This window comes from Rhodoblastus acidophilus (assembly GCF_900187365.1).
In the GTDB taxonomy this organism is placed as follows: Bacteria; Pseudomonadota; Alphaproteobacteria; order Rhizobiales; family Beijerinckiaceae; genus Rhodoblastus; species Rhodoblastus acidophilus.
In genome coordinates this window covers 1-53,704 of record NZ_FYDG01000015.1, presented here as the reverse complement: position 1 = coordinate 53,704, position 53,704 = coordinate 1, and the positions used below count along the sequence as shown (strand labels likewise).

The following is a 53,704-nucleotide window of genomic DNA, read 5'->3' as shown; positions in this document are numbered from 1 at the left end:
GCGCCCCGCCGGGCGCTGTCGCGACTCCGGCGGGCTTTTTGCCGATCTTCACCGTCTCGACCACGCGTCCCCGCGCGAGATCGACGATGGACAGCGCGTCCGCCCCCTGCGCCGTGACATAATAGGCCAAGGATTCGGCGCGGGGCGCCGATGGGGCGAGCGGCTCGGCGCGCGCCGCCGTTGCGAGCAGCGTCAGCGCGGCGATCCACGCCGCTGCTTGCGCGCGAAACGTCAATTCGTCGTCTCGACCAGCTTTTTCAGGTTGTCGAGACCGGCGCGATACACCCCGCGCACGGCTTTGGCGGACGCCTCGTCGTTGAGTTCGGGCGGGGGATCGTTCAGCATATAGCCGCGATAAAACGCCCCCTTCCATTCCACGGTGGAGCCGCCCTTGCCATTGTCCAGTACGGAAATGGTCGAGGTGTAATTGTTCACCGGCAGGATCTTGGGATCGACCTTGGGGATTTCATATTTGTAGCTGTGGGCGCTCGCGTCATATTTGTCGAGCACTTCATCAAAGCTTGGATCGCCCGGCGCCTTCAGCACGAGATGCCGCACCGAACCTTCGGAATTGCCCTTGTCGGCGACGCTGGAGGCGATCGCCGGATGCCATTTGGCCAGCGCGTCGAAATCGCCGATCACCGCCCAGATCTTGTCGACGGGCTTGTCGATCTCCACGGTCTCGACGATCTTCTGCCGCGTCGGTCCATGGGCCGTCGCCGCGCCCGTCGCAATCGCCAGAACGGCCGCGGCCAGAGCCAGAGCTTTCATGCAGTCCTCCCTTGTCGTTATGGCAGGGATCATGGCAGAGCCCAGGCGGGGCGGAAAGCCGGCTATGAAATTTCTAAGACCGCGCCAAATGCCGGCGCGGTCAATGGGCTGGCGCGGGCGCCGCGACAGGCGGGGACGATGGCGACGCCCGCTCCACCCGCTTGCGTTGTTCCTCGTCCTGCCGTTGCCGCTCGATCTCCGCCTTGCGCTGCTTGTCGGCCTCGCGCTGGCGGGCGATCTTGGCCTGTTCGCGCTCCAGCGCCCTGGTCGCGGCGATATTGACGAAGGGCGTGGCGTCGAGCTTGCGCGCCGGCGCCGGCCACGGGCCGGACCAGCTGAGTTCGCCGCGCCGACCGGGCAGGGCGGTGGTGAGCGCGAAATTCAGGGTTTTCAGGTCGAAGCTGAAGGCGACCGGTTCGCGCGCCGCATTCAGCTCGCCTTTGGCGAGGCGCAGCGGGGTTTCGCCATCGGCGACACGCAGATCGCCTTTCGCCAGCGCCTGATCGAGATCGCGCAGCGTGTCCTTGCTGCTGAACATGGCTTCGCTGGCGGTCTGAGCGGCGAGCACCTGATCCGGGGCCTCCAGCGCGGCGCCGGCGACGGTCAGGCCGGCGATTTTCGCCGACCCCGTCCCCGACAACGCGCCGACGAGTCCGGCCATGCTGGCGCCGGAGCCGGCGAATTTCAGCCGGCCGCCGAGCGTCGCGGACAGCGCGGGGTTTTTCACCGCCAAATTCTCGCTGGACAACTCGCCCGACAGCGTCGCCTGTCCGCCCTGCCGTCGCAGATCGAAGCCGCCGCGCAAAACGCCGCCGGCGACGGGCGCCTCAATTTTCGCCACGCTCAGCGCGTTGGGGCCGAGCGACAGTTCGAATTTGGCGGGCCCCCCCCAGGGCGCCAGCTCGGTGGCGCGGATCGCCAGTTTGACGCGCGGCGGGTCGATCAGCACCGGCGCGAACGACAGGCTCGGCCAGACGTCGCCCTTTTTGGCGGGCGCCGGGGCGCCGAGCGTCAGGGCGAGCACGTCCGGCGCGGAAAATTTGTCCACCTCCAGATCGCCGCTCACCCCGTCGCTCGCCAAGGTCAGGGCGCCGGTGAAATGGGCGTCGCCGCGCTCGCCGACGATGCGACGCAGGAAAATCTGGCCGTCATGGGCGGCGACCTGGCCTTCGATCTTGCCGAATCCGGCGGGGCCGCCGATCAGCCCCGACGGGTCGCCCGAAAGCGCAAACACGCCTTCGCCGGCCCCCAGCGAGCCCTCGACGGTTCCGTTGATCTTGCCCAGCGCCGCCCTGCCGCTGACGTCGCGGCGCGCATTGCCTTGCATTTTCAGAGAAATCTGGCCGGGGCCGAGCTTTTGCGGCGCCAGCAGCGCCGGCGCGCCCAGTTGCGCCAGCAGGTCGAAGGCTTCGGGCGCGGCGACGTCGAGCGCGATCCCGCCCTTGTCGTCGAGCGCGACATTGAACTTGGTGGCGCCGGCCTGTCCCTCGAAGGCGTAGCCGCCGTCGGCGCGCGCGACGACAGCGGCCGGCGACAGCAGGCGGGCGCGCGAGGCCAGCAGACGGGTCGCGTCGCCGGGCGCCAGCCGCGCCAGCAGCGTGGCGAAGTCGCCGAGATCGCCGGCCTTGATTCGCGCCTCGCCCCTTGGGGCCGTGAACGCGCCCTTCCATTCGCCGGAGGCGGAGACATCGGCGCCGGCGAGATTTTTGGCCTCAAGCCGCTCCAGCCGCGACACGTCCTTGTCGCGCAGCAGGCGCAGGCTCAACCGTCCCTCAGCCTTGCCGACGGTCTGGGCGTCGAGCGTGAGGTCGAGATCGGACCCCGCGCCGAGCGCGGCGGCGAAATCCGGCGCCAGGGCGGGATCGAGCGCCGTCGCCGCCAGTTTAGCGGAAATTTTCGCGCGCGCGTCCTTGGTCGGCGCCGTCCAGGACAGATCGCCGGCGAATTTGGCGCGGTCGAGCGCGAGATGGCCGTTGGCGAGCGCGACCGCCCCCAGCGACAGGGTGAAGCCTCCCCCCGCCGCCACTTGTCGGAATGGCAGGGCCGGCGCGCCGGAGGCGGCGGCGAATGTGGCGTAATCGCTGGCGGAGAATTCGCCGGCGCCGCGCCAGCCATTCTTGCCGTCCGGGGTCGCCGAGAGGTCGAGACGGGCGCCGCCGCTTCCTTCCGCGACGATTTTCAGCGGGCCGCCAGCGTCGCGGCTGAGCTTGACCCCGGTCCAGGCGCCGCGCCAGGCGAGGCCGTCGATGTTGAGGCGCAGCGTCGTGGGCGCCGGCCGCTCCAGCGCCCGCGTCACGGCGTAGGCGACGAGGTCGGCCCAGGGGCTGGCGAGCGTCGACGTGGACAAGGCGACGGAAACCGCGCCGGAGGCGACGGCATAGTCGGCGGCGCCGGCGAATTTCGCGCCCAGCGCGCCTTCGCCCAGATGCAGCAGGGCCTTGTCGAGCTTGACGCCGTCGGCTTGCGCCTTGACCTCGCCCTCCATCCGCCAGGATTGGGTCTTGGCCAGCGGGCCGTCGCCGATCGCCTTGCCGGCATAGGTCGGCTCGCCCGAGAGATCGAGCGCGCCGTCGAGCGCCAGCCGCCCACGCTCGTCGTTCAGCCGGAGTTTTAGCGGCAGGCGATCGCCGGCGAAGGAATCGCTGCTCAGCGTATAATTGATGGTGTGGTCGTTGAGGCGGAAGCCGCCGCGCCCGTCATACGGCCCTTCGAGATTGGCGATGCGGCCGGTGAAATCGAGGCGCTCCAGCGCGAACAGCGTCTTCTGCCGATGCAGCACGCGCAGCCGGCCGTCGTGAAGCGTCAGGTTTTCGAAATGGGCCGACGCTCCCGGCCGGCGCAGCGCGTCGGCGTCCACGTCCAGCGCGAAACCGGTCAGTTCGGCGCTGGTAAACGTGAGCGCGCCCTGCATCAAGGCGGTCAGCGACAGTTCGAACGCGGCCTTTTCGGCCTTGAGCGTCCCCAGCGCGCCCTTGAGCTTGATGTTTTGCGCCGAAAAATAGGGCGTGGGCAGAATGCGCAGGTCGATCCGGCCGTCGAGCCGGGCCTCCATCCCGGTGGCGCGGGAGATTTCCTCGGCGAATCGCGCGCGATGGGCGTCGAAGTCCACCACATAGGGCGCGCCGAGCAGCGCCGCCAGCGCGAGGATTAGGCCGATGCCGAGATAGGTAAGGACGTCGCGCATGAATTCATGAACTCTTTTTCTCCACGAAGGAGTCGAGCACCAGCTTGCGTCCAGCCTTATCAAAATCAATCGTCAATTTCGAGCCGTCTACTGCCGCAACGGCGCCTGGGCCGAATTTAAGATGGAACACCCGGTCGCCCGGCGAGAACGCGCTGCCCGGCGAGGATTTGCCGAGCACTTCGCCCTCGATGGTGCGCGGGGCGCGGCCGCCGGGGCCGTTTTGCTGGGCGCGCTTCCAGCCCGGCGTGTCATAGCGCGAGCCGAACGCATCCATATTGGCGAAACGCGATTGCGCATAGGCGCCGTAACCCGAGCCGCTGGCGCGGTTTTCCGTCACCTGCACATGGGCGGCGGGCAGGTCGTCGAGGAATCGCGAGGGCGTGGTGGTCTGCCACAGGCCATGGATGCGGCGATTGGTCGCAAAATAGATTTTGGCGCGGCGGCGCGCCCGGGTGACGCCGACATAGGCGAGGCGGCGCTCCTCCTCCAGCCCGGCGCGGCCGTTCTCGTCGAGGCTGCGCTGGTGCGGGAACAGGCCTTCCTCCCAGCCGGGCAGGAACACCGTCTCGAACTCCAGCCCCTTGGCGCCGTGCAGCGTCATGATCGAGACGCGCTCGCCGCCATCGGCGGCGTCGGCGTCCATCACCAGCGAGACATGCTCCAGGAAGGCGCCGAGGTCGGGGAACTCCTCCATCGAGCGCACCAGCTCCTTGAGGTTTTCCAGCCGTCCCTCGGCTTCCGCGCTCTTGTCCTGCTTCCAGAAATCGGTGTAGCCGGATTCCTCCAGGATCTGCTCGGCCAGCTCGTGATGCGGCTTCTGGCCGATCTGACTGGCCCAACGGTCAAAATCGCTCAACAGCGCGCGAAACGTGGAGCGTTGCTTGGGCTTCAGCTCCTCGGTCTCGATCAGGATGCGCGCGGCCTGCATCAGCGGGATGCGCTGGCGGCGGGCGTGGTCGTGGACGATTTGCAGGCTGGCCTCGCCCAGGCCGCGCTTGGGCGTGTTGACGATCCGCTCGAACGCCAGATCGTCGGCGGGCTGCGCCGTACAGCGCAGATAGGCGAGGGCGTCGCGGATTTCGAGGCGCTCGTAGAAGCGCGGGCCGCCGATCACCTTGTACGGCAGGCCCAGCGTGATGAACCGCTCCTCGAACTCGCGCATCTGGAACGAGGCGCGCACCAGAATGGCCACTTGGTCGAGCGAATGGCCCTTGCGTTGCAATTGCTCGATTTCCTCGCCGATGACGCGGGCTTCCTCCTCGGAATCCCACACGCCGGAAACTTCGGGCTTCTCGCCGTCCTCGCCGTCGGTGAACAGGGTTTTGCCGAGCCGGTCGCGGTTGTGGGCGATCAGATGGGCGGCGGCGGCGAGAATATGGCCGGTCGAACGGTAGTTGCGCTCCAGCCGGATCACCTTGGCGCCGGGAAAATCCTTCTCGAACCGCAGGATGTTGTCGACATCGGCGCCGCGCCAGCCATAGATCGACTGGTCGTCGTCGCCGACGCAGCACAGGTTGGGTTTTTGCGCGGGAGTTATTTCATTGGCTGCGCCGGCTTGGCGTTGCGCCAGCAGGCGCAGCCAGAGATATTGGACCGCGTTGGTGTCCTGATATTCATCGACCAGCAGATATTTGAAACGGCCCTGGTATTCGCGCAGCACATCGGGGTTTTCGCGGAAAACCCTTAGCGTTTCCAGCAGCAGATCGCCGAAGTCGGCGGCGTTGAGGATTTTCAGCCGCTCTTGGTAGAGCGCATAGAGCGCGCCGCCCTTGCCGTTGGCGAAGGCCCCGGCCTCGCCCGCCGGAACAGTTTTCGGCGACAGGCCCCGGTTCTTCCAATTGTCGATCAAAAACGCCAGCGTGCGCGCCGTCCAGCGCTTTTCGTCAATATTTTCCGCGCGCAACACCTGCTTGAGCAGGCGAATCTGGTCGTCGGTGTCGAGGATGGTGAAATTGCTTTTCAGGCCGGCGAGTTCGGCGTGGCGGCGCAGGATCTTGGTGGAAATGGCGTGAAACGTGCCGAGCCAGGCCATGCCCTCGGCCTCGCCGCCGATCAGGGCGCCGATGCGCTCCCGCATTTCGCGGGCGGCCTTGTTGGTGAAGGTCACCGCCAGGATTTGATGCGGGCGGGCGAGGCCTTGGGCGAGAATATGGGCGATGCGCGCGGTCAGCACGCGGGTCTTGCCAGTGCCGGCGCCGGCCAGCACCAGCACCGGGCCTTCGGTGGTCTCCACGGCGGCGCGCTGTTCGGGATTGAGCGCGGACAGGAAATCCGGCGCGCCGCCGTGCATGGCGGCGAGCGCACACGCGGCAATGCCACCGCCGGCGCGGGGCGCGGCGGGCTCGAAACCGGGAAAATCGTCGAAAGGATCGGACAAGGCGGCCTGGAAGCTTAACGAATCGTTGGGGCCAATGTGGGGGCTTGCGGCCCGCTTGTCGAATCCGGTTCGCGCGGCGGGTTGTGGCGCGCCGGGCGCTCGCGCCGCCGAGGGGGCGAGGAGATCACGCCTTCTTCAGAAAACACGTCTTCAGCACGAGGCCCTTCACCTTGTCGGTGCGGCCTTCGATTTCCTCGGGGTCGTCGGTGAGATGGATGCCGCGCACCACCGTCCCGCGCTTGAGAACGGTGGAGGAGCCCTTCACCTTCAGATCCTTGATGAGGGTGACATTGTCGCCTTCGTTCAGGATCGCGCCGTTGCAATCGCGGGTTTCGGACATTCGCAGCCTCCGTTGAGCGTCAGCCTTTACGGCGGCGTCGCGGGAAAAGCCAGCCTCGATCCTCAACGCGCCGGGGTGAAATTCCGCAGCACGTCGGTGCGGTTCACCGGAGCTTCCACCTGCCAACGGGCGGCGAGACGGCCGGTGTTGGGGTCGCGGCTCCAGCGGCAGGCCAGGGTGAGCGTGGGGGCGGCTTTCCGTTCCATGGCGAGTTCCTCCAGTCTTCACAACCATGGCGTGAAATACTTGACTGTTGGTTGAGGGGCGCGTTCAAGTTTGTGTTGAGCCTTGGCCGCAAGCGGTTAAACAAGGTCATGCTCTACGATTGGTTGATCGCGCCTTTCGCCGATTACGAATTCATGCGCCGCGCGCTGGTCGGTTCCTGCGCGCTGGCCTGCGCCGGCGCCCCGCTTGGCGTGTTCCTGCTGCTGCGGCGCATGGCGCTGTCCGGCGACGCGCTGGCCCACGCCATCCTGCCCGGCGCGGCGCTCGGCTATCTCGTCGCGGGCCTGTCGCTGCCGGCCATGACGCTGGGCGGCGTGCTGGCGGGCTTCGCCGTGGCGCTCGGCTCGGGCGCCGTCGCCCGCGCCACGGCGTTGCGGGAGGAGGCCTCGCTCGCCGCGTTTTACCTGGTTTCGCTGGCTTTGGGCGTCACGCTGGTGTCGGTGCGCGGCTCCAATGTCGATTTGCTGCATGTGCTGTTCGGCAGCGTGCTGGCGCTCGACGATTCCACCCTGATCCTGCTGGCGAGCATCGCCAGCGTCACCCTGGTCGGTCTGGCGGCGATCTATCGCCCGCTGGTGCTGGAGACGCTCGATCCCGGCTTTCTGAATTCGGTCAGCCGGGTCGGGGCGGCGATTCAGAGCGCCTTCCTGATGCTGGTCGCGCTCAATCTGGTCGCCGGTTTTCACGCCTTGGGCACGCTGCTGTCGGTGGGCATGATGATGCTGCCGGCGATTTCGGCGCGGCTGTGGACGCATAACATGAGCGGCATGATCGCGCTGGCCGGGCTGTTCGGGCTGATCGGCGCCTATGCCGGCCTGCTCGCGTCCTATTTCCTCGGCCTGCCGTCCGGGCCGCTGATCATCCTGGCTTGCGGCGCGCTTTATGTGCTGTCGCTGGTCGTCGGGCCGGCGGGCGGGGTGATGCGCAAGTTCACCCCGCGCGCGCATCTGGAGGGGTGAGTCGATCACGAAAATGTGTCGGCCGCGCCTGCGCCGTTTCTGAGAATCCTGTGATAATTTGCCTGAACTGGACCGTTCAGGCTGACCGCCACGGGTCGGATTTCCCGGAGTCGCGCCTCAGCCTCATGCGTTTCACGAGGAGGGGGCCATGGCGATTTCCTATTATCCGCCCTTGATTTCCGTTGCAGTGATTTTGGCCGGCGCCGCCGCCTATTCTGGCGAACCGCCCAGGGCGTCCGCCGATGGGGGCCTCCGTGCTGGCGTGGATCGCGCGTCGCCCGGAGTGGCGCGGCTCATTTTCGCGGCGTCCTTGCCGTCCGACATCGCGTCCGTCGATCGCACGGCGGCGCTGGCCGATTCGAGGCTGACGGCGGCTGCGCCGGAACGGGTCGCGCAAGGCGACCGTTTGCCCAGCGGCCTTACGGTTCGGCTGGCCTCGGACGGTTTCGCGGCGCCGGTCCGCGTCTCGCACCCCAAGGCGTTGCGAACCGCCGAGCGTTAGGGCGTCGGGACGCTGGCGGGGTCGGGCGTGCGGCACGCTGCGCACAGGCCGCGGATTTCGATTGAGACCGCTTCGGGGGCGAAGAAATTCTTGCGCGCGGTCTGGCCCAAAAAACTCTCCAGCGCCGCCGCGGAAAATTCGCGCGTGGCGCCGCAGGACCGGCAGATCATGAAGGCGGCGCTATGGGCCGGGCCGTGATGCCGGCAGGCGACAAACGCGTTCTGCGATTCCACCCGATGCGCCAGACCTTCGTCCATCAGCTTTTGCAGCGCGCGATAGACGGTGGGCGGCGCCATGCGCTTCTCGCCGCTCAAGGCTTCGATCACGTCATAGGCCGACAGCGGTCGTTGCGCCGCGTTGAGCAGGTCGAGAATGCGCGTCTGCACGGGGTTGAGGCGCAAAGCGGCGGACATTGGGCTGGACATGGAACCCATTTGTTATGTTATAACATAGCCAGGTGGTCGTCGCCCCGGTCGGTCGCACATGGCCTGGCTGACCAAGGCCCCGCACATTCGCAGAAATAGGACGTCCTCATGCGTATGAAAACCCTGCTCGCTGTGATGTTGCTGCTGTCGCCCGCGCTGTCGCCGGCCCGGGCGGCGGCGCCGGAAAAGCTGTCGGTGATCGCCAGTTTCTCGATTCTCGGCGATTTCGTCCGCGAAATCGGCGGCGAAAAGGTGAGCGTTGGGCTGCTGGTCGGTCCCAATGGCGACGCCCATGTGTTTCAGCCGACCCCGGCCGACGCGCAGGCGCTGAAAAAGGCCAAGCTCATTGTCATCAACGGCCTGGGGCTGGAAGGCTGGATGACCCGCCTGATCGCCTCGTCGGGCGCCAAGGCGCCGGTGGTGGTGGCGACCAAGGGCGTGACGCCGCGCGAGGGCGAGGAAGACGGCCACAAGGGCGTCGATCCCCACGCCTGGCAAAGCATCGCCAACGCCCGGATCTATGTCGCCAACATTCGCGAGGGCCTGACGGCGGTCGACCCGGCCGACGCCGATTATTTCAAGACGCGGGCGGGCAAGTTTCTGGCGCGGCTTGATGAGACCGAGCGGGCGGTGCGCGCCGGCATCGCCGAGATTCCCGAGGCCAACCGCCGCATCGTCACCACGCATGACGCGTTTGGCTATTTCGGCGCGGCCTATGGGTTCGAGTTCATCGCGCCGGTCGGCCTATCGTCCGACGCCGAGCCGTCGGCGCGCGATATCGCCAAATTGATCGGACAGATCAAGGCCGAGCATGTTCCCGCCGTGTTTCTGGAAAATATTTCCGATCCGCGCCTGATGCAGCGCATCTCGCAGGAGAGCGGCGCCAGGATCGGCGGTTCGCTGTTTTCGGATGCGCTGTCCACGGGCGAAGGTCCAGCCCCCACTTACATCGACATGATGACTCACAATATAGATGAGCTGAAGAAGGCGCTTATTCCCCACAGCTGAACCGGAGTTGAAATGTCCGAGGAAAAAATTCCCGTCACCGTCCTGACCGGCTATCTCGGCGCGGGCAAGACCACGTTGCTGAACCGAATTCTCACCGAGGACCACGGCAAGAAATTCGCCGTCATCGTCAATGAATTCGGCGAGATCGGCATCGACAACGAACTCGTGGTGGACGCCGACGAGGAAGTGTTCGAGATGAACAACGGCTGCATCTGCTGCACCGTGCGCGGCGATCTCATCCGCATCATCGAGGGGCTGATGCGGCGCAAGGGCAAGTTCGACGCTATTCTGGTGGAAACCACCGGGCTGGCCGATCCCGCGCCGGTGGCGCAGACGTTTTTCGTCGACGCCGACGTGCAGAAGGAGACGCGGCTCGACGCCATTGTCACCGTCGCCGACGCCAAATTCCTGTCGGACCGGCTCAAGGACGCGCCCGAAGCCAAGAACCAGATCGTGTTCGCCGACGTGATCCTGCTCAACAAGACCGATCTCGTCAGCCGCGCCGAGCTGGAGGAAGTGGAGGCGCGTATTCGCGGCCTGAACCCCTACGCCAAGCTTTATCGCACCAACCGCTGCGATATCGCGCTGGAGCATGTGCTGGACCGCAAGGCGTTCGAACTCGACCGCATTCTCGATCTCGACCCGGATTTTCTGACGGTCGAGGCGCATGACCACGATCATCACGATCACGATCACGATCATGGCCATCACCATCATCATGACCACGACCACGACGATCATCATCACGACCACGATTGCGGGCCGGATTGCGACCACGAGGACCACGCCCACGCGCCAAAAGTGCTGCATGACGACGAGGTGAAGTCGGTGGCCATCGCCTTGGACGGGCCGGTGGACCCCGACCTGTTCCTGCCCTGGATCAACGAGGTGGTGCAGCGCGACGGGCCGGACATCCTGCGCTCCAAGGGCATTCTCGCCTTCCCGAACGAGCCGCGCCGCTATGTGTTCCAGGGCGTGCATATGATCTTGGACGGAGACCTGCAGCGCGAATGGAAGCCGGACGAAAAGCCCAACAGCCGCATTGTCTTCATCGGCCGCAAGCTGAAGGAGGAGGCCTTGCGCGAGGGTTTTAAGGCCTGCGCGGCGTTCCAGCCGGCTTGAGCGATTCCGTCTCTCCCTGGGAACGCGGGGAGAGATTTTCGCTGCTTTATTAGGCAGTCTTTGCTGCGGGCTAGAAAATGAGCAAAAAAATCAAGCCCGTAGCGGCCGGACTCGGCCTTGGCGCCTGACATAGGTCAAGGACGGGTCTCCTGCCTTGCTCTTGACTGCGCGCCGAGAAAAAACAGAGGGGCCACCATGTCCGCGCAAGTCAAGTTCACGCTCGACGAAACCCAGATACCGAAATACTGGTACAATATCGCCGCGGATCTGCCGACGCCGCCCGCCGTGCTGCACCCCGCCACCCAGCAGCCGGTCGGCCCGTCGGATCTCGAACCCCTGTTCCCGATGGAGTTGATCCTTCAGGAGGTTTCCACCGAGCGCGAGATCGAGATCCCCGAGCCGGTCCGCGACATTTTCCGGCTGTGGCGGCCCTCGCCGCTGATCCGCGCCCGCCGGCTTGAACAGGCGCTCGACACGCCCGCCAAGATCTATTTCAAATATGAGGGCGTCTCGCCCGCCGGCTCGCACAAGCCCAATTCCGCCATTCCGCAGGCCTGGTTCAACAAGCAGGCCGGCATCAAGAAGCTCACCACCGAAACCGGCGCGGGGCAATGGGGCTCGTCGCTGGCTTTCGCCGGCTCGCTGTTCGGCATCGACGTCACCGTCTATCAGGTGCGCTGCTCCTACGACCAGAAGCCGTATCGCCGCGCGCTGATGGAAACCTATGGCGCGAAATGTATTTCGTCGCCCTCGACCCAGACCGAATCGGGCCGGGCGGCGCTCGCGGCCAATCCCGACAGCCCGGGCTCGCTGGGCATCGCCATTTCCGAGGCGGTCGAGATCGCGGTGAAGAATCCCGACGTCAAATATGCTTTGGGCTCGGTGCTGAACCATGTGCTGCTGCACCAGACCATCATCGGCCAGGAGGCGATCAAGCAGTTCGAGCTGACCGGCGACGATCCCGACGTGATCATCGCCTGCGCCGGCGGCGGCTCCAATTTCGCTGGCCTCGCCTTCCCATTCCTCGGCCTGACCCTGCGCGGCGGGCGCCGGCGCCGGGTGATCGCTGTCGAGCCGGCCGCCTGCCCGACTCTTACGCGCGGAAAGTACGCTTACGACTACGGCGACACCGCGCATCTGACCCCGCTGGTCAAGATGCATACGCTCGGCTCGACCTTCGTTCCGCCGGGCTTCCACGCCGGCGGCCTGCGCTATCACGGCATGTCCGGCCAGGTGTCGCAGGCTTACGAACTCGGCCTGATCGAAGCGCGCGCCTACCAGCAGCTCGCCTGTTTCGAGGCGGGCGTGCAGTTCGCCCGCGCCGAGGGCATTGTTCCCGCGCCGGAATCGACCCATGCGGTGCGTTGCGCCATCGACGAGGCGCTGCGCTGCAAGGCCGAGGGCAAGGCCGAAACCATCTGCTTCAACCTGTCGGGCCACGGCCATTTCGACATGGGCGCCTATATCAATTATTTCAGCGGCAAGCTGGTGGATCAGGATTACGACGCAGCCGAACTGGCGTCGTCGCTGGCCGAACTGCCGCAGGTGGCGGCGGAATAAACCTCCGTCACTTGTCAGGCGCGCCGGGCGGGACCATCATCCCGCCCGTTTCCTGTTGGGGGAGGGGCGCATGAAACACATCCTTGTCGCGGTCGCGGCGGTTCTGTTCGCCATGGGCGGCGCGCTGGCGCAGGAGAGCTGCGAAACCAAGGCGGTGGGGAGCAACGGCAAGCCGCTGGCCGGCGCCGCCAAAACCAGTTTCATGAAAAAATGCGTGGCCGACGATTGTCAGGCCAAGGCGGTGAGCAAGGATGGCAAACCGCTCGCCGGCGCCGCCAAGGCCAGTTTCCTGAAGAAGTGTCAAGCGAGCTGAAATAGCCGGCTGACGCGGCTCAGGGCCGGATGTCGAACCGCGCCGAGAAAGTCTGCGCGGGCGGCTGGCCTTTTTCCCAGCTTCGCATGTAGACCAAGCTGACGGCGGTCGGCCCGACGCGCGCCGTGCGGAAGCGAAAAATCGCCGCGCCGGGCGCGCCGGGCATGGCCGCGCCGCGCACGGCGCTATGGCCCAACAATTTCAGACCCGGCGCTTGGCCCTGTTGCGTCCAGGAATAGCCGGTGGAGGGGTTTTCGCGCAGCCGCGCCTCGATCGCGTCGCCCCGGCGCACAACGAAGCTTTGGCCCGAATCGGCTTCGGTCAGATGCAAGGTCGTCGCGCGCGCTGGCGCGCCGAGCAGAAACGGCGCGGCCAGCGCCGCAGCCGCGAACGGCGTGAAATTGACGATCGTCATCACAAGTCCCTGGCGAAAGACGCCAGCAAGCCATGACCTCCCGCAAGAGTCCATAAGCTTTGCGGCGCGAACCTTTGCCAGCGCGCCCGTCGCATGCTATGGGGCCGCTGACTTCCCGGCATTATCGCGCTTCGCGCCCGAAAGGAGCCTCCATGAGCCATTCCAACAGCTTTTTTAGCGCCTCTCTGGCCGAATCCGATCCCGAAATCTTCAGCGCCGTCGAGCTCGAACTCGGCCGCCAGCGCAAGGAAATCGAGCTGATCGCCTCGGAAAACATTGTTTCGCGCGCGGTTTTGGAAGCCCAGGGCACCGTGCTGACCAACAAATACGCCGAGGGCTATCCGGGCAAGCGCTATTACGGCGGCTGCCAGTTCGTCGATATCGCCGAAAACCTCGCCATCGAGCGCGCGAAAAAACTGTTCGGCTGCGGCTTCGCCAATGTGCAGCCCAATTCCGGCTCGCAGGCCAACCAGTCGGTGTTTTTGGCGCTGCTGCAGCCCGGCGACACGTTCATGGGCCTCGATCTCGCGGCGGGCGGCCATCTCACCCATGGCGCGCCGGTCAACATGTCCGGCAAATGGTTCAAGCCGGTGTCCTATGGCGTGAACCCGGAAACCGGCCGCATCGACATGGCCGAGGTCGAGAAGCTCGCCAAGGCGCACAAGCCGAAGCTGATCATCGCCGGCGGTTCGGCCTATGCCCGTTTCTGGGATTTCGCCAAGTTCCGCGAGATCGCCGATTCCATCGGCGCGTATCTGTTTGTGGATATGGCGCATTTCGCCGGTCTGGTGGCGGGCGGCGCGCATCCCTCGCCGTTCCCGCACGCCCATGTCGTGACCTCCACCACCCACAAGACGCTGCGCGGCCCGCGCGGCGGCCTCGTTCTCACCAATGACGAGGAGATCGCCAAGAAAATCAATTCGGCGATCTTCCCGGGATTGCAGGGCGGCCCGCTGATGCATGTCATCGCCGGCAAGGCTGTCGCTTTTGGCGAAGCGTTGCGGCCGGAATTCAAGGCTTACGCCAAACAGGTGGTCGACAATGCCGCCGCGCTGGCCGAGACGCTGCTCAAGGGCGGCCTCGACCTCGTCACCGGCGGCACCGACAACCATCTGATGCTGGTGGATCTGCGGCCGAAGAAGCTGACCGGCAAGGCGGCGGAAATCGCGCTGGGCCGCGCGGAAATCACGTGTAACAAGAACGGCGTGCCGTTCGACCCGGAAAAGCCCTGGGTCACCTCCGGCATTCGTCTGGGCGCCCCCGCCGCGACCTCGCGCGGTTTCGGCGTCGAGGAGTTCCACCAGGTCGGCGCCTTCATCATTGAAGTGCTCGACGGTCTGGCCAGGAACGGCGCGGACGGCAATGCGGCGGTCGAGGCCGGCGTCAAGGCCAAGGTCGAGGCGCTGACCAACCGTTTCCCGATCTATTGAGGATCAGCGACCGGCGGGCGCCGCCCGCCGGTCGGCACTATGTTTCGCAGTTCCCATTTGGTTTGAACCTTGCGTGATATCAGGGCGGTGAATTGAACGGCCGCCCTGTCGCGTCGGCCGGGGAGGCCGCCGCACATGAACAGGTTCACCGCCGTCGCCGCCGTCGGGCTCGCCGTCGCGATCGCGGCCTTGCTGGGCTGGCGGATGGTGAATCCACCCTCCTACATCAGCGTCTCCAGCTGGTTCGCGCAGCCGGTGGCGACGTTGGGCGCCGCCGCGCCGGGTTTTGACATTTCCGCCGAAAGCTGCGGCTTCTGTCATGCCGAGGCGCATGGCGAATGGTCCTCCACCATCCATGCGGGCGCCTGGCGCGACGATTTTTTCCAAATTGACTGGCGGCGCGGCGGCGCCAATCCGATCTGTCGCAATTGTCACACGCCGCTCGACCGCCAGCAGGAGCGGACCGCCGACCCCGCGCGTTTCGGCGACGGCTGGAACGCGGCGGCGATCCCGAATCCAGCGTTCGAGCCGGCGTTGCGGCAGGAGGGCGTCACCTGCGCCGCCTGCCATCTGCGCGACGGCGTCGTCTATGGGCCGCTGGCGGGGCTGGCGGCGCCTCACCCTACCGCCGCCTGGAGCAATCCCAATGTCGCCTGCGTGCGCTGTCACGCGCCGCGCAATAATGATTGGGACGCCGTGCTGCGCACGCCGCCCTGCGGCACCGCGTCCGAGGTTTTGCGCGCCTCGGGCGCCGATCCCGCCGCCGGGGCGGTTGAGGACCGCTTTCTCAAAGACAATCCGGTCGCCAATCTCGCGGCCTTGCGTTGCGTGGAATGTCACATGCCCGCCGTCACGCGCCCCCTTGTCGCGGGCGGGCCGGAGCGGCCGGGCCGCCGCCATCTCTGGCGCGGCGGCCACGATCTGGCGACTTTTCGCGCGGGAGTGCAGGTTCATTTCGCCAAAACGTCGGAAAGCGCGGGCGAGACGCGCTTCACCCTGACGCTGGTCAACGCCGGCGCCGGCCATGACATTCCGACCGGCGTGCCCAACCGCCGCCTGACCGTCACGCTGCAAACGCTCGACGCGGCGGGACAGGCGCTGGAGACGCGGGAGCACGTGCTGGAGCGCAGGACGCTGGGACGGCCGTTCGTGATCGATCTCTGGGACACCCGGCTGCGCCCGAATGCGCCGCGCGTCTTCACGCTGACCGCGCCCGTCGGCAAGGCGGCGGCGGTCGAGGCCGTCGTCCGCTATTGGCTGATGCGCCCGATTGATCGCGACCGTTTCGACTATCGCCAGGAGATCTCGCAGGAGATTTTTCGCGCGCGCATTCCGCTGCCGCCTGCGGCCCATACCAACTGACGCCTTGCGCGCGCGCCGGCCAGGCGCGACCATGAGTCACACCTCACTGAGTCGCGCCATGTCCCTCGCCAGCCCGAGCGAAAAATTCGCCGATCTGTTCACGCCCAAGCTCGTCACGGTCTGGCGCGAGGGCTATACGCGCGCGCAATTCGGCGCCGATGTGGTCGCCGGCCTCACCGTCGCCATTGTCGCGCTGCCGCTGTCCACCGCCATCGCCATCGCCTCCGGCGCGTCGCCGCAAGCCGGCCTGTTCGCCTCGGCCATCGGCGGGTTTTTCGTGTCGGCGCTGGGCGGCAGCCGGTTCCAGATCGGCGGGCCAGCCGGCGCCTTCATCGTGCTGGTCGCCACAACCATCGAGAAATTCGGCTATTCCGGCTTTGTTGCGGCCACGCTGATGGCCGGCGCGTTCCTGCTCGCCATCGGCTATCTGCGGCTCGGGACCTATATCAAATACATTCCACATTCGGTCGCGGTGGGGTTCACCGCCGCCATCGGGCTGATCATTTTCACCAGCCAGCTGCACGAACTGTTCGGTTTGCGGCTCGACCACGAGCCGGCGGCCTTCCTGCCAAAAGTCGAGGCTTTGTGGGCGGCGCGCGGCACGCTCAACCCCCAGGCGTTTTTTCTCGCCGTCGCCTGCCTCGGCCTCATCGTCGGCCTGCGGGCGTTCGCCCCGCGCTTTCCCGGCCTGCTGGCGGCGGTGGCGTTCGCCTTGTTCGCGACCTGGGGGCTGGACCTGCAAATCGAAACCATCGGCTCGCGTTTCGGGGCGCTGCCGCAGAGCTTGCCGGCGCCGTCGCTTCCCACGCTGGCGCTGGCGGACTGGTGGCGGCTGGTTCCGGCGGCGCTGGCGATCGCCGTGCTCGGCGGCATCGAATCGCTGCTGTCGGCGGTGGTCGCCGACGGCATGACCGGGCGGCGCCACCGCTCCAATTGCGAGCTGGCGGCGCAGGGCTGGGCCAATATCGCCTCGGCCCTGTTTGGCGGCCTGTGCGTGACCGGCGCCATCGCCCGCACCGCCACCAACATTCGCGCCGGCGCTCATGGCCCGGTCGCCGGCATGTTGCACGCCGTGATGCTGCTGGCGTTTTTGATGGTGGCGGCGCCGCTGGCCAGCCATATTCCGCTGGCGGCGCTGGCGGCGATCCTGACCCTCGTGTCCTGGAACATGATCGAGCGCGACCAGATCGCCGCCATCCTGAAATCCGACCGCGGCGAGGCCGTGATCCTGCTGGTGACGGCGGGCCTGACCGTGTTCGAGGACATTATCGTCGGCATCGCCGCCGGCGTGACGCTGGGCGCGCTGATCTTCATGCACAAGATGGCGCAGGTGGTGGCGGTGGAGACCGGCGAGGCGCTGTTTGAGGAGGATCGCGCCGACGCGACCGAGGAGGGCGGCGGCGCCGATCCCGATTTCCTGGTCTATCGCATCGCCGGTCCGTTCTTCTTCGGCGCGGTCAATTCGGTGGCGGCGACGCTGGACCAGATCGGCCGCCGGCCGAAAATTTTCGTGCTCGATCTGTCACGCGTGCCGCTGGCGGATGGCGCGGCGGCGCACGCCCTGCACAATTTCATCAGCCGCGAGCGCAAGCACGGGGTCAAGGTGATCCTCGCCGGCGCCTCGCGCGGCGTGCATCGCACGCTGGCGGCGCATGGCGTCAACAGCCGCCTCGTGCATTTCAGCCCGGATGTCGCGGATGCGCGGGCGTATGGCGACAATCACAAGATTGACAAGGCTATAGCAGAAACCTGAGCGCCTCGGCGCAATCCGCCTCCACCTTGAGCGACAACAAATCGTCCGCCCGCGTGCGGCCGAGATTGATGGCGGCGCAGGGTTTTCCCAGTCGCGCGGCCTCCTCGACGAAGCGGAGCCCCGACCGCACCATCAGCGACGATCCGACCACCAGCACGGCGTCGGCGGCGCGCACGGCGGCGTAGGCCGCCTCGACCCGCTCGCCGGGCGCGCACTCGCCGAAAAACACCACATCCGGCTTTTGCACGCCGCCGCAGGCGGGGCAGGGCGGAACGGCGAAGCTGGAAAAATCGGCCTCCAGATCGGCGTCGCCGTCCGGCGCGCGATCCGCCGTCCGCGCGGCGAAGTCCGGGTTGAGCCGCGCCAGTTCGGTCTGGAATTTTTCTCGCGCGCTTTTCGCGCCGCAATCCATGCAGCGCAGGGCGTCGATCCGCCCGTGCAGGTCCACCACATTCCCGCTGCCGGCCGCCTGGTGCAGCCCGTCGACATTCTGGGTCACAAGCAGCGAAATCCGTCCCTGCGCCTCCAACGCCGCCAGCGCCCGGTGCGCGTCATTGGGGCGCGCGGCGGCGAGTTTTGGCCAGCCGATCATGCTGCGCGCCCAATAGCGTTGGCGCGCCGCTTCCGACCCCATGAAGGTCGCCAGATTCATCGGTTGCGGGCGCTTCCACGCCCCGTCGCCGTCGCGGTAGTCGGGAATGCCCGACCCCGTGCTGCAGCCGGCGCCGGTCAGCACGAACAGGTTTCGACTTGCGATAAAGGCGCGCAGCTTGGGATCGCTCATTCGCGCACTCTACATCTTGTGGTCGTTCTTGTCCTGTACCCTCAAAAACGGCACAATGGCGCCGTTCGGGAAACGCGTAAGCGATTCGCGGCATTGGCTTTCTGGAGGCGATATGCGCTGTCCCTATTGCGGCAGTCTCGATACGCAAGTGAAGGATTCGCGCCCCACCGATGATTCCAGCGCCATCCGCCGCCGCCGCGTCTGCCCGGATTGCGCCGGCCGCTTCACCACTTTCGAGCGGGTGCAGCTGCGTGAACTGACCGTGGTGAAGAAATCCGGCCGCCGCGCTCCGTTCGACCGGGAGAAACTGGCGCGCTCGATCCAGATCGCCCTGCGCAAGCGTCCGGTCGAGGCCGAGCGGATCGACCGCATGATCAACGGCCTGGTGCGGCAGCTCGAAAGCTCCGGCGAGTCGGAGGTGCCGTCCGACATGATCGGGGAATTGGTGATGCAGGGCCTGAAAAATCTCGACGAAGTCGCCTATGTGCGTTTCGCCTCGGTCTATCGCAATTTCCGCGAAGCCCGCGATTTCGCGCCGCTGCTCAGCGAAATCGCCGACGAGTCGAAAAAGACGGAGCCGTCATGACCGTCTCGCCCGACGATCTGCGCTATCTGCGGGCCGCCCTCGCCGTGGGCGCGCGCGAACTGGGCGCGACCGCCCCCAATCCCGCCGTCGGCGCGCTGGTGGTGAAGGATGGCGTCGTTCTCGGCCGCGGCTGGACGCAGGCGGGCGGGCGGCCGCACGCCGAGCCGATGGCGCTGGCCCAGGCCGGCGCGGCGGCGCGCGGGGCCACGCTCTATGTCACGCTCGAACCCTGCGCCCATCACGGCAAGACCCCGCCCTGCGCCGAAGCGGTGATCGCCGCCGGCGTGACGCGCGTGGTCGGCGGCCTGACCGATCCCGACCCCCGCACCGCCGGCCAGGGCTACGCGCGGCTGCGCGCCGCCGGCGTCGAGGTCGAGACCGACGCGCTTCCCGAGGATTGCCGCCGCGCCCATCGCGGCCATATTCTGCGGGTGACCGAAAACCGCCCGATGGTGACGCTGAAGATCGCCCATACGCCCGACGGTTTCGCCGCCGGCGCCGAACATGACCGCCGCCTCGCCATCACCGGCCTCGCCGCCAATCTGCGCACCCATGTGCTGCGCGCCCAGCATGACGCCATCATGGTCGGCGTCGGCACCGTGCTCGGCGACGACCCGCTGCTGACCGTGCGCTTGCCCGGCGTGACGCGGCATCCGCTGCGCGTCGTGCTCGACGCCCGTTGCGACCTGCCGCCGCGCTCGCGCCTCGCCGCCGGCGCCGGCGAGGTCAAGACGCTGGTGCTGTGCGGGCCGGCGGCGGACCCGTCCCGCCGCGAGGCGCTGGAGGCTCTGGGTCTCGAAACCGCCGCCTGCGCGTTGAGCGAGGGCCGCGTCGATCTGCGCGCCGCGCTGGAATTGCTGGCCAAGCGCGGGCTGACCCGGGTGTTTTCCGAGGGCGGGCCGCAGGTCGGCGCCAATCTGATCGCGCGCGGGCTCGCCGACGACGTGCTACTGTTCGTCGGGGAGCGGCCGCTGGGCCGGCCCGGCGTCGAGGCGCTGTCGGAGCCGGCGCGGCGCACGCTCGAAGATCCTGCCCGCTACGCTCTGGTGGCCCGAGGTTTGCTGGGCGCCGACAGTTACACCCACTATGAGAGAGTTTGAATGTTCACCGGCCTGATCACCGATGTCGGAACCCTTTTGAACGTGGAGGCGCGCGGCGGGCTCAACCGCCTGAAAATCGCCTCGCATTATCCGGCCGACAGCCTCGTGCTCGGCGCCTCCGTCGCCCATAACGGCGTGTGCATGACGCTGGTCGGCTTCGGCGCGCAGGCCGATGGCTCAAGCTGGCATGAGGTCGACGCCGCCGCCGAAACGCTGGCGGTGACCACGGCCGGCGAGTGGAAGGCCGGCGACCGCATCAATCTGGAGCGCGCCCTGCGCCTCGGCGACGAACTGGGCGGCCATATGGTGTCGGGCCATGTCGATGGCGTCGCGACGATCCGCTCGCGCAACGATTTCGACGGCATGGCGCATTTCGAAATCGAGGCGCCCAAGGCGCTGGCGAAATTCATCGCCGAAAAGGGGTCCGTCGCGCTCGACGGGACGTCGCTGACCGTCAACAAGGTGTCGGGAACGGTCTTCACCATTCTGTTGATTCCGCACACGCTGGACCAGACCAATTTCGGCGGGCGCAAGGCGGGCGACAAGATCAATATCGAGGTGGATACGATGGCGCGTTACGCCGCGCGTCTGGCGGAGGCGGCTGCGGAGTAGCCTCGTCTCCACGCGCCTAGTCGTCCTGCGCGCCAAACGCCAGCGCCAGGACATGCGACCGGATGTCCTCCGGCCAGTCCGCGATGTGGCGCGCCACGGCGCGCCGGTCGTCCGCGAACAGCGCGCGCGTCGCCTCCTCATAGCCGGGCAGATTCCCCGCGATCGCCAACATGAAATGATAGGCCGCCTCCTGCGCGGCGCGCCTTTGCTGTCGCGTGCCGTCCCTGCGCCGAGCCTCGTCGACGAGACGCCTCAGACTGGCGGAGGCGCCGCCGGGTTGCGCGGCCAGCCAGTCCCATTGCCTCGGCAACAACGTGACTTCGCGGGCGACGACGCCCAGTTTCGGCCGTCCCCGGCCTCGCGACCCCGAGGCCTCATCTTCGACCGAGTCGGAGCCCGCGCTGGCAAGGCGGTCGGGCGCCTCGTGTTGCGACAGTCTCCCAATCACGTCGGCGGCGGAGCCGCGCAGGTCGAGGTCGATCACCCGTCCCGTCGCATCGTCGAAGACGAGGAGCGCGCGCGGCGAACCATCGTCTGCGGCCGCCTTGACCGCGAGGGCCACTTCGGTCAGCGGGCCGGAACTCAGCCGGCGAGGACCGTCGAAGGCGGTGCAGAATTTGGAAACGGATTCGGTCATGGGGTCTCCGCCATCAGGACGGCGCTCTTTTACCCGGATAAAAATGATTGCGTCAATATCATCCGGGTAATATTAGACGGACGCGTCGCGGGGGACGTCGAAACCGAACGAAAGGCTGAGGGCGTGACGAGCGAAGCGCGCAGGGCGGCGGTGGCCGCCTACAAGGAACGCAAGGCGACGGCGGGGATCTACGCCGTGCGCTGCACGGCGTCCGGCGAGGTCTGGGTCGGCGCTTGGGTCGATCTCGCGACGATCCAGAACCGGTTGTGGTTCGCGCTGCGCCAGGACGCGCATCCAAGACGGGATGTGCTGGAAGCCTGGCGCCGACATGGCGAGTCGCGCTTCAGCTTCGAAATCCTGGAGACGCTTGAGGACGAAGCGTCGCCTTACGTGCGCGCGGCCCAGTTGAAGGACCGCGCGCAGCATTGGCGCGAGAAGCTGGCGGCGAAGCCGATCTGAAACCGGGGGCGCCCGTTCAGCTCGGCGGCAGGCGGCCGCCCGGGGTCAGTTTGTCCACCAGCGTGGGCAGCGCCTGCGCCAGCAATTGCGACAGCTGCTCGGGGCTGACGCCTGCTTGCGCGGCGATTTCGGCGATCTTGCCCTGGCCGAGCACATTGGAGATCTGGTCGGGCGAGATGGGCCGATTGGCGCCGTCGCCCACCCAGCTGTTCACGGTTTCGGCGTGGCCGGCGCCGCGGAACTGGTTGAGCAGGCCGTCGAGGCCCGCCGAAACCGCCGTGCCCGCCGCCGCGCCCGCCACGATGCCGCCGAGCGGGCTGTTGGCGAGGCCGCTCAGCATCCCGCCGAGGCCGCCGGCGATGCCGCCGCCGCCGAGAAACCCGCCTTGCTGCGGCGGTTGAACGGCCTGCGGTTCGACCGGCGCCGCAGCGGGCGCCTCGTCCTTCTTGCCGCCGAACAGATGGCCGAGCAACAGCGCGCCCGCCGCGATCATCAGCGGCTTGATGTAATTATTGTCGGGAACCGCTGCGTTGACGGCGTTTTCGAAATCGCTCATGTCTCCCTCCAGAGGGGTCTGCCGCCGGCGCGGCGGCGCGCTCCTTATTTTGTCCCGCTCAAAAGGGCGCGCAAGGGACCAACGCCGCTTTTATCGGTCGGTCGTCCCGCATCTATTGGCGAGGTTCCGCGTTACCTTTTTTTCACAAGGAGAAGCGTGGCCATGGGCATTCTAAGCTGGATCATTCTCGGCCTGATCGCGGGCTTCATCGGCAGCAAGCTGGTCAATCACACCGGGCAGGGCATGTTGCTCGACATCGTGCTCGGAATCGTCGGCGCCGTGGTCGGCGGCTATATCTCGACCGCGCTGGGGCTTGGCGGCGTCAGCGGCGTCAATCTCTGGTCGATTCTCGTCGCGGCGGCCGGCGCCGTCATCGTTCTGCTGGTTTATCGTCAAGTGACGGGCTCCAGCCGACTTTGAGCGGCGCGGTGCGTTAAACGGTTGCGCGGCGGCGCGGCGCGCTCTATGCACTCGGACCCAACACAAAGCAGGAAGGTCCGATGGCGGAGCCGAGCCGCGCCCCGGAAACGGTTGAATCCGTTGACGGCGCGCATTTCTTGATCATCGAGGCGCGCTTTTACGACGCCATCGGCGCGCTCCAGCTCGCGGGCGCGGTGCGGGCGCTGGAACAGGCGGGCGCCCGCTTCACGACGTTCCGCGCGCCCGGCGCGCTGGAAATTCCCGCCGCGGCGGCGATTTTGCTCGACGCGGCGGAGAAGTCCGGCGCGCCTTACGCCGGCGTGATCGCGCTGGGCTGCGTCATTCGCGGCGAGACCTACCATTTCGAGATCGTCGCCGGCGAAAGCGCCCGCGCGCTGATGGATCTGTCGGTGGCGCGCAAGATTCCGCTCGGCAATGGCGTCCTGACCACCGAGAACGAGGCGCAGGCGCTCGAACGCGCCGACCTGGCGCGCCTCGACAAGGGCGGCGACGCCGCCCGCGCCGCGCTCGCCATGTATCGTCTGAAACGGGAGGCGCGCTAGATGGCCGCTGAAAATCGCTCCGCCGCCCGCCTCGCCGCCTGCCAGGCGCTCTACCAGATGGAGGTCGCGGGCAAGGGTTTGAACGAAATCCTCTCCGAATTCGAGGTGTACTGGATCGGCGCCGAAGTCGAGGGCGACCAGTACAAGCCGGCGGAAATCGCCTTTTTCCGCTCGATCGTGTCGGGCGTTTTGGCAAATCAGGTCGTCATCGACCGCACCGTGGACAAGATTCTGAGCGAAGGCTGGCCGCTGCGCCGGATCGAGGCCCTGATGCGCGCGATCCTGCGCGCGGGCGCGTTTGAGTTGCTGAAGCGCGGCGACGTGCCGGCGCGGGTGGCGATCAAGGAATATGTCGATGTCGCCGGCGCGTTTTTCGAGCGCGAGGAGGCCGGCATGATCAACGCCGTGCTCGACGCGCTGGCGCGGAAAGCAAGGGCCGACGAGTTTTCGGCTTAGGCGCCGCGCTGGTTGCGCGTCGGGTCGAGGTCCGCGCATGAACGAGTCCGAACTCATCGCCCGCTATTTCGCGCCGCTGGCGGGACCGGCCGGCCTCGGGCTGATCGATGACGCGGCCTGCCTGATCCCGCCGCCCGGCTGCGACCTCGTGTTGACCGCCGACGCTCTGGTGGCGGGGCGGCATTTCTTCGCCGAAGACCCGCCCGACGCCATCGCCGCCAAGACGCTCGGCGTCAACCTGTCCGATCTCGCCGCCAAGGGGGCGGAGCCGCTCGGCTACCTGCTGTCGCTGGCGCTGCCGCCCGACTGGACCGAACGTTTCCTCGACGAGTTTTCGCGCGGCCTCGGCGAAGCCGCCGCCGCCGCGGGCGTCGCCCTGCTCGGCGGCGACACAGTGGCGACCTCCGGCCCGCTGACCCTGTCGATCACCGCGCTCGGCGCGGTTCCCCATGGCGCGATGATCCGCCGCTCCGGCGCGCGGGCCGGCGACCTTATTTATGTAACAGGAACCATCGGCGACGCCGCGTTGGGCTTGAGCCTGCGGCGGCGCGAAATCGCGGGCGGCGCCCTTCCGGCCTGGGCGAAGACTCTTGACGCGGCCGAACTGATCGACCGCTACCTGCGCCCGCGCCCGCGCCTCGCCCTGACCCCGGCGCTGCGCGCCTGCGCCCGCGCCGCCATGGATGTGTCGGACGGACTGATCGGCGACGTGCGCGCGCTGATGCGGGCGAGCGGCGTCGCGGCGCAGCTCGATCTGGCGCGCCTGCCCCTGTCCGCGCCGGCGCGGGCGGCGCTCGCCGCCGATCCGGCCCTGCTTGAGTCGGTCGTCACCGGCGGCGACGATTATGAGATCGTCTGCGCGGTTGCGCCCGAGCGCGCCGCGCTGTTCGAGCAGTTGGCGGACGCGGCCGGGGTCGCCGTCACGCGCATCGGCGCGGCGGCGGCGCAGGAGAGCGTGCTCGGGCCGGACGGCGCGGCGCGGCGCTTCGCACGCGACCGCTTCAGCCACGTCTAACGCGCTGCGTCCAAAGGCCGCACGCCCCGGCTTTTCGATGTGAACGCTTTGTCGCGAACGGCATTTCAGGCCTTTGCTCTGCGGATTTTGATCTCGGTCAATCCGGGGCCGCTTAATGTCGATAAACCTTCCCCATGGGCCGGATTGCTCCACTCGCGCCTTTGTGGAACATTCGGTTCACGAACCGTTAGCCAATGCGGAATCCGTTCTGAGCGGAACGGAGCGATCCGATTTTCAAAAAGGCGGTCGGAGCGAGGGGTAGGGAGTATGACAATCTGGCTGGTTATAGCGTGTGGCCTGATGTCGGTCGTCTATGGCGCCGTCACCATCAAGAGTCTGATGGCGGCCGACGCGGGCAGCGCCCGCATGCAGGAGATTTCGGGAGCGGTCGCTGAAGGCGCGCAAGCCTATCTCAAGCGCCAATACATCACGATCGGCCTGGTCGGCGTGGTCATCTGCATCGCTCTTTTCTTCCTGCTCGGGCCGAAAACGGCCGTAGGCTTCGTGATCGGCGCCATCCTGTCCGGCGCGGCGGGCTTCATTGGCATGAACGTGTCGGTGCGCGCCAACGTCCGCACGGCGCAGGCCGCGACGGTGTCGCTCGCGGGCGGCCTCGACATCGCCTTCAAGGCGGGCGCGGTCACCGGCATGCTGGTGGCGGGCCTCGCTCTGCTGGGCGTCGCCGGCTATTTCTGGGCGCTCACCGGCCCGATGGGCCTCGCCTTCGGCGACCGTGAAACCATCGACTCGCTGGTCGCGCTCGGCTTCGGCGCCTCGCTGATCTCGATCTTCGCCCGTCTGGGCGGCGGCATCTTCACCAAGGGCGCCGACGTCGGCGCCGATCTCGTCGGCAAGGTCGAAGCCGGCATCCCGGAAGATGACCCACGCAACCCCGCCACCATCGCGGACAATGTCGGCGATAACGTCGGCGACTGCGCCGGCATGGCGGCCGATCTGTTCGAAACCTATGCGGTGACGGTGGTCGCCACCATGGTGCTCGGCGCCATCTTCTTCGCCGGCAAGGATGTCCTCGCCGCCAGCATGCTCTATCCGCTGGCGATCTGCGGCGCCTGCATCATCACCTCGATCATCGGCGCCTTCTTCGTCAAGCTCGGCTCCGACAATTCGATCATGGGCGCGCTTTACAAGGGCCTGATCGTCACCGGCGTCCTGTCCGTCATCGGTCTGGCGGGCGCCACCGCCTTCGTCATCGGCTTCGGCTCGATTGGCATGGTCGCGGGCCAGGAGATCTACGGTTCGGCTCTGTTCTACTGTGGTCTGGTCGGCCTCGCGGTGACCGGCGCCATCGTCTACATCACCGAATATTACACCGGCACGGGCAAGCGCCCGGTGGTGTCCATCGCCCAGGCCTCCGTCACCGGCCACGGCACCAATGTGATCCAGGGCCTCGCGGTTTCGCTGGAATCCACCGCCCTGCCGGCCATCGTCATCGTCGCCGGCATCATCTCGACCTACCAGCTCGCCGGTCTCTACGGCACGGCGATCGCGGTCACCACCATGCTCGGCCTCGCCGGCATGATCGTGGCGCTCGACGCCTTCGGCCCGGTGACGGACAACGCTGGCGGCATTGCCGAAATGGCGGGCCTGCCCAAGGAAGTGCGCCATTCCACCGACGCGCTCGACGCGGTCGGCAACACCACCAAGGCCGTGACCAAGGGCTACGCCATCGGTTCGGCGGGCCTGGGCGCGCTGGTGCTGTTCGCCGCCTACACCAACGACCTCAAGGCCTTCACCGATCAGGGCCTGCCCTATTTCAAGGGCATGGGCCAGGTCTCGTTCGACCTGTCCAACCCCTATGTCGTCGCGGGCCTGATCTTCGGCGGCTTGATCCCCTATCTGTTCGGCGGCATCGCCATGACGGCGGTGGGACGCGCGGCCGGTTCGGTGGTCGAGGAAGTGCGTCGGCAGTTCAAGGAAAAGCCCGGCATCATGGACGGCTCGGAGCGCCCGGATTACGGTCGCGCCGTGGACATGCTGACCAAGGCGGCGATCAAGGAAATGATCATCCCGTCGCTGCTCCCGGTGCTGTCGCCGCTGGTGGTGTACTTCGGCGTGCTGGCGATCTCCGGCTCCAAGGCCTCGGCCTTCGCCGCGCTCGGCGCCTCGCTTCTCGGCGTGATCGTCAACGGCCTGTTCGTCGCGATCTCCATGACCTCGGGCGGCGGCGCCTGGGACAACGCCAAAAAGTCGTTTGAAGACGGTTTCGTCGACAAGGACGGCGTGAAGCACCTCAAGGGCTCGGAGGCCCACAAGGCTTCCGTCACCGGCGACACCGTCGGCGACCCCTACAAGGACACCGCCGGCCCGGCGGTGAACCCCGCGATCAAGATCACCAATATCGTGGCGCTGCTGCTGCTGGCCATCCTGGCCCACGGCGCCTGATCGAAACGATCAGCAATGGAGAAGGTCGGGCGATGCGCCCGGCCTTTTTTGTTCGATGGGCGCGGGGGGCGCTTCCCGAGAGAGGTGCTCTTTCACAAGGCTTAAATGCAAAAAGCCGGGCGTGAGCCCGGCTTTTTCATTCCAATCAATTTGGAAAGGGAGCCTCAGAACATCTTGTACTTCAGGCCCGACAGCTGCTTCAGCATGCCCTGCAGCAGCCGGCTCTCGCCGCCGCCCGAAACCGTCTGGCGCGAGGTCATGTCGATGACGCGGCCATCTTCCAGGCCGTAATTGGCGATGCGGGTCAGGCGCTTGTTCTTGTCGAAATAGACCGCGTACACGCGCTGCTCGGTCACCGTCTGCGGCATGGACGGCAAGGGCTGCTCGACGCGCTGGCTGATATAGTACCAAGCGTCGCCGCCGACCGTCGATGTGGTGGTCGGGGTGCCGAGAATGCCCAGAACCTGTTCCGCCGGCGCGCCGATCTTCACCTGCGACAGGAGCTGATCGTCGAACACATAGCCGCGATGGATCGCGCCTTGATCGAGGGTCGAACAGCCGGCGAGGCCGCCGAGCGCCAAAAGGGCTGAAACCGTCAGCAGCCGCGCGGCGCGGCCCATCTTCTGGCGGGGCAATCCATTGGCGATCGAACTCATTCCTGATTCTCCGGATAAACCGTGATTAGCTCTTGCGCTCAAGCGTTCCCACGCCTAACCCCCACGGGGGGCAAAAGCAAGGCGTCGCCGCGCGCCTTTTCGAGGATAGACCCGAATGATTTTCGGATTGTTTCGCAAGAAACCTTTTCGCGACGAAGCGGCGGCGCTGGCCGCCGCCATCACCGCGCAATCGCGCTTGACCGCGTTTTTTCTGCCGCCCTATGGCGCGCCGGACACATTCGAGGGCCGGTTCGAGGTGACCGTGCTGAACGCCGGGCTGCTGTTGCGTCGCCTAGCCGGCGCAGAGGCGCCCGGGCCTGAGTTGGCGCAGGCGCTGTCCGACGCCGTATTCTCGCTGTTCGACGACGCCCTGCGCGAAAAGGGCATATCGGACACCGGCGTGCCCAAGCGCATGAAAAAGCTGGCCGGCGCCTTTTCCGGGCGCGGCCTCGCCTATATCAATGCGGCCCAGGAGAGCGAGGCGGCGCTGACGGAGGCGCTGACGCGCAATGTGCTGGGCGGGGCGGGCGACGGCGCCGCTTTCGCCGACTATTTCCGCCGCGCGGAGGCCGCGCTGGCGGCCGCGCCGCTCGAAACATTCCTGCGCGGCGAGGCGCCATTTCCCGCGCCGTGAGTTGAGCCAGCCTCGGCCGGGATCCGCCGATCAGCGCCCCCGCCGCAACAGACAACGGATTGGAGCCGCCATGGAAGCCTATGCGCCGCCCTTTTCCCGCACGGTCGCCGTCGACAGCGTCGGCGAAGGCGGGATGAACGTTAAATTCGCCGCAACGCCCGAGGAATGCGCCGAACTGGCCCAACTCGACGATCTTGTCGGCCTGCGCGACCTCAGCGTCGAGGCGCAACTGACCCGCAAGGGGCGCGAGGGTCTGATCGCCAGGGGTCGGGTGACGGCGGTGGTGACGCAAACCTGCGTCGTCACGCTCGACGCCTTCGACACGGCGGTCGACGAATCGTTCGAGATCGCTTTCGCGCCTGAGGCCGAGGCGCAGGCCGCCTATGAAAAGGCGATGGCCGAGTTGGAGGCCGCCACGGACAAGGCGCGCCTGCTGGCCGAACAGCCCGATCCGCCCGATCCGATCATCGACGGCAAGATCGACCTGGGCGCGCTGGCCTGCGAATTCCTGGCCCTGGGCCTCGATCCGCATCCCCGCAAGCCGGGCGTCGCGTTCGACGGTCATCGGGAGGACGACGACGATTCGGCGTCGCCTTTCGCCGTGCTGGCCGCCAAGATCAAGAAGGACTGACCGCGCCTGCGGCGTTGCGGCCATCTCATCAGCCTGTTTTGGGCTTGCCAACAGCGCGGCAAAAGCTATTGTCGCGCGCTTCGAGCGGCCGGGGGCCGCGTTTTGCACATGCGCGGCGGGATCCCTCGCCGCGGGCGAAAAGGATCGGGACTGCAAGAAGATGGTTGAGCCTGTGCGGATCGCGCTCGACGCCATGGGCGGCGATTTCGGGCCCTCGGTGGTCATTCCCGGGGCGGCGCAGTTTCTTGAGCGCAAGCCGGACAGCACGTTCATCATCTATGGCGACAGCGAGAAGATCGCGGAATGCTTGGCGCCGTACGCGAATCTGCGGGCGGCCAGCAAGGTGATCCACTCCAAGGTCGCCGTGGGTATGGCCGATAAGCCCAGCCAGGCGCTCCGCGCCGGCCGGCGCGTCTCCTCCATGTGGATGGCCATCGAGGCGGTCAAGACCGGCGCGGCGCATTGCGCCGTCTCCGCCGGCAACACCGGCGCGCTGATGGCCATGTCGAAAGTGTGCCTGCACACCATGGCGCAGATCGAGCGCCCGGCGCTGGCGGCGATCTGGCCGACCCTGCGCGGCCGCTCCATTGTTCTCGACGTCGGCGCCACCATTGGCGCGGACGCCCAGCATTATGTCGACCTGTCGATGATGGGCGCGGCCATGGCGCGCGCGCTGTTCGGCATCGAGCGGCCGACCGTCGGCCTGCTCAATGTCGGCGTCGAGGAGGTCAAGGGCGTCGAGGAGGTCAAGACCGCCTCGCGGCTGCTGCAGCAGATCGATTCGCCCTTGTTCAGCTATCACGGCTTCGTCGAGGGCGACGACATCGGTCGCGGCACCTCCGACGTGGTGGTCACCGAAGGGTTCACCGGCAATATCGCGCTGAAGACGGCGGAGGGCACGGCCCGGCAGATTTCGGCCTATCTGCGTCAGGAATTGACCGGCAGCTGGATCAACAAGCTCGGCGCCCTGATCGCGCGCGGCGCCTTTCGTCAATTGAAGGCGCGGCTGACGCCGCGCGAGACCAGCGGCGCGGTGCTGCTCGGCCTCGACGGCGTGGTGATCAAGGGCCACGGCGGCATCGACTCCAACGGCTTTTCCGGCGCCATCGAGATCGCCCATGGCATGGTGCGGCGCGGCCTGCTGGAGAAAGTCCGGGACATGATGGCGCTGGCCGAGCAACAGGTGAACGCCCAACGGGCGCATGACGATTCGGCGCAGGACGCTCCGGCGCAGGCCGAGCGCCCGTTAGCAACAGGACAATGAAGTGAGCGGAGACACAAAACGCCTGCGCGCAGTGGTGAAGGGCGTGGGCTCAGCCCTGCCGAACCGATGCGTCACCAACAAGGAACTGGAAGAAACCGTCGACACCAGCGACGAATGGATCGTTCAGCGCACCGGCATCCGCCAGCGTTATATCGCGGGGGAGGGTGAAACCACCTCCACGCTCGGCATTCGGGCCGCGCAGGCGGCGCTGGACCGGGCCGGGCTGACGCCCGACGACATCGATCTGATCGTGTGCGCCACCTCGACGCCAGACTACACCTTTCCCTCGACCGCCACCATGATCCAGGCGGGGCTGGGCTGCACCCACGGCGTCGCCTTCGACGTGCAGGCGGTGTGCGCCGGCTTTGTCTTCGCGGTTTCGACGGCGGAGAAGTTTCTCGTCTCCGGTTCGCACAAACGCGCGCTGGTGATCGGCGCTGAAACCTTTTCCCGCATTCTCGACTGGCAGGACCGCACCACGTGTGTGCTGTTCGGCGACGGCGCCGGCGCCATGGTGCTGGAGGCCGAGGAGCAGTCGGTGGCGGCGGCCGGAGGCAACCTGCCGCGCGGCGTGCTGGCGACCTGCCTGCGTTCGGACGGCCGGCACCGCGCCAAGCTCTATGTCGACGGCGGCCCCTCCACCACCAAGACTGTGGGCTTCCTGCGCATGGAAGGCAAGGAAGTGTTTCGTTTCGCGGTGGGGCAGGTCACGGATGTGATGGCCGAGACTTTTGCGAGCGCCGGGATTACGGCGGAGGATCTCGACTGGTTCGTGCCGCACCAGGCCAATCGGCGGATCATCGACGCGTCCGCGCAAAAGTTCGGCATTCCCACGGAGAAAGTGGTGTTGACCGTTCAGGATCACGGCAACACGTCGGCCGCCTCGATCCCCCTGGCCTTGTCGGTCGCCTGCGGCGACGGGCGCATCAAGCCAGGAGATCTCGTGATGATCGAGGCGATTGGCGGCGGCTTTACTTGGGGCGCGGCGGTCCTGCGCTGGTAAAACCGGGGCGCCCCCCGCGACAGCGTTGATAAACCGGGATATTACGGTTTTTGCGGAGAGGCGGTCGTCTTGACATCGCGGCCGGCCGGCATAGACTCGCGGCCGGTCGCAGCTATAAAAACATGTTTCTTCGTTGGGTTGCGACCATATCGTCGGCTTGGCTCGGCTGCGTCGGCGATGTCGAACCGCGTTTTCTTACTGGTCATTCCTTTACGAGGTGAGGCTATGTCCTCGAATAGTCTTTCAGTCGATACTTCCGCCGGCGTTCCGTCAGCCAGCGTTCCGTCGGCGCGGGTTCGGCCCGTCGCGCCCGTTGTGGAAAAGCGGACGGTGACGCGTTCGGATCTGGCGGAAGCGCTGTTTCGCCGCGTCGGCTTGTCGCGGATGGAATCGGCGCAACTGGTGGAGATGGTCATCTCCGAGGTCAGCGACGCCATCGCCCGCGGCGAGAACGTCAAGCTGTCGAGCTTCGGCACCTTCCTGCAGCGCGACAAGCGCGAGCGCGTCGGCCGCAATCCCAAGACCGGCGTCGAGGCGCGCATCACCCCGCGCCGCGTGCTGGTGTTTCGGGCCTCGCACATCATGCGGGCGCGAATCAACGGCGCCGAGGGCTGACCGCAGGCCGCGGCGATGGCGCAGCCCGTCGCCGTCGCCATCTTCGCGCGTCGCGCGTCCATCGCGCGATTTCTCTGGACAGACTCCTGGATTCATTGAAAATCCCGTGAGCCGGAGACGCCGATGGAAAAGACGACAGAGGCATTTCGCACCATAGGCGAAGTCGCGGACGAACTCGATCTGCCGCAGCATGTTCTGCGGTTCTGGGAAACGAAATTCAGCCAGATACGCCCGGTGAAGCGCGCCGGGGGGCGGCGCTACTACCGCCCCGAGGACATTGCGCTGGTCGCGGCGATTCGCGTGCTGCTTTACAGCGAGGGCTATACGATCAAGGGCGTGCAGCGCATCCTCAAGGAGCAGGGCGTTCGGGCCGTGATGGCGGCCTCGGGCGGAGCGCGCGGGGTCGCGCCGATTCGGTCGGAGCCGGAAGCGCCGGCGCCGCTTCCCGCGCGGATGGCGCCTGTCGTTCTGTCTTCCGCGCCCGCCGCGCCGCGTTCGGTGGTTTTGGCGCTGGCCGCGCCGGCCCCGACCAGCGTGGTCACCTGTCTTTCAGCGCAGGATCGGCATCGGCTCGAAGCGATCCTGGCCGAATTGACCGAATGTTCCCGTTTGCTGGCGTGATTTTTTCACCTTCGCCGTTGCCAGCGGCGGGAGGCTTCTCTATAAGGCCACACAGTCGGAGTGTAGCGCAGTCCGGTTAGCGCACTAGTCTGGGGGACTAGGGGTCGTGGGTTCGAATCCCGCCACTCCGACCATTCAACCCTTGATACGTCTTGGGTTTTTAAAAGCGTCGATTACCGGCGACGCGGGGCACAATGGAACGGAGCCGCAACATTCGGCTCATTCCGTGCAGAGAGTCCCCACACAAGTCCCCACACTCGTTCTCAGGGCGTTCTCCACCGGCCTATGCCCGGCGCATCATAGCCGCGCCAGTCCGGCGTCACGCACACATCCGTGCCGCCACACCCCGAGCAAACGAATCGCCGCCGGCGCACGATCTCGGGAAACGGTGTGTCGTCGGGTAGGCGGAACCGATCCCATTCGAGGGCGACCGAGCGCCTGCAATCGGGGTGCAAGCATGTCACCCACGCGCCCGTCAGCCCCTGGGCTTTGCTATCGGCGATGGTGGGCGGCTTGGGAGGTCGATCGTTGGCCATCGCAGCCGCATACTACAAAAAAGCCCGACGCCGAAGCGCGGGGCCAAGTCTCCCTAAGCCCGAAGCTCCTTAAATAATATCCCACAATTGGGATTTTTCATTGACTTCGTATCCCAGATATGGGATAAACAATCATTGAAACGGAGCGAGCAAATGTTGACCTATCACGACACCATCGACGCCGCCGCCGAACTCGAAATCAAGCGCACCAACGCCCAGTTCGGAACCGAGATGTGGTATGCTTGGGCGGAACGGGTGGCGATGGCCTGGACCCTCATGCTGGCAGGTAAGAGCTACGCCAGAGCCGCCAAGGACGCCGCCGGGTACGCAATCTAAAAAGAGGGGCCTCGGCCCCTCTCTCCATTTTGAAGACGCATCAATGACGCCAGAAGATTTCTCCGCCTTCGCCGACTACTGCAAAGAGCACTATGGCTGGCCACAGTACGAACTCTACAAGCATTGTGGGTGGTCGAAAAACATGACGACAAAATATATGCGGGAGGGCGCGCCGCTGGCGGTGGCGCTGGCCTGCGCGGCGATCGCCGCTGGCCTCAAGCCGTGGCCGGAGACAGAGGTCAAAAGGTAAGGCGACTCGCACCACCCCAGTTCGTCGCCGGCCTAATTTCGGTCCCAGTCCTGCTGACCGGCCGCCCTGGCGCGTAGCGCGTCCAGCGCCTTGCGGAGCGAGATCGTCTCATCTCTCCAATGCGTCATCTCGCCGTGCAGCTCCTCGATACGCTTCTCGTAAAACCTGTTGTTCTCGTCGATGCGCTTCTCGTAGAATTCTTTCACGTCGTCGATCATCTTGCCGTAGCTGTCGATCAGCGACCGCGTCTTTTCGTCGAACGCGTCCTCGAGGAGCTTGCGCGCCTCCGCTCGCTGCTTTTCCGCGGCAGCGTGACCGCCAAACAAATGGTCCCAGAATTTTCCGAGAAATCCCGCGAGCACCGTCGTCGCCATTCCAATGATCGCCGTCTCGCTTTGGCCCAAGCCGCCGCCCGCATCCGCCATGGCTCAATTCCTTCGCCCAGGAGTCGCCGCCCGGGGCCTCCGATGAGAAAAGCCGGGGCTGCTCGCCCCGGCCATGATCATTTCGCGCGATCAGTTCGCGGCCGGCGCCTCGGCCGCAGGCGCGGCGGCCGGCGCCTCCGCAACCGGGGTTTCGGAGACCGGAACGACCGGAGCCGGCGCCGCCGGCGGATTGACGGCGGATTCCAGCGAGGCCGCCGTCGCGGTCAGCTCCTGAGCGATGCTTTCGATCTTGGCGGGGTCATTCGCGGCGACGGCGCTGGCGAGCGCGGCGCTCTGCTCCTGGAGCTTGGCGACGGCGTCGGACACCGCCTTCTGGATCGTTTCAAAGGCGGCTTCGAGGTCTTCAATGGCGGACATGTGCTTTCCTTTGCGCCGGCGCGATGCAAAACCTCGCGACGCCTGCCGGCGAGCGACACGAGGAAACGGTGATGAGGATGAATTGCGGTTACCGCACCGCTCGTTTGGCGACGGTCGCCAGCGCGGTGCGCGCAACGCCGCGAACCATCTCGACGCTTCGGATGCCGGCGAGGCCGCACCACAAGCCGACGATCAGCGAAAGCGTCTCAAAAGGCAGCGGCCCCTTGAGCATGGCGTAATAGCCGACCTCGCGGCCGATCACGGCGACGCCGAGCCAACCCATCGCCGGCCGCCAGCCGCCGACATAGAGCCGGCCCCAGAACGACGGTTCGGCGGCGAGCGCTGCTTGGTTCGCGTCCATCGCCTTCTGGGCCCAATCGAGCAGGTCTTGGTGCTGCGCCTGGATCGCCGCGAGCTTGTCGGCGGCGCTGTCGTCTTTGGAGGCGGCGGTCGCGATGTCCGCCGGAGAGGCGTCGGCAGGGAGGCCAAACGCCTCCACTAACGACGGGACAACAGCGCCAGCGATCATGCCGCCGAAGGGACCGAGCAGCGCCCGGGCGAGCAGCGGCGCGCCCTGCTGGAGCAGGACGGAGGCGAGCGGTTTGAATTCGTCGAGATTGAACGACATGGCTTAGGCCTCCTGCGCGGCGGTGGTGAGCGCGGCGACCGTGGCGCCGTGCCGGCGGATTGCGAAGAAAAGGCCGACGGCGATCAGAGCGAGCGCCACGCCGGCGGCGACAACGACCCAGGTGGACGAGCCGTCAGCAAAGGGAGCGGCGCCGGCTGTTGCCGCGCCTGAGGTCGCGATGGTCGTGGCTGCCTTGGTCTTGGCCGCTGCTTTTCCCGCCTCCTCGTGCGCGCGATCGATCAGCGCACCCTTGACGTCGGCGAGTGCGCGCTTCGCCCGAGCCAGATACGCCTTCCGGCTGGCGAGCCCATTCAAGCCGCCATTGACCTTGCGGGTGCAGCCCTCGACGCTGTCGTGGTCGGCATATTCGTTGATCCGCCGCGCGCGCCAATATTCGGCGGCGACCAGCGCGGCCGCCGGAAACTTCGCGGCCAATTCCGGGTCCGCTTCGAGCGGCAAACCCAACGCAGCGCCAAACGCCCGATAATTGTCCCGGCCGGTCAGCTGGATCAGGCCGCGTCCTTTGTAGCGCGCCCCGTCCCCGGCATGCGTGTTGCCGAGCACGCCACGCCCTTCGTAGGCCTTGCCGCTGGCGTATTCGACGGTGGTCCGAAAACCGTCGCTTTCATGGGCGCATTGCGCGAGGAAATGCGCCTGGCGCAGCGGCGTCGAGAGATCGGCGCGGTTGATGCAATCAAGCGAGGCAGCGACAAAGCCGGAGACAATCGCCGGTTTTGCGTGCGGCTCAATAGCGAGCAGCACCTTGGACAGGTCAGCCATCAGCTGGTCCTTTCAGATTTTGATTTTGAGGGGAGTTTGGGGTGGCGATTACAACCGCGCGAGCAAATCGGCGATCATTGAGCCTTCGTCGGCGTAGCCGGGGCCAGACGCATGAAGGTTGTCGTACATCTGCCCATTGGCGTTTGCGGCCGTCCACAGCCCGAGCCGCGCGCGGAAATCAATCAGTGGGCAGTTGTTGTTGGCGGCAAGCTGTTGCAACGCCGCATAGGTTGCCGGCTCCTGCGCTTCATGCCCAGAACAGGAATGGTGCATAATCAAAGCCACATCGCCGGACGCCTTCGCGCCATTGATGATCGTCTGCATGTTCGCCGTGAAAGTCGGGATTGAGACGTTGTTGCCTTCGTCATTGATACCCAAATTGATGAGCGTCAGATCCGGCGCGTAAGTGGTGAGCGCGTTCAGGGTGGACCAACTCGCCGACGTATTGATCCACGTGCTGGTCTGGCTGCCGCCGATGCCCATGTTCCAGATCGACGCGCGCGGCTTGGCTGTCGAATAGGGATCAATCATGCCGATGAATACATTTCCAGAAGCCCCGGTTCTGACAATATTCAGCGTGTGAATGCCTTCGGTCGTCGTAGTAACGGTCGCCTTCAAAAGAGCGTTTCCGGCAGACGTGACATTGACTGTGACCGGCGTCTCGCTGTCGATTTGCAGCGTAAATTGAGCCGTGTTGACGTTCGCGTAATAAACATCGAAGGCGTTGCATGGCGTCGTCGTGGTCACGCTCAAAACGGTTCCGGTTGTGGTTCCGTTTTGCCAGAGCGTACCTCCGGCAGTGTTCTGTCCAGATAGAACCCAGCCCGAGCCCTGCACAACGTTGGGGTTATAGATCGTCGGCGCCGGCACCGCGCCGCAGCTAAACACCGCATCAGGAATAGCCGGTAATCCGCGGCCGTTTAAAATGGTCGCAATAGTCCACGCTACGGTTGCCTGCCGAGCGCCCGTCAGATTGTGGTCGCCGCCTGTTCCAGCGCCGATCCCGGCCCAAGTGCTGTCTCCCAACGTCGCGACTTTGGCGCGACCGCGGCTAAGTCGGACCTTGGCAAAAGCTGCGCGCGCCTTGGGCAGCAAGAGAGGATCGAAGTTGCTGACCCCTGGAATCAGATTCGCAGGGTTGACGGATATGTTTTGAGCGGCAGCGACAGCAGCAGCGGCCATTTCCCTCGCTTCAGGATCAAATCCCATGATCCGCGCTCCCTACTGGATAAAGCCAACAGCGCCGGAGCCGGCCACCCACAGCGCGCGGAATCGCGTGCCGACGCGGTCGCTTCGCCAGGTCTTGCCAACCGGCCCGGTCCATGTGCCTGAAGTTGCGGGGATCCACGCGCCGGCGGCGTCCGAATAACGCTGCAACTGGACGGTCACGCCCGCCGCGATGTCGATGTCGAACATGCGGCCCGCGAGCGGCACAAATTCGCCGCTGGTCGTGGTGCTGCTCGATAGCGCCGCAGTGATGGGATCGACGCCAGAGACCGAATAGCCGGCTCCGCCGCCGCCCGACGCCTGCGGCGACACGCCCACGGTCGCAGAGGTCATATCGCTCGTCTGCAAGGCCCAGAGCGTCGATGTCGGCGCAAACCCAATAGACTGGCCTCCGGGAACATAGACATCGCCGGAGACCCGCGAGGCGGACGGTTGCGCCCCAGCGTCAACCAGCCAGACGCCGCGCGTCGATTTTGCGGTGATAATCATCGACGTGGACCCAAGCGAGGTCCAGCCACTCACCGCAACGGTGATGGATGCCATGTCATGCTCCTAAGAGAGGTGGTTAAGTGCCCGCGGAACCTGAGGAATTGCTTTTTGCGCGGCTGTCCGTCCCGGCGTCGCCGCTCGGTTGCTCCAGCGTCATTTCCGTCTCATAGCCAGGGCCGCGCGAAATCATGTGCGAGGCCTCGGTGATGCGATATGACCCGTCGATGCCGGCGCGCACGCCTGACACGACGCATGTGGCCTGCGCGCGGGCCGCCGGGTCGCCGATGATGCGAACCGTGCCGCCGCCTTTCTTGCGGTCGGCCTCGTCCTTGTTCGATCCCGCGATCTGCTTGGCGTGATCCTTGTCAGCCGCCTTGAACCGATGCGTCAGAGCCGCGATCGCGCCGCCGGCTCCAGAGGAGGCCGCCGCAGAGACGGTTTCCGTCATCCACTTCGCCTTCTTGACGTCGTACCAGCGCACATCGAATTGCTTGTAGGCATTGCGATTAAAAGTCGGCGTCAGATCCCAGCTGATGATATTGCCCGGCCGCCTGGCGGCGACGATCGCCATCGCCGCCCCGCCCGCCGACGTCGATCCGGATCGGGGCACAAAAACGGCTTTGCTCCCCTGGATTTTGAACGTGGCGCCGAGCTCCCGCGCGACCCGCGCGCCCCAGGCGTGAAAGCTCTCGTTGGCCATCCCCCAATAGGGACGATTGATCGACGCAAGAGCCGAATGCACCTTGACCGCGAGACCGACTTTTTTGCCCCATTCGGTCGCCACATCGCCGAATTTGGCGTTGTCCTTGTGGCGGCTTTGCGTCTCCTTGCCCTTGCTGTTCGGATCGGCGCTCTTGGCGTTGAGGCTCAGGGTCATGCCGCCGCCGCGCGAGCCTCGGCTATGCGGTTCGTCGGTCTTGCCCTCGAATGTGACGCAGCCGCCGCCTTTCCAGCCGATCTCGGCGTAAATCGTCGCGCCGGTGCGCGGCAGGATGATCTGGCCTTTCCGGTCATCCAACTCGAGATCGAGGCTGTCGCTCTTGCCGCCCTCGCTATCGCGAATGGTCATCGACAGCAGATAGGGCGCGAAATTCGCCGTGACCGGCTTGCCATCAATCAAGATGCGGTAATAGGCGCCGCGCGAAACGTCAGTCATAGAGGGACACCGTCCGGGTCGCCGTCTCCGACTGGGCCTCCGGGATCGTCACCAGCACTTTCGTGCCGCGCGGCGGGCAAACGCCGAGCCCGGCCAGGTGCGGGTTCGCGACGAGCGTCTGTTCGACCAGCCCGACGATGTCGCGGCGATAGCGCCGCCACAGCAGCAGATCGAGCGGCGTGGAGCCGTTGAAGGTCAGGATTTCCGTGGCCATGGCCTCACCGGAACAAGGACATGAGCGTTGAGAGGATCGATCCGGCGCTGGCGCCGACCGGGGATCGAATGAGGCTGATCGACACGTCGATCTGCCGCCCGACACCCTCACGCGTGAGGAAGGCGTTGGTTTCTTTGACCTTCTCGATCAGGAACCATCCGCGATTGAGCCCGTCGCCACGCACGAGGATCTGCGGCTGACCGCTCGCACGCATGCCGTCGAGAACCGAAAGCCCGGAGAGGCCGCCGAAGCGATGCGGAAACAGCCTGCATTCCAACGTGACCGTTTCGTCCGCCTCGCCCATCGGCTCGCGCGGCTTCATCCCGCCTACGACATCTTTCGCCGCAAAGTCGAACCCGGTCTCGCGCTCGACTTCATGTGTGTTGAACGGCGTCACGTCCAGCGTGAGCGCGCCGAGCTGATAGAGCATGGGCTATTCTCCCTGCGGCCCTGTGGTGAAGGAGTTGCGGTGGAGCGAGCCGAACGAGGGGGCCTCGCCCGCGCCCGGCGAAGCCGCGACGGCGGAGAGCTTTCTCAATTCGGCGCGCGCCTTACGCGCCTTGATGATCAGAGCATCGAGGGCGGCGGTGCTGATCTGCGGCGAGAACGATCCATTGATCTGCAGCAGGCTCTTGTGGGCTTCGCCGGCCTTGTCCTTGGCGTTATCGAGCGACTGGGTGTCGACGTTCGGCTTGACGGTTTCATGGCCGAGGAGCTGCAACGTCTGCAACGCGCCCGCCGCCTTGTCCTTGGCGAGGTCGATTTGCTGGCTGTCGACGTGCGGCGCGACCTGTTCCTTGCTGAGCAGTTGCAGCGTCTGACGGGCGTCCTGCGCCGCCTCCTTGAAGGCTTCGAGCCCCGCCGGCCGCGCCGGAGGCGTCGGCGCCTTATCCGCGCCGGGCGTCCAGGTCTTGGCCGGGTCTTGCGCCAGCGGATTCCGCTGGTTCATGGCGTTAAGCTGGTTGCGCCACGTCCGGTATCGCCATTGATCATGCCACGTCTTGTCGCTGTTTTCGACGGACGCCCCGATTTCCTCGGAGGTCGGCGCATAATCCTGGCCGCCGACGAAATTCCCCAGCAGCCTGTCGCCGGTCCATGGCCTGTGCCCGGGCGCGTCGGCGTGCTGACTGTCGAGGATCGCGCCGGCAGTCAGAGCCGACGCCCCGATGCCGGCGAGCACGCCGCCGGCGATGGTGCCGCCCGCGCCGCCGCCGCCGGCGCCAACCACCGCAGGGGCGGCGACGGCGCCCGGGGTCGCCGCGCCGGGGTTTGGCAGGGCGCTGGGATTTGGGAGGGCGCTGGGTGTCGCGCCAAGTCTTCCGGCCGCCGCCGTCAGCGCGGCCGCCGATGCGTCCAGCGCGACGGCCGAACCCTTGAGGCCGAACCCCGACGCCAGCCCGTTGAACGCTCCATAGAGCAGCGCCGCGCCACCCGCGCCCATGCCCGCGATCGCGCCACCGGACCCGATCTTCGCCAGGGTCGGGTTCGCCTTCTCCCATTCCGCCAGCGACTGCGAAAAGCTGGCGATCCCGCGCGACATGCCGTCCAGCGTGGAGCTGACGGACTGCATTGCCGGGGACCCCACGACGGTCGCAAAAGTTGACAGGGATTCCGTCAACTCTTTCCATGTCGCGACGGGGTTTTCCGCGATGCGGTCGCCAGCCTTCGAACCAGAGGCTTGACCCATCGCCTGAGCGTCACGCTCCAGCAAATGCTCGTTGCCGATCAGGTGCGCGAGGTTGTCGATGACCGTTGAACGAAACCCGGATTTGGCGAGGTGCGCTGAAACCAGGCCTTCGGTAGCGCGATGGCGCAAATACAGCTCGTCAATTTGCGCATTCGGGTTGGCTCTTAACTCCTGATCGCGCAGCATTTTCATGCGCGCCTCAACTTTGTCGTCGCTCAGGATGCCTTTTTTTTCAATCGCCTCCTTCAGAACCGTCCTTGCCCACTGGCCTTGATGCGTTTCCAGCAGGTTAGAACCCTCAAACCCATTCTTGAACCGGACAGCGCCGCCGCCCATGTTCTCCATGTCCGAAGCCTTGGCAATGCCCAGCTCGACAAGCCATTTGCCTGCCGACTTCTTCATAGACCCTTTGAGCGAAGCCAGCGTCTGGTTGACCTCGTTGCCAAGACGAGAGGCGTTGCCTTCCGACATGCGGACAAGATTTTCGCGGAAAAACTGTTCGTCGCCGACGCTGAAGTTTGCCCCCTTGGCGTTGGCCGTATAGTCGCGAACCATCTGCGACGCGATAGCGGACCCGAAGACCTGCTTGGCGCGCAGGTAGGCATCGGTCATCTTTTCAATGCCTTGCGGGTCATCCGCACGCCCAGAGCCTTCCAAGCCCTTAAGCAGATTCTGAGCATCAGTGGGCGTGAAATCAAAACCAAGCGCCAGCGCAGCATTTTGCGCGCGCGACATCGCCAGCATATTACGCCGCGCAACCTTCTGATCTACGTGGCCGTGATGGTCAACAGAATTGGCGCGGGTCTCAATATAGGTGTCGAGCGCTTTATCCAAGCCGATGCCGGGATATTTGGCCGCGACCTCCGCCGCGAGATTGTCCGCAAATCCCGCTTCGCCTGGGTCATTGCGAGAAAGTTCGCGGATGCGAAAACGCAGTTGTTCGACTTCTGCCGCCTTGTGAACCATCGTGTGCGCGGCTTTTTCAGCGCCGGCGCCAGCGACGAAATTTGCGCCCGTCGCACCGGCCAGCGTCGAGACCGCACCGCGGAAACCGCCGTGACGGCCGACCGCGGCCGAAGGCAAGGTAGGCATAGGGGGCACCTTGGCGACACTACGATTGAACGCCGCCTGTTCGCTCTTGACGCGGCGCAGCGCGGCGACGGTCTGGTTTTCCCATGCCTTGACTTGCGACGCCTGCGCCTTGGTCCAGCTGGCGGAATTGGCCGCGAGGCCGGCGGCGCGCGAATAGTCCCGCCACGCCCCCGCGACCTGCTCGATGTCCTTTTTCGACAGGCTGAGCTTCGACAGGCTCTTTTGCAGCCGGTCCGTCGCGCCCGTCCCGGCCATGCCGCGCGCGACCTCCTTGGCTGCTCGCTCGGCATCCTTGAGCGCCTGCGCGACCGTCCTGGCGGGCTTGCTGACGTCGTCAACCAGCTTCACCGTCATGGTCGAAGAGAGATTGGCCATGCAGTCACATCCCCTGAAGGTCGCGAGCCTCAATCAGCTCGGCGATGAATTCGTCCCACGGCAGAGCGTCCAGCTCCGCCATCGACCAGCCGATTACTTTTCGGATGAAGGCTCGGTAGTTGCGCCAGTTTGCGGGCCCGAAACGCCATCCGGCGCGCCCCGGAACCGGCGGGGCAAAAAATCGGCCACCTTCTTTTCCAGCTCGAAGGCGTCGTCATCGTCCAACGCGTCCATGACCGCGTCGGGGATTAGCGCGCCATCGGCGTCGCGATAGATCGGACAGTGGACGATGGCGTCGGGCGCCAGCTTGGCGAGGCTGGCCTGAAACGCCGCGACATCGCTGGCGGTCAGGCGCGCGAGGTGAATTTCCGTATAGGTGCGGCCGCCATATTCGACCGGCCAGTCCAGCGTGTGAGAGCCAACACGCGCGCGGCTTCCTGCGAAGCGCGGCTTTTGTGGCGTCTGATCGGAATCCATGTAAAGTTCCCTTCGATTGCCAGTTAGAGGTTGCCCATGCTTAAAGTCGGATGCCTGCTGTTTCCGATTGTCGCCATGTCCGCGATTATTTGGCTGAACCACGAAAGCGCCATTCACCAAGAACAAGAAACAGCTAAACCCACTTGTTCTACTGAATATCTCAGATGCAGAGATAATGAAGATATTGTCATTAATCACAAATCAAAGTCTGGGTTATATTTGGCTAGTGAGTGTAAGGCGACAGCTAACGTTGTAGCGAGATATGGAGAGGCTGAGCTCCCATTCCTTGCGTTCCAATCTTACTACTTAGGTGATTTCTTCAAGAAAACTGGCGTCGCCGTCCTATTGGAGAAGGGAGCCATGTTTCAGAACGGCTTTGGCGCAAGGCAGCACGTCACCTTGATCTGTCGCTATGATCTGAAGACAGACATAGCGACAGTCGAGATCATTCCGAAATAGTCCTTACGCGATACGCAGAATGGACTTCATGTCCGCGTTCTGGTCCTGACCGTTCACGCGCCACGTCGAAGAGAAGAAATCGAAGAAGTAAATCTCCGAGCCGTTCTCGTAATATTCGTAGTGCATGATCTCCTTGATTTCGTGATCCTGCTCGTTGAGCTCGCCCGCCTTGAATTCGCCGGGGTCGATCTTGGTCATGCGGCCCCAGGCGATGGCTTTGATCTCGACCGCGCCGTTTCCGGCCTTGTCGCGGGCGATGCCATAGATCGTGTAGGGAACCTGATTTCGTCCGCCGATGCCGAACAGCCCCATCGTCTGCGGGTCGGAGCCGAGCAGCTTGAAGGTCACGCTGAACGCATTGAGGCCCAAGCCGCCGATCTCGATTTCGCCAATGCCGCCGCCCGGCTGATGCTGCGCGGTCTTTTCCTCCAGCGCCGGCAGCTTGAGGGATTGCAGCGAAAGATGTTTCGACCGGTCGTTGCCGGAATCGCCGGGGAAAATATTGGCGCGTTCAAGGACGCGAAGAGTCGCCATGATCTAACTCCTGGATCGAGAGGGACGGGCGTCAGGCGCCCAGATATTGCGGCAGATAGGTCGCGGCCTGCGCCACCAGCGTGGCCAGCTCGACTTCGAGCGCCTCGTAATAGGGCCGGCTGTCGATCGTGACCTGAGTGATCGGCGCCGGCTCTTCCTGCGCATAGCTGACCACGAACTTGCCCTGGCGCAGATTGTCGGCGCTGTTGCGGGCGGCTTCGAAGCCGACCTTGAAACCGAGCACCGCTTTCTGGCGGATCAACTCGGAGCCGATGGCTTTCATGTCGTTGAGCACATCCTCGACGCCCTGCGGCGTGACGTTTTCGACGCCGAGGCGCAGGCGAATGGATTTGAGCAAGGCGAGGTGCGTCCAGTCGCGGCCGCGCGTCTTATTGTAGAACCAAGTCAGCGGATCGTCGCTGGCGTTCCACACGCCGGCGAACACAAAGCCGCTCGAGGAGATCGCGGTTTCAACGCCCGCCTCGCCGCGCACGGTGATGCCGATATGGTCGGCGAGCAGCTCCTGCCCCTGGGTGGCGCCATCAGTCAGGCTGAACGTGTAGGCGTTCTTGACGCCGAGGATGCCATCGACCGGTTGACCGGAGGCCGACCAGAACGGCAGGCCGCTGTGCTTGAAATCGACGCGGGCGAGAAGGCCGAGCACCGACGCGGCGCCGTCGCGATAGGCGGCGGCCTCGCCGCTCGTGACGATTTCCCAGTTGTCCACCGGGATCAACCGCTTATCCGACAGAGCCTCGCGCCAGGCCTGCGCATCGGCCTGGGTCGTTCCGGGCGAGCCGACCACCGCATGCGCCAGGAGCGCGTTGAGGACGGCCGGCAGAGCGGCGCAAACAGGGTCCTGCAACATGCCGACGATCGGCGTCGCGGTCGCGCCCGTTCCGTCGCCGGTGATGGTCGCCGTCACCGTCTGGCTCGACGAATAGCTGCCGGGATTGGTCAGCGTGACGCCGGTGACCTTGCCGGCCGAAAGCGTCACGGTTCCGGTGGCGCCGGCCGGCGAGAAGGTGACGGTCGCGTTGGTGTAGCCCGATCCTGCGGTCGTCGTCACGGACTGGACGCCATATTTCATCTGGCCGGTATAGCCGGGCGCGCCGATCAACCGCGGCGTCACGCCCAGCTTCTGCCCGGCGCGGAGCAACGCATAAATGCCGGTGCCCGCCGCGCGATCGCCGAGGATGTTGACCGCCGTCGCGGCGAGATTCGCGCCTTTGGCGACGCGCACGGCGACGATGCGGGCGGAGGTTTGCAGGTCCGCCATCTTGTCGTCGATGGCCGACACCGCCTGGTACAGGTCGCCCGTGCCGATCTTGGCGAGATAGGTCGCGTCGGACGAATCGAAAACAACCGGATCGTTCAGCGGGAAATAGCCGGCGTCGGCGTCCTCGGACGGAAGCACAAGGCCGATGACGGACAGGTCCGAACCTTGTGCGGGCCTCGGATCGGTGTTGTCGGCGTTGAAGATGATCCCATAGGCAGGCATGGTCATGAAGCAGCGCTCCAGGCGTAAGGAAGCGCGCCCGAAAGGCGGCTTCAGGGGTGAAAGGTCAGAGGGTTGAGAGTTGGGTTAGCGGACGGTGACGCCCCACTCGACGGTCACCGTGCCCTTTTGCCGGCGCCAGACGCGGGGATCGTTGGCGAGATAGTCGATCACATCGTAGACGTAGGCGCCGGCCGGGACGCCCTGGGCGACGGAGACCGGGACCGCCAGCGCCCAGGCGCCGGCCGGCGCGTCGGCGATGACGATGCGCTCGTTGTCCGTCGATAGCTCGACGACGATATTGGCCGGAGCCGCCGGGTCGCGAAGTTGCATCTTGATCGTGCGCCCCGTGAGATTGACCGCCGCGCCCGAGGCGTCCTTGAGCACGAAGCCCAGGTCCCACGTCTCATTGTTGGCGACGGTGAAATCAAAGGCGGCGGCGGTCACAGCGGCCAGCCCCTCAGGATTTCCGCGAGACGCTCCGCCGTCAGCAGATTGACCGCGACCAGGTGTGAGATCGCGGCGCGGACCAGTTCGTTGGCCAGGTCGATCGTCGTGGCGGTCGCATCCTCGACAATGTCGAGGAAATAGGAGGCGGCCGGATCGGAGCAGGCCTTGATCGCGAGATATTCCGCCGGCGTGAACAACAGCTTGAATTGGGCGCGGGTGACAACCGTCAGATAGGGCCGCTCCGGGGCGACCGCCGGAGCTGGCGAGGGCGGGTTGGTGAATTTAGCGCCATCGTAGGTCGCGTGGCACATCGTGCCGGCCGGGCATTCGACCCATGTCCACGCCGGATCGAACAGATGAGATGGATTGCTGTCGTGTTCGAATGTCTCGACGACGACGCCCGATTCAATGCGCGCGAAAGTGGTCATTGCACAGCATCCCAAAACACCGCGACCCAAGCGTCGCCGCCCGCGCCGCCCGTGATTCCGGCGTTCACGCCGCAGCCGCCGCCGCCGCCGAACCCGGATTTCGGCGCCGTCACAAAGGACGTTCCCGTGCCGCCGCCAAATGCGGACACGCCGCAATATGTGGCTGTGGCGGCGCTGGCGCCTCCGCCCGCCCCGACGCCGCCAGCTCCGCCATCCAACTGAGCGGTGGCGTTGCCGTAGCCGCCGCCGCCGCCGTCAATATCTCGGAGGTCCCAAAACGGCTGCGATCCGCCGTCAAGACCTATGCGGCCGCCGGGGGCCACGAGGCCATAAGCGCCCACGGACCCCGGCGCCGAGCGATGCGACGACGCCCCGCCATAGCCGGCGGCGCCGCCGCCCCATCCCGCGCCGCCGCCGCCGCTTGACGCGCGGCCTGCCCCGAAAGGCGATCCTGACGACGGCGACCCCGTGTTCTGGCCGATCGCAATCGCGCCGGGATAGGAAGTGTCCCAAGGGCCGGATGCGACGCCGGCCACGCCCACGCCGGCAGCAGCGCCTTGCGCGCCCGCGAGCGTCAAAGGCGTGCCCCCGATCGGGGTTCCGCTGATCGAGGATGATCCGCCGTTGCCCGGCGCGCCGGACGAAGCCCCGGCGCCGCCTTGCCCGATGACAATCGTGAGTTGGTCGCCCGCCGCGACCGTCAGCGTCTTTTCACCGAACGCTCCGCTGGCGCCGGGATAAGTGCCGGCGCCGCCCGCCGCCGCGCCAATGCCCTGGATTTTGATCTTGCCGGCCTTTGAAGCGGTCCAGACGTACGTCCCGGCGCCGCGAAAAACATCTCGCCGCCAGAATCCGTTAGAGCCCGGCTGTCCCGCTTGAACGGCGCGCGCGCCGCCCGTTGAATTGAGGAATTGGGTAAGAGACGACATTTAGGAAAGCCTCCAATCCGCACCGTTCCACCAGATCGAGAAGTCGACGCCGGGCGCATCGAGCGTCATGTCCGACGCCTGACCCATGATCGTGCGCCCATTGCGCGCCAGAACGGGCTGATTGCTGGAGGAAATGACCTCGCCGTCCACGATGCGGATCGTGTCGCCTGCCGCAGGCGCGTCCGGCAGCGTCAGCATGATCGAAACGCCCCCGGCGATGCGGTAGGCGCGGCCCGCCACGAGCATGGTGGGCGCCGAAACAGACACCACGGCCGCAGTCTTCACAGCCGCAAGGGCCGTATGGAAATCGGAGACAGCGGACGCCAACGCCGAGGCGTCCGCCTTGGCCGCGATCGCCGTCGTCGTCGCCGCCGCGTCGCTCGCAACCTCGGCGATCGCCGCCTGCACCGTCGTGGATGAAACCGTGCCCGCCGGCGCGAAAATGACCGCCGACGCTTCGATCGTCGTCGAGTTGATGAGGGCGTCGATCTTGCCCTGCGCGGTGATGAGCGCGGCCTGGGCCGCCGCGATCTCCTGTTGCAGCGCCGCGAGCTGGGGGCCGACATTGGCCTGGATGACTTGCAGGGCCTGCCCCGCGCCGGCGTCGATCAGCGCCTGGAAGTCGGCGCGGATCGCCTCGGCCGCGCGCAACCGTGCGCCGATGGAGGTCAAGGCCGCATCCCACGCCGCCTTGCCAATGTTCATGCCGGGCGGCGCGGCGTAGTCGTCAGCCGCGGACGGCAGCGCTGTGGACGGCATCGGCGCCATACTCCTTGATCAGTAGCGCGAGGAACGCGCCGGTCATTGTGTGGTCATGCAGCGGCAACAGGTACGCCGCGCCGATGGTGACCGGCCGCGTCAACAGCACGTCGTATTCCGCAGCCGTGTCGATCATCGCCGGATCAATGGGCGCAGCGGCTTGAGCCGCCGATGTCATTGGTGTTTTCGTCATCGGAGCCTCAAGCTGCAAACATGAGAATGTCTTGCACGAACGGCACTTTGACGACTGTGCTCGTCGTCGCGCACGGCATCACGGCCGCGCTCGTCTGCGGCGCGCCAAGCGCGAAAGTGCTGGTGAAGGTCACGCGGGTCGATTTGTTCGGATCGACCGCCGTCGAGGTTACGGACGGCGTGACAATCGCGCCGCTCGCAAGCAAAAGCTTGTTGGTGAACGTGTGGAGATTGCCGTCGAAATTATCGACCGTCGTGACGACGGTCACAGACGAGGACGAATAACCGAACGCCTGCTGTTTCGACGGCGCCGTCATGCTGCCCTGCATTCGCCCAGCCCATGCCCGCGCATTCGTGTCGAGCAGGATCGCCGGCATAAGGTCGGTCGTGCCGACGAACGTCGCGCGAAGCTGGCAAAGCGGCGGAAGGCCCACCAGCGGGTTTGTGTCGCCCTTGGGAATAAGCGTTGACCAAGTGGACGAGCCAACAGGCAGGATTTCCCAAACCAACGACGTGCCGCCCGGCGCCCAGCCGCCATAGAGCAGCTTGATTTCGGTCATGCCGTTTTCAAGCGCCAGCGGCTGGAAATTCACGACGGTTCGCGTCGTGGCGAATGACGCGGCGTTGAGACGGAAAGCGAAATCGTTGGTCGGATCGCCCTGCGCCCACTTGCCATCGGTGCTCCAGAACAAGCTGCCCTGGGCGTATTTGTTGTCATTGACCGTGGCGAGCGCATGGTTGCCCACGGTCACCGTAAACCAGGCGTAGAGCTTGCCCGGATCGAGCAGCGTGGGCGTGAACGGGAACTTATTCCAGCCGGTGTGCAGCGTTCCACAAGGGACGGTGACATTCGCAAGCGCCGCGCTCCAGTTCGGCTCGCCCGTCGCTGTCGTCTCGCAGAGGAACAGGTGGACATCGCCGCCCGTGGCGTCGACGCGCGTGAAATAGAGGTCGACCGAGGTGGCGATCGTCGCCTGCGAATTCAGGAACGTCTGCCCGTAGATGCTGCCATTGACCCCGTATGTGTTGGTCACATACGACCAATAGGTTTCCGTCCAGCTATCGATCTGCAACTCTTGAACGGCGTAAATCCGATGGTTCGCCGTCGTAGGGTCGGAATTCCACGCCGAGAAGTTAATGTCCGGATGGATAATGTTCCCAGCGCCGAGCGAACTCCCTGTGCCGGACGACAACCCGTCGTTGACGTATGTCTGGCCGTTCGCTGTGAAAGTCTGCCCAACCTCGGTCCCCGCCACCGCCGCGAAGCCGGCGGCGTTGGTGCAAACATTTATGGTCGGGCCATATGAAACCGACGTGCGCGCGACGGTGTTCTCGACCGCCGTCACGATCGAGTGGACCTGCTGCGAAATGTCCTTGTAGCCGTCCGCGCCCTCGACGCTGATGCGCGTCTTTTCCGTCCAGGCCGGCAAGGCGAGCTTGTTTGTGATCGTCAACAGCGGGTCGCCTGCGGTGAGCAGCGACAGCTGGTTATTGGTGATGGACGCCCACGGGAAGCGTACGCCGGTCCAAATGCGCGCGAGCCAAGACGCGTTGGTCGTATCCCAATCGGCGTCAAAAAGGCCCAGGTCTTCCCAATAGGCGCGGGCGACGGCGGGCAATTTCACCGCGACGTTGAGATTGCACAGGTTTGTCTGGATTTGCCGCATCAACTCAATGCGCGGAATGCTCTTGAGCTGGCCCGCGATATTGGCGATGTCGGTTTCAAGCGTCGACGTGCGCTGCTCGATGTCGGAAAATTCAGCCTCAAGAACCGTCACGCGGCCTTCGACCTCGAACAGCGTCTTGAGCCGCCACCCCTCGCCGGAGACGATCTGCGCAATGCCGGTGGCGGTCAGCAGCACGAAGGCGAGGCAGCAATCGGACGCGGCGATCGACGGCTTCAACGGGGTCGGCGACGGCAGGCCGTCCTGGACGACGATCTGCACGAACAGCTCATCGGCGACCGGCGTCTGCTGCTGCACGGTCGCGCCGGAGGCGACGTCCGTCTCGAACATGCGATTGTCGAGATCGGTTTGGTGGGCGCCGCGCACCAACAGCGCCACCCATTTCTGGTCGTTGGAGACGAGCGGCAGATAGGCCTGCAAATTGACGGGCATCGCGCTCGTGGACGTGTAGAACACATCGTCCTGGAACAGCGCGCCCGGATTGATCGACAGCTGGATCGCGCTGGTCTGCGAGATGGTGAACCGCGCCCAGGCGTTCGGATAGCCGACGGCGCCGCCGGCGAGCGTCTGCGCGTCGGCGCGGGCGAAAACCCCGATATTGGTGAAATCGTCCGGCGTGGCGATTTCGGCGTCCGTGAAAATAACCCGTTTAGCCATGGACGGTCCTTACAGATTGGCTTGTGCGACCCACTCGCCAAGGAAATGGCCGGCGTCGAGCGCGGGCGCGTCCTCAATCGAAAGCGGGCGGCGGTGAGCGAAAGACACGCGGATCTGCGTTTCCGGCGCGCGGGCGGCGCGCAGCGCGGTCAGGCAGCGATTGATCGGCGTCATGTCGGGAACGCGCGCGGCGGCGCGGCCGGCGGCGGCGCGGCCCATCACAAAGGCGTTGCCCGGCTCGACCGTGTCGACGTTGACGAGATAGCGGGCGAGGAACGGCGGATGATTGACCGGCGCGCCCATCGCCGCGCGGCCGACGATGAACGGGCGCGGATAGGCGACCACGTCGAGCAGCTCGGCGTCGACATAGGAGAGGAAGGCGACGGCGCCGGCGCGCGTGCCCTTCCACGCCGCGTCGCGCCAGGCGTTGGCGATGACCGTGCGCTTGCGGGCCTCGGACCAATCCGAAAACCACAAATCGACGGACTCATGCCCAGCCAGCCACGGCAGGAAATCGGCCGGCGTTTGCGCGGGATCGACGACCTGGCGAACGGGGACAGGCAGGTCGTCGCTCATGGCGCCAGCGCACGCCTTCTCCCATGCTCCGGCATTGCTGGGCAGGACAACGGAAACGTCGCTCATGCTACGACACGCGGCGTAATGGTGAGCCCGCTCATAACCGGGACCGTGTACGGATCGGGCGGAATGTCAGCCGTCGGCGATGTGCGCGCCACGCGCAGAACCCCGGGGCCATAAGCCGCGCCCGACAGCAGGTCGGCCGGGACTTGCCCGCCGAGGATCATGCGCGCCGCCGCCGCCGCTGTGACTGCGGCGGAAGCGTTCGAAACCACCATTGCGGGGTCCGGCCCCTGCGGAATCTCGAGCGTCAGCGCGACCGAATAGAGCGCGCGTTTAGCTGCGATCACGGTGACTGAGGTCGCCTCCGCCCGCACGCCGGTGGCGTTGACCGCAGCGCGCACGGCGGCGAGCTGCGTATCGGTCGGAAGCGCGCCGGCGGGTCCGATCAAGACGAGATCGATATCGCCGCGCCGTCCGTGCGTCTCGAAGCCCAGCACCGCCGCATCCAGCATCGTCGGCCAAGCCGTGAACGCCGAATAGAGGTATTTGTCGACCGACCCCGCCGCCGGCCGGTCGAACGCCAGCAGATAGCGGCGCAGCAGCTGCGCATCCGCCTCATAGATCGCGTCTGAGGTGTCGGTCGCAGCCTGGATCAGCAGGCGTGAAACACCAATGCGAGCGCAGATATTGTCGAGATCGGCCCCCGACGCCAAAGGCGCCAGCACGCTTTTGACGGCGTCGTTGACGCGCTGGCGGTCCAGCAGGCGCAGATATGACCAGGCTTGCCCCAGAATGACCGCCGGGTCCGTCTCCAGCGCCGACACGTCATAGGCAGGCAGAGCCGGGTCAATGACGCGCGCCGCGTCCCAATAGGCCTGGAACCGGTCCTTGAACGCCGTCAGAAGGCTCTCGAAATTGAGCGCCTCAATGGCCGTCGGCGCCGGAAGCGCGGACAGGTCGAACGGCAGGAGCTGCGAAGCCATCGAAATCCTTACAGGACGAAGTCTTTGGTCCCGGCGACCGTGTCATCGCCGCTCAGGGCGTTCGGCCGATAATCGCCAAACAGGCGCAGGCCGAATTTGCCCTGGCGCAGGCGGTCGGCGGAGTTGCTCGATGCGGGATATGCGACCTGACGGACGCGAAAGCGCGGTTCCCAAAGCTCAATCGCCAGAATGATCGCCGTGTAGAATTTGGCGGTGGTGTCCGGCGTCAAATTCTGGCCAAGGATTCCGGCGACCGCCGACCCGAAGACGCGCCGCATGACCCGGGCGCCAAAACCGGTGGTGAAGATGACACTGAGGGATTGGAGCACATGGCTCCAGTCCTCCAGCGGACGGCCCGTGCGCCTGTCGATACCGGCGCTCATTCGGGCGTCCCCGTCGTTCCACCGCCCGGTTCAACACCCGAATGTTTGTGCGTAGCGCCGACATCATGCCCTTCATGAGTCAGCTTCCCGCCGGCGACAATCAAATCGCCATTGATATGGACGGCCCCATTGATCGTGTAGGTCTTGCCGTCATTTGTGATCTTCACGTCGCCTCGGACTTCGACGTCTTCATCCTTGTCCGATGGCGCCGGATTTTCATCCGACCATCCGTGCGGGACGCCGAGCGCCGTCCGGAACTCCCCATCAGGCGAAATCATCAGCATCTGCTGCCCCTTGGATGGCGGGGAATGCGATTTGCGGGCGCCCGCGATCTGGCTGTAGCGAATCCAGGGCGACTTGACCGGTTGCCCATCCGGGTCCAGCCCGATCTCTTGCCGGTAAAGCTGCTTGGCCGGATCGACATCGGTGACCTTGCCGACGCGGAACATGCGCTCGACACGCTTTTCCAGCTCGGCGATCCGATCAAGGGCGGCGGACAGCGCCTCATGAACCTCGCGCATTAAAACGGCTCCATGGGCAAGGTCTCCCCGGTCGCCACGGTCACCGGCGGCTCTAAGCCGTCCTCGTTTTCAACCGTCACCGCATTGATCAAAGGCGGCGGCGCGCCATCCGCATTGATCGATCCGAGGCCAAGGGCCGCCAAGGTTGCATTGGAGACGCCGAGCGTCGCCGCCAAGGCGGAGAATCCCGTCATGCCGCTCCGGATCGCGGCTTCGAGCAAATCGGCGATCAACGGCAACTCCCCGCTGCCCGCGCGCATTTGCGCAAGCAGAGCGGACCAGGCTTGCGTCGGCTCCCCGAACGGCGGCGACGATAAAGCCGAGATCGTCAGCGCGACCAGGTGGGACGCGACCTTGACGCCCTTTTCGGTTTCGAAAAGGGGCATCGAATACATGTCGCCGGTCAGACTGGTCCGAAACTGCTCCCATAACTCGCCCCAAGGGCCGGAACTCGGCGCCAGAGCCGCTTCGATATCGCGCCACATGAACCACAGCGCGGCGGATCCTTGCAGCATTTGAGCCGCCGAGGCGCCGGAAACTTCGGCGTCCACGGGCGAGAACAACTCGACCCGCAAAACCACAGTCGAGCCGCCCTCGCCAAACCCACCGATCGGCTTACCGGAGGCTCGCTCCAGGAACAGGCAGACCGTCTTCGCCGCGATCTCGACGGGTGCGTCCGGTTGCATCTTGACGACGACATCGGCGCCGAAGCGGGCGCGAAGCGCCTGGGTCGCGATGATAAGGAGAGCGAGGCCGGGGAGACCCATTTTCAGGCCTTGAGGATCGAACAAACAATGCGGCCAAGCCCGTCCGGCTCGACGCTCTTGATGGAATAG

The 53,704-nt window shown here is 65.8% G+C and carries 63 protein-coding genes and 1 tRNA gene (1 of these 64 cut by a window edge); 28 read left to right on the top strand and 36 right to left on the bottom strand.

The annotated features are described in order from the left end of the window. The 6 genes from CFB24_RS18810 to CFB24_RS23170 form a co-directional block, all read right to left on the bottom strand. Positions 1-235 carry the 5' end (the start) of a YncE family protein gene (locus CFB24_RS18810; protein ID WP_088522183.1) on the bottom strand. Its footprint begins 779 nt before the window's first position, so the window shows 235 of its 1,014 coding nt (coding positions 1-235); it begins with the start codon at positions 233-235; its stop codon lies off the left edge, out of view. Next, positions 232-771: an SRPBCC family protein gene (locus CFB24_RS18805; protein ID WP_088522182.1), complete on the bottom strand. Its 540-nt coding sequence runs from the start codon at positions 769-771 to the stop codon at positions 232-234. The genes CFB24_RS18810 and CFB24_RS18805 overlap by 4 nt, the downstream gene beginning before the upstream one ends. A gap of 100 nt (positions 772-871) precedes the next feature. Beyond that, the gene (locus tag CFB24_RS18800) at positions 872-3,955 is read right to left on the bottom strand and encodes a hypothetical protein (RefSeq protein ID WP_088522181.1); all 3,084 of its coding nucleotides are present in this window, start codon (positions 3,953-3,955) and stop codon (positions 872-874) included. A gap of 4 nt (positions 3,956-3,959) precedes the next feature. After that, positions 3,960-6,332 carry an ATP-dependent helicase gene (locus tag CFB24_RS18795; RefSeq protein ID WP_425332121.1) on the bottom strand — a complete coding sequence of 791 codons (2,373 nt, stop codon included), beginning with the start codon at positions 6,330-6,332 and terminating at the stop codon, positions 3,960-3,962. A 124-nt stretch (positions 6,333-6,456) separates the two neighbouring features. Continuing rightward, on the bottom strand, positions 6,457-6,672 hold the full coding sequence (locus CFB24_RS18790) for an alkylphosphonate utilization protein (protein WP_088522180.1): 216 nt from the start codon (positions 6,670-6,672) through the stop codon (positions 6,457-6,459). Positions 6,673-6,734: 62 nt separating this feature from the next. After that, the gene (locus CFB24_RS23170) at positions 6,735-6,878 is read right to left on the bottom strand and encodes a hypothetical protein (protein ID WP_158255281.1); all 144 of its coding nucleotides are present in this window, start codon (positions 6,876-6,878) and stop codon (positions 6,735-6,737) included. Positions 6,879-6,986: 108 nt separating this feature from the next. Between CFB24_RS23170 and CFB24_RS18785 the strand changes: the two genes are divergently transcribed. Together CFB24_RS18785 and CFB24_RS18780 are read left to right on the top strand one after the other, a co-directional pair. Further along, complete coding sequence (locus tag CFB24_RS18785; protein ID WP_088522195.1) at positions 6,987-7,856, top strand: metal ABC transporter permease; 870 nt, start codon at positions 6,987-6,989, stop codon at positions 7,854-7,856. A gap of 148 nt (positions 7,857-8,004) precedes the next feature. Then, complete coding sequence (locus tag CFB24_RS18780) at positions 8,005-8,358, top strand: hypothetical protein (RefSeq protein WP_088522179.1); 354 nt, start codon at positions 8,005-8,007, stop codon at positions 8,356-8,358. Here CFB24_RS18780 and CFB24_RS18775 read toward each other — a convergent pair. Beyond that, positions 8,355-8,783, bottom strand: a complete 429-nt coding sequence (locus tag CFB24_RS18775) for a Fur family transcriptional regulator (RefSeq protein WP_158255282.1) — start codon at positions 8,781-8,783, stop codon at positions 8,355-8,357. The genes CFB24_RS18780 and CFB24_RS18775 overlap by 4 nt on opposite strands. Before the next feature lie 114 nt (positions 8,784-8,897). On the opposite strand from CFB24_RS18775, the gene CFB24_RS18770 reads away from it, so the two are divergent. The 4 genes from CFB24_RS18770 to CFB24_RS18755 all read left to right on the top strand — a co-directional run bounded on the left by CFB24_RS18770 (position 8,898) and on the right by CFB24_RS18755 (position 12,786). Further along, a complete protein-coding gene (locus CFB24_RS18770; RefSeq protein ID WP_088522177.1) occupies positions 8,898-9,791 on the top strand; it encodes a metal ABC transporter substrate-binding protein in 894 nt (297 codons plus the stop codon). A gap of 12 nt (positions 9,792-9,803) precedes the next feature. Beyond that, a complete protein-coding gene (locus CFB24_RS18765; protein ID WP_088522176.1) occupies positions 9,804-10,913 on the top strand; it encodes a CobW family GTP-binding protein in 1,110 nt (369 codons plus the stop codon). Positions 10,914-11,108: 195 nt separating this feature from the next. After that, positions 11,109-12,473, top strand: coding sequence for a TrpB-like pyridoxal phosphate-dependent enzyme (locus tag CFB24_RS18760; protein ID WP_088522175.1), 1,365 nt, complete (start codon positions 11,109-11,111; stop codon positions 12,471-12,473). Between the two features lie 70 nt (positions 12,474-12,543). After that, a complete protein-coding gene (locus CFB24_RS18755) occupies positions 12,544-12,786 on the top strand; it encodes a hypothetical protein (RefSeq protein WP_088522174.1) in 243 nt (80 codons plus the stop codon). A 19-nt stretch (positions 12,787-12,805) separates the two neighbouring features. Here CFB24_RS18755 and CFB24_RS18750 read toward each other — a convergent pair whose 3' ends face one another. After that, positions 12,806-13,201 carry a protease inhibitor I42 family protein gene (locus CFB24_RS18750; RefSeq protein WP_158255283.1) on the bottom strand — a complete coding sequence of 132 codons (396 nt, stop codon included), beginning with the start codon at positions 13,199-13,201 and terminating at the stop codon, positions 12,806-12,808. Between the two features lie 152 nt (positions 13,202-13,353). Between CFB24_RS18750 and glyA the strand changes: the two genes are divergently transcribed. The 3 genes from glyA (at position 13,354) to CFB24_RS18735 (ending at position 17,746) form a co-directional block, all read left to right on the top strand. Continuing rightward, entirely contained in the window at positions 13,354-14,631 is a 1,278-nt protein-coding gene (gene glyA, locus CFB24_RS18745; protein WP_088522194.1) for a serine hydroxymethyltransferase, read from the top strand. A 135-nt stretch (positions 14,632-14,766) separates the two neighbouring features. Further along, a complete protein-coding gene (locus tag CFB24_RS18740; protein WP_088522172.1) occupies positions 14,767-15,993 on the top strand; it encodes a cytochrome c3 family protein in 1,227 nt (408 codons plus the stop codon). A gap of 31 nt (positions 15,994-16,024) precedes the next feature. Continuing rightward, a complete protein-coding gene (locus tag CFB24_RS18735) occupies positions 16,025-17,746 on the top strand; it encodes a SulP family inorganic anion transporter (RefSeq protein ID WP_244593272.1) in 1,722 nt (573 codons plus the stop codon). On the opposite strand, the gene CFB24_RS18730 is transcribed toward CFB24_RS18735, so the two are convergent. Continuing rightward, positions 17,730-18,530 carry an NAD-dependent protein deacetylase gene (locus CFB24_RS18730; RefSeq protein WP_088522170.1) on the bottom strand — a complete coding sequence of 267 codons (801 nt, stop codon included), beginning with the start codon at positions 18,528-18,530 and terminating at the stop codon, positions 17,730-17,732. The two genes, CFB24_RS18735 and CFB24_RS18730, sit on opposite strands and share 17 nt — an antisense overlap. A gap of 112 nt (positions 18,531-18,642) precedes the next feature. Here CFB24_RS18730 and nrdR point away from each other — a divergent pair, with 112 nt between their 5' ends. Genes nrdR through CFB24_RS18715 form a run of 3 tightly spaced genes read left to right on the top strand, consistent with a single transcriptional unit; the run spans position 18,643 to position 20,828 of the window. Continuing rightward, positions 18,643-19,116, top strand: coding sequence for a transcriptional regulator NrdR (gene nrdR, locus CFB24_RS18725; protein ID WP_088522169.1), 474 nt, complete (start codon positions 18,643-18,645; stop codon positions 19,114-19,116). After that, positions 19,113-20,216 carry a bifunctional diaminohydroxyphosphoribosylaminopyrimidine deaminase/5-amino-6-(5-phosphoribosylamino)uracil reductase RibD gene (gene ribD, locus CFB24_RS18720; RefSeq protein WP_088522168.1) on the top strand — a complete coding sequence of 368 codons (1,104 nt, stop codon included), beginning with the start codon at positions 19,113-19,115 and terminating at the stop codon, positions 20,214-20,216. The genes nrdR and ribD overlap by 4 nt, the downstream gene beginning before the upstream one ends. Next, a complete protein-coding gene (locus tag CFB24_RS18715) occupies positions 20,217-20,828 on the top strand; it encodes a riboflavin synthase (RefSeq protein WP_088522167.1) in 612 nt (203 codons plus the stop codon). Between the two features lie 16 nt (positions 20,829-20,844). Here CFB24_RS18715 and CFB24_RS18710 read toward each other — a convergent pair whose 3' ends face one another. Next, the gene (locus tag CFB24_RS18710; RefSeq protein ID WP_088522166.1) at positions 20,845-21,465 is read right to left on the bottom strand and encodes a DUF2239 family protein; all 621 of its coding nucleotides are present in this window, start codon (positions 21,463-21,465) and stop codon (positions 20,845-20,847) included. A 123-nt stretch (positions 21,466-21,588) separates the two neighbouring features. Here CFB24_RS18710 and CFB24_RS18705 point away from each other — a divergent pair, with 123 nt between their 5' ends. Then, a complete protein-coding gene (locus CFB24_RS18705; protein WP_088522165.1) occupies positions 21,589-21,924 on the top strand; it encodes a GIY-YIG nuclease family protein in 336 nt (111 codons plus the stop codon). A 16-nt stretch (positions 21,925-21,940) separates the two neighbouring features. On the opposite strand, the gene CFB24_RS18700 is transcribed toward CFB24_RS18705, so the two are convergent. After that, positions 21,941-22,480 (bottom strand): YidB family protein, encoded by a 540-nt coding sequence (locus tag CFB24_RS18700; protein WP_088522164.1) that lies wholly within the window; start codon positions 22,478-22,480, stop codon positions 21,941-21,943. A 162-nt stretch (positions 22,481-22,642) separates the two neighbouring features. Here CFB24_RS18700 and CFB24_RS18695 point away from each other — a divergent pair, with 162 nt between their 5' ends. The 5 genes from CFB24_RS18695 (at position 22,643) to CFB24_RS18675 (ending at position 27,337) form a co-directional block, all read left to right on the top strand. Beyond that, on the top strand, positions 22,643-22,900 hold the full coding sequence (locus tag CFB24_RS18695; RefSeq protein WP_088522163.1) for a GlsB/YeaQ/YmgE family stress response membrane protein: 258 nt from the start codon (positions 22,643-22,645) through the stop codon (positions 22,898-22,900). Between the two features lie 80 nt (positions 22,901-22,980). After that, positions 22,981-23,463, top strand: a complete 483-nt coding sequence (gene ribH / locus CFB24_RS18690) for a 6,7-dimethyl-8-ribityllumazine synthase (protein ID WP_088522162.1) — start codon at positions 22,981-22,983, stop codon at positions 23,461-23,463. Then, positions 23,464-23,919 carry a transcription antitermination factor NusB gene (gene nusB / locus CFB24_RS18685; protein ID WP_088522161.1) on the top strand — a complete coding sequence of 152 codons (456 nt, stop codon included), beginning with the start codon at positions 23,464-23,466 and terminating at the stop codon, positions 23,917-23,919. Positions 23,920-23,956: 37 nt separating this feature from the next. After that, entirely contained in the window at positions 23,957-24,934 is a 978-nt protein-coding gene (gene thiL, locus CFB24_RS18680) for a thiamine-phosphate kinase (RefSeq protein ID WP_088522160.1), read from the top strand. 267 nt (positions 24,935-25,201) lie between these two features. Further along, positions 25,202-27,337 (top strand): sodium-translocating pyrophosphatase, encoded by a 2,136-nt coding sequence (locus tag CFB24_RS18675; RefSeq protein ID WP_088522159.1) that lies wholly within the window; start codon positions 25,202-25,204, stop codon positions 27,335-27,337. 164 nt (positions 27,338-27,501) lie between these two features. Here the strand turns inward: CFB24_RS18675 and CFB24_RS18670 are convergent, their stop codons facing one another. Continuing rightward, on the bottom strand, positions 27,502-27,993 hold the full coding sequence (locus CFB24_RS18670) for an outer membrane protein assembly factor BamE (protein WP_244593273.1): 492 nt from the start codon (positions 27,991-27,993) through the stop codon (positions 27,502-27,504). Positions 27,994-28,108: 115 nt separating this feature from the next. Here CFB24_RS18670 and CFB24_RS18665 point away from each other — a divergent pair, with 115 nt between their 5' ends. From CFB24_RS18665 to CFB24_RS22700, 9 genes are all read left to right on the top strand, one after another. Next, positions 28,109-28,627: a ubiquinol-cytochrome C chaperone family protein gene (locus CFB24_RS18665; RefSeq protein WP_088522158.1), complete on the top strand. Its 519-nt coding sequence runs from the start codon at positions 28,109-28,111 to the stop codon at positions 28,625-28,627. 70 nt (positions 28,628-28,697) lie between these two features. Then, on the top strand, positions 28,698-29,258 hold the full coding sequence (locus CFB24_RS18660) for a DUF177 domain-containing protein (protein ID WP_158255284.1): 561 nt from the start codon (positions 28,698-28,700) through the stop codon (positions 29,256-29,258). Between the two features lie 160 nt (positions 29,259-29,418). Next, a complete protein-coding gene (gene plsX / locus CFB24_RS18655; protein ID WP_088522156.1) occupies positions 29,419-30,522 on the top strand; it encodes a phosphate acyltransferase PlsX in 1,104 nt (367 codons plus the stop codon). Between the two features lies 1 nt (position 30,523). Beyond that, positions 30,524-31,525: a beta-ketoacyl-ACP synthase III gene (locus CFB24_RS18650; protein WP_244593274.1), complete on the top strand. Its 1,002-nt coding sequence runs from the start codon at positions 30,524-30,526 to the stop codon at positions 31,523-31,525. A gap of 315 nt (positions 31,526-31,840) precedes the next feature. Beyond that, the gene (locus CFB24_RS18645; RefSeq protein WP_088522155.1) at positions 31,841-32,140 is read left to right on the top strand and encodes an integration host factor subunit alpha; all 300 of its coding nucleotides are present in this window, start codon (positions 31,841-31,843) and stop codon (positions 32,138-32,140) included. A gap of 123 nt (positions 32,141-32,263) precedes the next feature. Beyond that, positions 32,264-32,761: a MerR family transcriptional regulator gene (locus tag CFB24_RS18640; RefSeq protein ID WP_088522154.1), complete on the top strand. Its 498-nt coding sequence runs from the start codon at positions 32,264-32,266 to the stop codon at positions 32,759-32,761. Positions 32,762-32,817: 56 nt separating this feature from the next. Further along, positions 32,818-32,895, top strand: a tRNA-Pro gene (locus CFB24_RS18635). Positions 32,896-33,450: 555 nt separating this feature from the next. Next, positions 33,451-33,633, top strand: a complete 183-nt coding sequence (locus CFB24_RS18630) for a hypothetical protein (RefSeq protein ID WP_088522153.1) — start codon at positions 33,451-33,453, stop codon at positions 33,631-33,633. 43 nt (positions 33,634-33,676) lie between these two features. Next, positions 33,677-33,883: a hypothetical protein gene (locus CFB24_RS22700; RefSeq protein ID WP_111390688.1), complete on the top strand. Its 207-nt coding sequence runs from the start codon at positions 33,677-33,679 to the stop codon at positions 33,881-33,883. A gap of 32 nt (positions 33,884-33,915) precedes the next feature. Here the strand turns inward: CFB24_RS22700 and CFB24_RS18625 are convergent, their stop codons facing one another. The 11 genes from CFB24_RS18625 to CFB24_RS18575 all read right to left on the bottom strand — a co-directional run bounded on the left by CFB24_RS18625 (position 33,916) and on the right by CFB24_RS18575 (position 42,811). After that, positions 33,916-34,308, bottom strand: a complete 393-nt coding sequence (locus CFB24_RS18625) for a hypothetical protein (protein ID WP_088522152.1) — start codon at positions 34,306-34,308, stop codon at positions 33,916-33,918. Positions 34,309-34,398: 90 nt separating this feature from the next. Then, entirely contained in the window at positions 34,399-34,686 is a 288-nt protein-coding gene (locus CFB24_RS23165; RefSeq protein WP_088522151.1) for a hypothetical protein, read from the bottom strand. An 88-nt stretch (positions 34,687-34,774) separates the two neighbouring features. Further along, complete coding sequence (locus CFB24_RS18615) at positions 34,775-35,314, bottom strand: hypothetical protein (protein WP_088522150.1); 540 nt, start codon at positions 35,312-35,314, stop codon at positions 34,775-34,777. Between the two features lie 3 nt (positions 35,315-35,317). Then, positions 35,318-36,094 (bottom strand): glycoside hydrolase family 19 protein, encoded by a 777-nt coding sequence (locus CFB24_RS18610; RefSeq protein WP_088522149.1) that lies wholly within the window; start codon positions 36,092-36,094, stop codon positions 35,318-35,320. A 48-nt stretch (positions 36,095-36,142) separates the two neighbouring features. Continuing rightward, on the bottom strand, positions 36,143-37,303 hold the full coding sequence (locus tag CFB24_RS18605; RefSeq protein WP_088522148.1) for an SGNH/GDSL hydrolase family protein: 1,161 nt from the start codon (positions 37,301-37,303) through the stop codon (positions 36,143-36,145). A 12-nt stretch (positions 37,304-37,315) separates the two neighbouring features. After that, the gene (locus tag CFB24_RS22695) at positions 37,316-37,864 is read right to left on the bottom strand and encodes a hypothetical protein (RefSeq protein WP_141098508.1); all 549 of its coding nucleotides are present in this window, start codon (positions 37,862-37,864) and stop codon (positions 37,316-37,318) included. A gap of 22 nt (positions 37,865-37,886) precedes the next feature. Continuing rightward, positions 37,887-38,966 carry a phage late control D family protein gene (locus tag CFB24_RS18595; protein WP_088522146.1) on the bottom strand — a complete coding sequence of 360 codons (1,080 nt, stop codon included), beginning with the start codon at positions 38,964-38,966 and terminating at the stop codon, positions 37,887-37,889. After that, positions 38,959-39,180 carry a tail protein X gene (locus CFB24_RS18590; protein ID WP_088522145.1) on the bottom strand — a complete coding sequence of 74 codons (222 nt, stop codon included), beginning with the start codon at positions 39,178-39,180 and terminating at the stop codon, positions 38,959-38,961. The genes CFB24_RS18595 and CFB24_RS18590 overlap by 8 nt, the downstream gene beginning before the upstream one ends. Positions 39,181-39,184: 4 nt before the next feature. Continuing rightward, positions 39,185-39,610, bottom strand: a complete 426-nt coding sequence (locus tag CFB24_RS18585) for a phage tail protein (protein ID WP_088522144.1) — start codon at positions 39,608-39,610, stop codon at positions 39,185-39,187. A gap of 3 nt (positions 39,611-39,613) precedes the next feature. Continuing rightward, positions 39,614-42,334, bottom strand: a complete 2,721-nt coding sequence (locus tag CFB24_RS18580) for a hypothetical protein (RefSeq protein ID WP_088522143.1) — start codon at positions 42,332-42,334, stop codon at positions 39,614-39,616. Positions 42,335-42,427: 93 nt separating this feature from the next. Continuing rightward, the gene (locus CFB24_RS18575) at positions 42,428-42,811 is read right to left on the bottom strand and encodes a phage tail assembly protein (protein ID WP_088522142.1); all 384 of its coding nucleotides are present in this window, start codon (positions 42,809-42,811) and stop codon (positions 42,428-42,430) included. A 36-nt stretch (positions 42,812-42,847) separates the two neighbouring features. On the opposite strand from CFB24_RS18575, the gene CFB24_RS22690 reads away from it, so the two are divergent. Next, entirely contained in the window at positions 42,848-43,270 is a 423-nt protein-coding gene (locus tag CFB24_RS22690) for a hypothetical protein (RefSeq protein WP_141098507.1), read from the top strand. 3 nt (positions 43,271-43,273) lie between these two features. Here CFB24_RS22690 and CFB24_RS18565 read toward each other — a convergent pair whose 3' ends face one another. The 13 genes from CFB24_RS18565 to CFB24_RS18505 form a co-directional block, all read right to left on the bottom strand. Then, a complete protein-coding gene (locus CFB24_RS18565) occupies positions 43,274-43,804 on the bottom strand; it encodes a phage major tail tube protein (RefSeq protein ID WP_088522140.1) in 531 nt (176 codons plus the stop codon). Positions 43,805-43,835: 31 nt separating this feature from the next. Further along, positions 43,836-45,311 carry a phage tail protein gene (locus tag CFB24_RS18560; protein ID WP_088522139.1) on the bottom strand — a complete coding sequence of 492 codons (1,476 nt, stop codon included), beginning with the start codon at positions 45,309-45,311 and terminating at the stop codon, positions 43,836-43,838. A gap of 78 nt (positions 45,312-45,389) precedes the next feature. Then, positions 45,390-45,749 carry a hypothetical protein gene (locus CFB24_RS18555; RefSeq protein ID WP_088522138.1) on the bottom strand — a complete coding sequence of 120 codons (360 nt, stop codon included), beginning with the start codon at positions 45,747-45,749 and terminating at the stop codon, positions 45,390-45,392. Beyond that, positions 45,746-46,180, bottom strand: coding sequence for a hypothetical protein (locus CFB24_RS18550; RefSeq protein WP_088522137.1), 435 nt, complete (start codon positions 46,178-46,180; stop codon positions 45,746-45,748). The genes CFB24_RS18555 and CFB24_RS18550 overlap by 4 nt, the downstream gene beginning before the upstream one ends. After that, the gene (locus CFB24_RS23685; RefSeq protein ID WP_088522136.1) at positions 46,177-47,109 is read right to left on the bottom strand and encodes a hypothetical protein; all 933 of its coding nucleotides are present in this window, start codon (positions 47,107-47,109) and stop codon (positions 46,177-46,179) included. The genes CFB24_RS18550 and CFB24_RS23685 overlap by 4 nt, the downstream gene beginning before the upstream one ends. After that, the gene (locus CFB24_RS18540) at positions 47,110-47,868 is read right to left on the bottom strand and encodes a hypothetical protein (protein ID WP_141098506.1); all 759 of its coding nucleotides are present in this window, start codon (positions 47,866-47,868) and stop codon (positions 47,110-47,112) included. Further along, positions 47,837-48,061: a hypothetical protein gene (locus CFB24_RS18535; RefSeq protein WP_141098505.1), complete on the bottom strand. Its 225-nt coding sequence runs from the start codon at positions 48,059-48,061 to the stop codon at positions 47,837-47,839. The genes CFB24_RS18540 and CFB24_RS18535 overlap by 32 nt, the downstream gene beginning before the upstream one ends. Positions 48,062-48,068: 7 nt before the next feature. After that, positions 48,069-50,402 (bottom strand): hypothetical protein, encoded by a 2,334-nt coding sequence (locus tag CFB24_RS18530; protein ID WP_088522133.1) that lies wholly within the window; start codon positions 50,400-50,402, stop codon positions 48,069-48,071. Positions 50,403-50,411: 9 nt separating this feature from the next. Then, on the bottom strand, positions 50,412-51,044 hold the full coding sequence (locus tag CFB24_RS18525) for a phage tail protein I (protein ID WP_088522132.1): 633 nt from the start codon (positions 51,042-51,044) through the stop codon (positions 50,412-50,414). Continuing rightward, positions 51,041-51,964 (bottom strand): baseplate J/gp47 family protein, encoded by a 924-nt coding sequence (locus CFB24_RS18520; protein WP_088522131.1) that lies wholly within the window; start codon positions 51,962-51,964, stop codon positions 51,041-51,043. The genes CFB24_RS18525 and CFB24_RS18520 overlap by 4 nt, the downstream gene beginning before the upstream one ends. An 8-nt stretch (positions 51,965-51,972) precedes the next feature. After that, positions 51,973-52,347 (bottom strand): GPW/gp25 family protein, encoded by a 375-nt coding sequence (locus tag CFB24_RS18515; RefSeq protein WP_088522130.1) that lies wholly within the window; start codon positions 52,345-52,347, stop codon positions 51,973-51,975. Next, positions 52,344-52,868, bottom strand: a complete 525-nt coding sequence (locus CFB24_RS18510) for a phage baseplate assembly protein V (RefSeq protein ID WP_088522129.1) — start codon at positions 52,866-52,868, stop codon at positions 52,344-52,346. Before CFB24_RS18510 ends, CFB24_RS18515 begins: the two co-directional genes overlap by 4 nt. Further along, positions 52,868-53,635 (bottom strand): hypothetical protein, encoded by a 768-nt coding sequence (locus tag CFB24_RS18505; RefSeq protein ID WP_104469679.1) that lies wholly within the window; start codon positions 53,633-53,635, stop codon positions 52,868-52,870. The genes CFB24_RS18510 and CFB24_RS18505 overlap by 1 nt, the downstream gene beginning before the upstream one ends. Positions 53,636-53,704: the final 69 nt, after the last annotated feature.

Coding starts and splice junctions, on each gene's coding strand:
- CFB24_RS18805 (WP_088522182.1), bottom strand. CDS start 771: ATGAAAGCTCTGGCTCTGGCCGCGGCCGTTCTGGCGATTGCGACGGGC.
- CFB24_RS18800 (WP_088522181.1), bottom strand. CDS start 3,955: ATGCGCGACGTCCTTACCTATCTCGGCATCGGCCTAATCCTCGCGCTG.
- CFB24_RS18790 (WP_088522180.1), bottom strand. CDS start 6,672: ATGTCCGAAACCCGCGATTGCAACGGCGCGATCCTGAACGAAGGCGAC.
- CFB24_RS23170 (WP_158255281.1), bottom strand. CDS start 6,878: ATGGAACGGAAAGCCGCCCCCACGCTCACCCTGGCCTGCCGCTGGAGC.
- CFB24_RS18785 (WP_088522195.1), top strand. CDS start 6,987: ATGCTCTACGATTGGTTGATCGCGCCTTTCGCCGATTACGAATTCATG.
- CFB24_RS18780 (WP_088522179.1), top strand. CDS start 8,005: ATGGCGATTTCCTATTATCCGCCCTTGATTTCCGTTGCAGTGATTTTG.
- CFB24_RS18775 (WP_158255282.1), bottom strand. CDS start 8,783: ATGTCCAGCCCAATGTCCGCCGCTTTGCGCCTCAACCCCGTGCAGACG.
- CFB24_RS18770 (WP_088522177.1), top strand. CDS start 8,898: ATGAAAACCCTGCTCGCTGTGATGTTGCTGCTGTCGCCCGCGCTGTCG.
- CFB24_RS18765 (WP_088522176.1), top strand. CDS start 9,804: ATGTCCGAGGAAAAAATTCCCGTCACCGTCCTGACCGGCTATCTCGGC.
- CFB24_RS18760 (WP_088522175.1), top strand. CDS start 11,109: ATGTCCGCGCAAGTCAAGTTCACGCTCGACGAAACCCAGATACCGAAA.
- CFB24_RS18755 (WP_088522174.1), top strand. CDS start 12,544: ATGAAACACATCCTTGTCGCGGTCGCGGCGGTTCTGTTCGCCATGGGC.
- CFB24_RS18750 (WP_158255283.1), bottom strand. CDS start 13,201: ATGACGATCGTCAATTTCACGCCGTTCGCGGCTGCGGCGCTGGCCGCG.
- glyA (WP_088522194.1), top strand. CDS start 13,354: ATGAGCCATTCCAACAGCTTTTTTAGCGCCTCTCTGGCCGAATCCGAT.
- CFB24_RS18740 (WP_088522172.1), top strand. CDS start 14,767: ATGAACAGGTTCACCGCCGTCGCCGCCGTCGGGCTCGCCGTCGCGATC.
- CFB24_RS18735 (WP_244593272.1), top strand. CDS start 16,025: ATGAGTCACACCTCACTGAGTCGCGCCATGTCCCTCGCCAGCCCGAGC.
- CFB24_RS18730 (WP_088522170.1), bottom strand. CDS start 18,530: ATGAGCGATCCCAAGCTGCGCGCCTTTATCGCAAGTCGAAACCTGTTC.
- nrdR (WP_088522169.1), top strand. CDS start 18,643: ATGCGCTGTCCCTATTGCGGCAGTCTCGATACGCAAGTGAAGGATTCG.
- ribD (WP_088522168.1), top strand. CDS start 19,113: ATGACCGTCTCGCCCGACGATCTGCGCTATCTGCGGGCCGCCCTCGCC.
- CFB24_RS18715 (WP_088522167.1), top strand. CDS start 20,217: ATGTTCACCGGCCTGATCACCGATGTCGGAACCCTTTTGAACGTGGAG.
- CFB24_RS18710 (WP_088522166.1), bottom strand. CDS start 21,465: ATGACCGAATCCGTTTCCAAATTCTGCACCGCCTTCGACGGTCCTCGC.
- CFB24_RS18700 (WP_088522164.1), bottom strand. CDS start 22,480: ATGAGCGATTTCGAAAACGCCGTCAACGCAGCGGTTCCCGACAATAAT.
- CFB24_RS18695 (WP_088522163.1), top strand. CDS start 22,643: ATGGGCATTCTAAGCTGGATCATTCTCGGCCTGATCGCGGGCTTCATC.
- ribH (WP_088522162.1), top strand. CDS start 22,981: ATGGCGGAGCCGAGCCGCGCCCCGGAAACGGTTGAATCCGTTGACGGC.
- nusB (WP_088522161.1), top strand. CDS start 23,464: ATGGCCGCTGAAAATCGCTCCGCCGCCCGCCTCGCCGCCTGCCAGGCG.
- thiL (WP_088522160.1), top strand. CDS start 23,957: ATGAACGAGTCCGAACTCATCGCCCGCTATTTCGCGCCGCTGGCGGGA.
- CFB24_RS18675 (WP_088522159.1), top strand. CDS start 25,202: ATGACAATCTGGCTGGTTATAGCGTGTGGCCTGATGTCGGTCGTCTAT.
- CFB24_RS18670 (WP_244593273.1), bottom strand. CDS start 27,993: ATGAGTTCGATCGCCAATGGATTGCCCCGCCAGAAGATGGGCCGCGCC.
- CFB24_RS18665 (WP_088522158.1), top strand. CDS start 28,109: ATGATTTTCGGATTGTTTCGCAAGAAACCTTTTCGCGACGAAGCGGCG.
- CFB24_RS18660 (WP_158255284.1), top strand. CDS start 28,698: ATGGAAGCCTATGCGCCGCCCTTTTCCCGCACGGTCGCCGTCGACAGC.
- plsX (WP_088522156.1), top strand. CDS start 29,419: ATGGTTGAGCCTGTGCGGATCGCGCTCGACGCCATGGGCGGCGATTTC.
- CFB24_RS18640 (WP_088522154.1), top strand. CDS start 32,264: ATGGAAAAGACGACAGAGGCATTTCGCACCATAGGCGAAGTCGCGGAC.
- CFB24_RS18630 (WP_088522153.1), top strand. CDS start 33,451: ATGTTGACCTATCACGACACCATCGACGCCGCCGCCGAACTCGAAATC.
- CFB24_RS22700 (WP_111390688.1), top strand. CDS start 33,677: ATGACGCCAGAAGATTTCTCCGCCTTCGCCGACTACTGCAAAGAGCAC.
- CFB24_RS18625 (WP_088522152.1), bottom strand. CDS start 34,308: ATGGCGGATGCGGGCGGCGGCTTGGGCCAAAGCGAGACGGCGATCATT.
- CFB24_RS23165 (WP_088522151.1), bottom strand. CDS start 34,686: ATGTCCGCCATTGAAGACCTCGAAGCCGCCTTTGAAACGATCCAGAAG.
- CFB24_RS18615 (WP_088522150.1), bottom strand. CDS start 35,314: ATGTCGTTCAATCTCGACGAATTCAAACCGCTCGCCTCCGTCCTGCTC.
- CFB24_RS18610 (WP_088522149.1), bottom strand. CDS start 36,094: ATGGCTGACCTGTCCAAGGTGCTGCTCGCTATTGAGCCGCACGCAAAA.
- CFB24_RS18605 (WP_088522148.1), bottom strand. CDS start 37,303: ATGGGATTTGATCCTGAAGCGAGGGAAATGGCCGCTGCTGCTGTCGCT.
- CFB24_RS22695 (WP_141098508.1), bottom strand. CDS start 37,864: ATGGCATCCATCACCGTTGCGGTGAGTGGCTGGACCTCGCTTGGGTCC.
- CFB24_RS18595 (WP_088522146.1), bottom strand. CDS start 38,966: ATGACTGACGTTTCGCGCGGCGCCTATTACCGCATCTTGATTGATGGC.
- CFB24_RS18590 (WP_088522145.1), bottom strand. CDS start 39,180: ATGGCCACGGAAATCCTGACCTTCAACGGCTCCACGCCGCTCGATCTG.
- CFB24_RS18585 (WP_088522144.1), bottom strand. CDS start 39,610: ATGCTCTATCAGCTCGGCGCGCTCACGCTGGACGTGACGCCGTTCAAC.
- CFB24_RS18580 (WP_088522143.1), bottom strand. CDS start 42,334: ATGGCCAATCTCTCTTCGACCATGACGGTGAAGCTGGTTGACGACGTC.
- CFB24_RS18575 (WP_088522142.1), bottom strand. CDS start 42,811: ATGGATTCCGATCAGACGCCACAAAAGCCGCGCTTCGCAGGAAGCCGC.
- CFB24_RS22690 (WP_141098507.1), top strand. CDS start 42,848: ATGCTTAAAGTCGGATGCCTGCTGTTTCCGATTGTCGCCATGTCCGCG.
- CFB24_RS18565 (WP_088522140.1), bottom strand. CDS start 43,804: ATGGCGACTCTTCGCGTCCTTGAACGCGCCAATATTTTCCCCGGCGAT.
- CFB24_RS18560 (WP_088522139.1), bottom strand. CDS start 45,311: ATGACCATGCCTGCCTATGGGATCATCTTCAACGCCGACAACACCGAT.
- CFB24_RS18550 (WP_088522137.1), bottom strand. CDS start 46,180: ATGACCACTTTCGCGCGCATTGAATCGGGCGTCGTCGTCGAGACATTC.
- CFB24_RS23685 (WP_088522136.1), bottom strand. CDS start 47,109: ATGTCGTCTCTTACCCAATTCCTCAATTCAACGGGCGGCGCGCGCGCC.
- CFB24_RS18540 (WP_141098506.1), bottom strand. CDS start 47,868: ATGCCGTCCACAGCGCTGCCGTCCGCGGCTGACGACTACGCCGCGCCG.
- CFB24_RS18535 (WP_141098505.1), bottom strand. CDS start 48,061: ATGACGAAAACACCAATGACATCGGCGGCTCAAGCCGCTGCGCCCATT.
- CFB24_RS18530 (WP_088522133.1), bottom strand. CDS start 50,402: ATGGCTAAACGGGTTATTTTCACGGACGCCGAAATCGCCACGCCGGAC.
- CFB24_RS18525 (WP_088522132.1), bottom strand. CDS start 51,044: ATGAGCGACGTTTCCGTTGTCCTGCCCAGCAATGCCGGAGCATGGGAG.
- CFB24_RS18520 (WP_088522131.1), bottom strand. CDS start 51,964: ATGGCTTCGCAGCTCCTGCCGTTCGACCTGTCCGCGCTTCCGGCGCCG.
- CFB24_RS18515 (WP_088522130.1), bottom strand. CDS start 52,347: ATGAGCGCCGGTATCGACAGGCGCACGGGCCGTCCGCTGGAGGACTGG.
- CFB24_RS18510 (WP_088522129.1), bottom strand. CDS start 52,868: ATGCGCGAGGTTCATGAGGCGCTGTCCGCCGCCCTTGATCGGATCGCC.
- CFB24_RS18505 (WP_104469679.1), bottom strand. CDS start 53,635: ATGGGTCTCCCCGGCCTCGCTCTCCTTATCATCGCGACCCAGGCGCTT.